Annotated in this window: 55 protein-coding genes (1 of these 55 cut by a window edge); 21 read left to right on the top strand and 34 right to left on the bottom strand. The window is 57.9% G+C overall.

Features of this window, described 5'->3' with window-relative positions; genetic code table 11:
- Positions 1–1,002: the 3' portion of a hypothetical protein gene (locus ABLU50_RS19500; protein ID WP_087832362.1), read on the top strand. 186 nt of this gene lie to the left of the window's left edge; only the last 1,002 of its 1,188 coding nucleotides appear in the window; the start codon falls outside the window, past its left edge; it ends in the stop codon at positions 1,000–1,002.
- A 144-nt stretch (positions 1,003–1,146) separates the two neighbouring features.
- On the opposite strand, the gene ABLU50_RS19495 is transcribed toward ABLU50_RS19500, so the two are convergent.
- Genes ABLU50_RS19495 through tamA form a run of 3 tightly spaced genes read right to left on the bottom strand, consistent with a single transcriptional unit; the run spans position 1,147 to position 7,000 of the window.
- Positions 1,147–1,491 (bottom strand): gamma-glutamylcyclotransferase, encoded by a 345-nt coding sequence (locus ABLU50_RS19495; RefSeq protein WP_002886724.1) that lies wholly within the window; start codon positions 1,489–1,491, stop codon positions 1,147–1,149.
- Between the two features lie 2 nt (positions 1,492–1,493).
- Positions 1,494–5,270, bottom strand: coding sequence for an autotransporter assembly complex protein TamB (tamB, locus tag ABLU50_RS19490; RefSeq protein ID WP_087832363.1), 3,777 nt, complete (start codon positions 5,268–5,270; stop codon positions 1,494–1,496).
- Positions 5,267–7,000, bottom strand: a complete 1,734-nt coding sequence (gene tamA, locus ABLU50_RS19485; protein WP_323084216.1) for an autotransporter assembly complex protein TamA — start codon at positions 6,998–7,000, stop codon at positions 5,267–5,269. Before tamA ends, tamB begins: the two co-directional genes overlap by 4 nt.
- A 209-nt stretch (positions 7,001–7,209) precedes the next feature.
- On the opposite strand from tamA, the gene msrA reads away from it, so the two are divergent.
- The 5 genes from msrA (at position 7,210) to araC (ending at position 13,730) form a co-directional block, all read left to right on the top strand.
- Positions 7,210–7,848: a peptide-methionine (S)-S-oxide reductase MsrA gene (gene msrA, locus ABLU50_RS19480; protein ID WP_004206486.1), complete on the top strand. Its 639-nt coding sequence runs from the start codon at positions 7,210–7,212 to the stop codon at positions 7,846–7,848.
- A 180-nt stretch (positions 7,849–8,028) separates the two neighbouring features.
- On the top strand, positions 8,029–9,366 hold the full coding sequence (locus ABLU50_RS19475; protein ID WP_004206485.1) for a hemolysin family protein: 1,338 nt from the start codon (positions 8,029–8,031) through the stop codon (positions 9,364–9,366).
- Between the two features lie 200 nt (positions 9,367–9,566).
- Positions 9,567–10,799 carry an oligosaccharide MFS transporter gene (locus tag ABLU50_RS19470; RefSeq protein WP_087832365.1) on the top strand — a complete coding sequence of 411 codons (1,233 nt, stop codon included), beginning with the start codon at positions 9,567–9,569 and terminating at the stop codon, positions 10,797–10,799.
- Between the two features lie 18 nt (positions 10,800–10,817).
- Positions 10,818–12,827 carry a beta-galactosidase gene (locus tag ABLU50_RS19465; RefSeq protein ID WP_087832366.1) on the top strand — a complete coding sequence of 670 codons (2,010 nt, stop codon included), beginning with the start codon at positions 10,818–10,820 and terminating at the stop codon, positions 12,825–12,827.
- Positions 12,828–12,857: 30 nt separating this feature from the next.
- Positions 12,858–13,730 carry an arabinose operon transcriptional regulator AraC gene (gene araC, locus ABLU50_RS19460; protein WP_004206480.1) on the top strand — a complete coding sequence of 291 codons (873 nt, stop codon included), beginning with the start codon at positions 12,858–12,860 and terminating at the stop codon, positions 13,728–13,730.
- 61 nt (positions 13,731–13,791) lie between these two features.
- Here the strand turns inward: araC and ABLU50_RS19455 are convergent, their stop codons facing one another.
- Positions 13,792–13,998, bottom strand: a complete 207-nt coding sequence (locus ABLU50_RS19455) for a DUF1107 domain-containing protein (RefSeq protein WP_002886707.1) — start codon at positions 13,996–13,998, stop codon at positions 13,792–13,794.
- A 324-nt stretch (positions 13,999–14,322) separates the two neighbouring features.
- On the opposite strand from ABLU50_RS19455, the gene ABLU50_RS19450 reads away from it, so the two are divergent.
- The gene (locus ABLU50_RS19450; protein ID WP_004206478.1) at positions 14,323–14,880 is read left to right on the top strand and encodes a YtfJ family protein; all 558 of its coding nucleotides are present in this window, start codon (positions 14,323–14,325) and stop codon (positions 14,878–14,880) included.
- Here the strand turns inward: ABLU50_RS19450 and cysQ are convergent.
- Positions 14,870–15,613, bottom strand: a complete 744-nt coding sequence (gene cysQ, locus ABLU50_RS19445; protein ID WP_004206477.1) for a 3'(2'),5'-bisphosphate nucleotidase CysQ — start codon at positions 15,611–15,613, stop codon at positions 14,870–14,872. The two genes, ABLU50_RS19450 and cysQ, sit on opposite strands and share 11 nt — an antisense overlap.
- A 191-nt stretch (positions 15,614–15,804) precedes the next feature.
- On the opposite strand from cysQ, the gene cpdB reads away from it, so the two are divergent.
- Entirely contained in the window at positions 15,805–17,748 is a 1,944-nt protein-coding gene (cpdB, locus tag ABLU50_RS19440; protein WP_087832367.1) for a 2',3'-cyclic-nucleotide 2'-phosphodiesterase, read from the top strand.
- Between the two features lie 54 nt (positions 17,749–17,802).
- Here the strand turns inward: cpdB and ABLU50_RS19435 are convergent, their stop codons facing one another.
- Positions 17,803–18,174, bottom strand: a complete 372-nt coding sequence (locus tag ABLU50_RS19435) for a helix-turn-helix domain-containing protein (protein WP_004206475.1) — start codon at positions 18,172–18,174, stop codon at positions 17,803–17,805.
- A gap of 90 nt (positions 18,175–18,264) precedes the next feature.
- On the opposite strand from ABLU50_RS19435, the gene ABLU50_RS19430 reads away from it, so the two are divergent.
- The 4 genes from ABLU50_RS19430 (at position 18,265) to ytfE (ending at position 21,808) form a co-directional block, all read left to right on the top strand.
- Positions 18,265–19,113 (top strand): SDR family oxidoreductase, encoded by an 849-nt coding sequence (locus tag ABLU50_RS19430; RefSeq protein WP_048294053.1) that lies wholly within the window; start codon positions 18,265–18,267, stop codon positions 19,111–19,113.
- Between the two features lie 78 nt (positions 19,114–19,191).
- Positions 19,192–20,016 (top strand): AraC family transcriptional regulator, encoded by an 825-nt coding sequence (locus tag ABLU50_RS19425; RefSeq protein WP_017900588.1) that lies wholly within the window; start codon positions 19,192–19,194, stop codon positions 20,014–20,016.
- A gap of 75 nt (positions 20,017–20,091) precedes the next feature.
- The gene (locus tag ABLU50_RS19420; RefSeq protein ID WP_004206472.1) at positions 20,092–21,063 is read left to right on the top strand and encodes a DMT family transporter; all 972 of its coding nucleotides are present in this window, start codon (positions 20,092–20,094) and stop codon (positions 21,061–21,063) included.
- Positions 21,064–21,145: 82 nt separating this feature from the next.
- Positions 21,146–21,808, top strand: coding sequence for an iron-sulfur cluster repair protein YtfE (gene ytfE / locus ABLU50_RS19415; protein WP_048322753.1), 663 nt, complete (start codon positions 21,146–21,148; stop codon positions 21,806–21,808).
- A 104-nt stretch (positions 21,809–21,912) separates the two neighbouring features.
- Here the strand turns inward: ytfE and cycA are convergent, their stop codons facing one another.
- Positions 21,913–23,316, bottom strand: a complete 1,404-nt coding sequence (gene cycA, locus ABLU50_RS19410) for a D-serine/D-alanine/glycine transporter (RefSeq protein ID WP_004206470.1) — start codon at positions 23,314–23,316, stop codon at positions 21,913–21,915.
- A 305-nt stretch (positions 23,317–23,621) separates the two neighbouring features.
- The gene (gene fklB, locus ABLU50_RS19405) at positions 23,622–24,242 is read right to left on the bottom strand and encodes an FKBP-type peptidyl-prolyl cis-trans isomerase (protein ID WP_002886687.1); all 621 of its coding nucleotides are present in this window, start codon (positions 24,240–24,242) and stop codon (positions 23,622–23,624) included.
- A gap of 219 nt (positions 24,243–24,461) precedes the next feature.
- Between fklB and ABLU50_RS19400 the strand changes: the two genes are divergently transcribed.
- Positions 24,462–25,136, top strand: a complete 675-nt coding sequence (locus ABLU50_RS19400; RefSeq protein WP_023319573.1) for a LysM-like peptidoglycan-binding domain-containing protein — start codon at positions 24,462–24,464, stop codon at positions 25,134–25,136.
- A 108-nt stretch (positions 25,137–25,244) separates the two neighbouring features.
- Here ABLU50_RS19400 and rplI read toward each other — a convergent pair whose 3' ends face one another.
- The 4 genes from rplI to rpsF are packed head-to-tail and all read right to left on the bottom strand — an operon-like array spanning position 25,245 to position 26,683.
- Positions 25,245–25,694 (bottom strand): 50S ribosomal protein L9, encoded by a 450-nt coding sequence (gene rplI / locus ABLU50_RS19395; protein WP_004206464.1) that lies wholly within the window; start codon positions 25,692–25,694, stop codon positions 25,245–25,247.
- A gap of 41 nt (positions 25,695–25,735) precedes the next feature.
- Entirely contained in the window at positions 25,736–25,963 is a 228-nt protein-coding gene (rpsR, locus tag ABLU50_RS19390) for a 30S ribosomal protein S18 (protein ID WP_000135199.1), read from the bottom strand.
- 4 nt (positions 25,964–25,967) lie between these two features.
- Complete coding sequence (gene priB, locus ABLU50_RS19385; protein ID WP_002885722.1) at positions 25,968–26,282, bottom strand: primosomal replication protein N; 315 nt, start codon at positions 26,280–26,282, stop codon at positions 25,968–25,970.
- Positions 26,283–26,287: 5 nt separating this feature from the next.
- A complete protein-coding gene (gene rpsF / locus ABLU50_RS19380) occupies positions 26,288–26,683 on the bottom strand; it encodes a 30S ribosomal protein S6 (RefSeq protein WP_002885691.1) in 396 nt (131 codons plus the stop codon).
- A 341-nt stretch (positions 26,684–27,024) separates the two neighbouring features.
- Here rpsF and ABLU50_RS19375 point away from each other — a divergent pair, with 341 nt between their 5' ends.
- Positions 27,025–27,300, top strand: coding sequence for a DUF1471 domain-containing protein (locus ABLU50_RS19375; protein ID WP_004206463.1), 276 nt, complete (start codon positions 27,025–27,027; stop codon positions 27,298–27,300).
- A gap of 149 nt (positions 27,301–27,449) precedes the next feature.
- Positions 27,450–28,643, top strand: coding sequence for an MFS transporter (locus ABLU50_RS19370; RefSeq protein WP_048322748.1), 1,194 nt, complete (start codon positions 27,450–27,452; stop codon positions 28,641–28,643).
- Positions 28,644–28,706: 63 nt separating this feature from the next.
- On the opposite strand, the gene ABLU50_RS19365 is transcribed toward ABLU50_RS19370, so the two are convergent.
- From ABLU50_RS19365 to ulaA, 6 genes are read right to left on the bottom strand one after another with little or no spacing between them, the layout of a single operon-like run.
- Positions 28,707–29,393, bottom strand: coding sequence for an L-ribulose-5-phosphate 4-epimerase (locus ABLU50_RS19365; protein ID WP_087832368.1), 687 nt, complete (start codon positions 29,391–29,393; stop codon positions 28,707–28,709).
- Positions 29,393–30,247 carry an L-ribulose-5-phosphate 3-epimerase gene (locus ABLU50_RS19360; protein ID WP_017900591.1) on the bottom strand — a complete coding sequence of 285 codons (855 nt, stop codon included), beginning with the start codon at positions 30,245–30,247 and terminating at the stop codon, positions 29,393–29,395. The genes ABLU50_RS19365 and ABLU50_RS19360 overlap by 1 nt, the downstream gene beginning before the upstream one ends.
- Positions 30,248–30,256: 9 nt before the next feature.
- Positions 30,257–30,907, bottom strand: a complete 651-nt coding sequence (ulaD, locus tag ABLU50_RS19355) for a 3-keto-L-gulonate-6-phosphate decarboxylase UlaD (protein WP_008807179.1) — start codon at positions 30,905–30,907, stop codon at positions 30,257–30,259.
- Positions 30,908–30,920: 13 nt separating this feature from the next.
- A complete protein-coding gene (gene ulaC, locus ABLU50_RS19350; RefSeq protein WP_023319570.1) occupies positions 30,921–31,388 on the bottom strand; it encodes a PTS ascorbate transporter subunit IIA in 468 nt (155 codons plus the stop codon).
- Between the two features lie 9 nt (positions 31,389–31,397).
- Positions 31,398–31,703 carry a PTS ascorbate transporter subunit IIB gene (ulaB, locus tag ABLU50_RS19345; RefSeq protein ID WP_002885682.1) on the bottom strand — a complete coding sequence of 102 codons (306 nt, stop codon included), beginning with the start codon at positions 31,701–31,703 and terminating at the stop codon, positions 31,398–31,400.
- Between the two features lie 12 nt (positions 31,704–31,715).
- A complete protein-coding gene (gene ulaA / locus ABLU50_RS19340) occupies positions 31,716–33,116 on the bottom strand; it encodes a PTS ascorbate transporter subunit IIC (RefSeq protein WP_087832369.1) in 1,401 nt (466 codons plus the stop codon).
- Positions 33,117–33,479: 363 nt separating this feature from the next.
- Between ulaA and ulaG the strand changes: the two genes are divergently transcribed.
- Entirely contained in the window at positions 33,480–34,544 is a 1,065-nt protein-coding gene (gene ulaG / locus ABLU50_RS19335; RefSeq protein WP_049003758.1) for an L-ascorbate 6-phosphate lactonase, read from the top strand.
- A gap of 107 nt (positions 34,545–34,651) precedes the next feature.
- Positions 34,652–35,407 carry an HTH-type transcriptional regulator UlaR gene (ulaR, locus tag ABLU50_RS19330; protein WP_004206453.1) on the top strand — a complete coding sequence of 252 codons (756 nt, stop codon included), beginning with the start codon at positions 34,652–34,654 and terminating at the stop codon, positions 35,405–35,407.
- Here ulaR and yjfP read toward each other — a convergent pair.
- Positions 35,404–36,120 (bottom strand): esterase, encoded by a 717-nt coding sequence (yjfP, locus tag ABLU50_RS19325; RefSeq protein ID WP_087832370.1) that lies wholly within the window; start codon positions 36,118–36,120, stop codon positions 35,404–35,406. The genes ulaR and yjfP overlap by 4 nt on opposite strands.
- A gap of 209 nt (positions 36,121–36,329) precedes the next feature.
- On the opposite strand from yjfP, the gene bsmA reads away from it, so the two are divergent.
- Complete coding sequence (gene bsmA, locus ABLU50_RS19320) at positions 36,330–36,638, top strand: biofilm peroxide resistance protein BsmA (protein ID WP_004206451.1); 309 nt, start codon at positions 36,330–36,332, stop codon at positions 36,636–36,638.
- A 137-nt stretch (positions 36,639–36,775) separates the two neighbouring features.
- Entirely contained in the window at positions 36,776–37,051 is a 276-nt protein-coding gene (gene yjfN, locus ABLU50_RS19315; protein ID WP_004206450.1) for a DUF1471 family protease activator YjfN, read from the top strand.
- On the opposite strand, the gene ABLU50_RS19310 is transcribed toward yjfN, so the two are convergent.
- The 6 genes from ABLU50_RS19310 to ABLU50_RS19285 form a co-directional block, all read right to left on the bottom strand.
- The gene (locus tag ABLU50_RS19310) at positions 37,042–38,679 is read right to left on the bottom strand and encodes an isovaleryl-CoA dehydrogenase (protein WP_087832371.1); all 1,638 of its coding nucleotides are present in this window, start codon (positions 38,677–38,679) and stop codon (positions 37,042–37,044) included. The two genes, yjfN and ABLU50_RS19310, sit on opposite strands and share 10 nt — an antisense overlap.
- Positions 38,680–38,803: 124 nt before the next feature.
- Positions 38,804–39,535, bottom strand: a complete 732-nt coding sequence (rlmB, locus tag ABLU50_RS19305) for a 23S rRNA (guanosine(2251)-2'-O)-methyltransferase RlmB (protein ID WP_002885669.1) — start codon at positions 39,533–39,535, stop codon at positions 38,804–38,806.
- Positions 39,536–39,614: 79 nt separating this feature from the next.
- Positions 39,615–42,053, bottom strand: coding sequence for a ribonuclease R (rnr, locus tag ABLU50_RS19300; protein WP_087832372.1), 2,439 nt, complete (start codon positions 42,051–42,053; stop codon positions 39,615–39,617).
- A 36-nt stretch (positions 42,054–42,089) separates the two neighbouring features.
- Positions 42,090–42,515: a nitric oxide-sensing transcriptional repressor NsrR gene (gene nsrR / locus ABLU50_RS19295; protein WP_002885667.1), complete on the bottom strand. Its 426-nt coding sequence runs from the start codon at positions 42,513–42,515 to the stop codon at positions 42,090–42,092.
- A gap of 150 nt (positions 42,516–42,665) precedes the next feature.
- Positions 42,666–43,964, bottom strand: a complete 1,299-nt coding sequence (locus ABLU50_RS19290; RefSeq protein WP_060656854.1) for an adenylosuccinate synthase — start codon at positions 43,962–43,964, stop codon at positions 42,666–42,668.
- A gap of 102 nt (positions 43,965–44,066) precedes the next feature.
- Complete coding sequence (locus ABLU50_RS19285; protein WP_002885664.1) at positions 44,067–44,264, bottom strand: DUF2065 domain-containing protein; 198 nt, start codon at positions 44,262–44,264, stop codon at positions 44,067–44,069.
- Between the two features lie 223 nt (positions 44,265–44,487).
- Here ABLU50_RS19285 and ABLU50_RS19280 point away from each other — a divergent pair, with 223 nt between their 5' ends.
- The gene (locus ABLU50_RS19280; RefSeq protein ID WP_023319562.1) at positions 44,488–44,778 is read left to right on the top strand and encodes a hypothetical protein; all 291 of its coding nucleotides are present in this window, start codon (positions 44,488–44,490) and stop codon (positions 44,776–44,778) included.
- Positions 44,779–44,858: 80 nt separating this feature from the next.
- Here the strand turns inward: ABLU50_RS19280 and hflC are convergent, their stop codons facing one another.
- From hflC to nnr, 9 genes are all read right to left on the bottom strand, one after another.
- Positions 44,859–45,863: a protease modulator HflC gene (gene hflC / locus ABLU50_RS19275; protein WP_002885662.1), complete on the bottom strand. Its 1,005-nt coding sequence runs from the start codon at positions 45,861–45,863 to the stop codon at positions 44,859–44,861.
- A gap of 2 nt (positions 45,864–45,865) precedes the next feature.
- Positions 45,866–47,128: an FtsH protease activity modulator HflK gene (gene hflK, locus ABLU50_RS19270; RefSeq protein WP_004206443.1), complete on the bottom strand. Its 1,263-nt coding sequence runs from the start codon at positions 47,126–47,128 to the stop codon at positions 45,866–45,868.
- A gap of 65 nt (positions 47,129–47,193) precedes the next feature.
- Entirely contained in the window at positions 47,194–48,474 is a 1,281-nt protein-coding gene (hflX, locus tag ABLU50_RS19265) for a ribosome rescue GTPase HflX (protein WP_004146725.1), read from the bottom strand.
- 75 nt (positions 48,475–48,549) lie between these two features.
- A complete protein-coding gene (hfq, locus tag ABLU50_RS19260) occupies positions 48,550–48,858 on the bottom strand; it encodes an RNA chaperone Hfq (RefSeq protein WP_002885659.1) in 309 nt (102 codons plus the stop codon).
- Between the two features lie 92 nt (positions 48,859–48,950).
- On the bottom strand, positions 48,951–49,901 hold the full coding sequence (gene miaA / locus ABLU50_RS19255) for a tRNA (adenosine(37)-N6)-dimethylallyltransferase MiaA (RefSeq protein ID WP_049114992.1): 951 nt from the start codon (positions 49,899–49,901) through the stop codon (positions 48,951–48,953).
- Positions 49,894–51,753, bottom strand: coding sequence for a DNA mismatch repair endonuclease MutL (gene mutL, locus ABLU50_RS19250; protein ID WP_087832373.1), 1,860 nt, complete (start codon positions 51,751–51,753; stop codon positions 49,894–49,896). The genes miaA and mutL overlap by 8 nt, the downstream gene beginning before the upstream one ends.
- Before the next feature lie 10 nt (positions 51,754–51,763).
- Positions 51,764–53,119, bottom strand: coding sequence for an N-acetylmuramoyl-L-alanine amidase AmiB (gene amiB, locus ABLU50_RS19245; RefSeq protein ID WP_060656852.1), 1,356 nt, complete (start codon positions 53,117–53,119; stop codon positions 51,764–51,766).
- A 16-nt stretch (positions 53,120–53,135) separates the two neighbouring features.
- Positions 53,136–53,597: a tRNA (adenosine(37)-N6)-threonylcarbamoyltransferase complex ATPase subunit type 1 TsaE gene (gene tsaE / locus ABLU50_RS19240; RefSeq protein WP_087832374.1), complete on the bottom strand. Its 462-nt coding sequence runs from the start codon at positions 53,595–53,597 to the stop codon at positions 53,136–53,138.
- Entirely contained in the window at positions 53,590–55,101 is a 1,512-nt protein-coding gene (nnr, locus tag ABLU50_RS19235) for a bifunctional ADP-dependent NAD(P)H-hydrate dehydratase/NAD(P)H-hydrate epimerase (RefSeq protein ID WP_176391521.1), read from the bottom strand. The genes tsaE and nnr overlap by 8 nt, the downstream gene beginning before the upstream one ends.
- A 13-nt stretch (positions 55,102–55,114) precedes the next feature.
- Between nnr and queG the strand changes: the two genes are divergently transcribed.
- Entirely contained in the window at positions 55,115–56,254 is a 1,140-nt protein-coding gene (gene queG / locus ABLU50_RS19230) for a tRNA epoxyqueuosine(34) reductase QueG (RefSeq protein WP_087832376.1), read from the top strand.
- Positions 56,255–56,575 lie beyond the last annotated feature (321 nt).

Here is a 56,575-nt window from a genome sequence, read left to right as displayed (position 1 = left end):
CTGGACAACGGCAGTTACTGGATCCACTGGCTCAGCGATGGCGAAACGCTCCTTGAACCGGATCGCCAAACGAAGAGGTGGGCCCGGCCGCTGCTGTTTATCAGCCTGCTGACGCTCATCGTCACCCTTATCCCGCTCCTGGTGAGCGCTTCGGAATGGGGTAGGTTCGGCTGCGGCATTATCGCGATACTGGCCTTCATCGCGCTGTTAACCGGGCTCTACGAGCGACTGTTCCACCCGGCGCTAAAACGGCACCCTGCCATGCGCGATCTGCTGGCGAAGATGGCGCTGGCCCGCCGATGCGACGTCTCCTTTTGCCAGCCGCTAACCGCCACGACGCAAGCCCTCCGCCATTCGGCAATGCCTTTTACGCAAGCCCTGCCGGAACGCTATGCCGCTCAGGCAGAGATCATCACCGACACCCACTTTAAAAAGTGGTATGCAGGCAATCCAACCCGGGAATATCACGGCCTCGGGATACAATGCAGTTCCCTGCCGCTGGCCTTCTGGTGGCAGGCAGGCTGCGCTAATTTCGCGCTGCATCCGGTGTTTTACCGTCGTCAGCCGCCGTTTCTTGCCACCGGCGATCGCATCCTCGCCGTATACGAGCGCGACAGCCGGGCGATCCATGCGCTATACAATGCCAGCGACGGCGCGGCTTATATAAAAAACCATCCGCTCTATCCTGGACGCCGACAGCTGTCGCTGCTCTATTACCTGTTTTACGGCCTCGCGCTGGTGATGTATCTGTTATTTCTCGGGGTAGAACTCGTCAGCGCCCTTCAGTCAGGCCGGCGCGTCTGGTGGCAGGTTCAGGATTCACTGGACATGCTGTCCTTATTGTTACTCTGTTTTGGCGGGGTACTGGCGGTGCTGGAGCTGATAGGCCCAACGGCCTGGTTATTGTCACACCGGGTGGCTGACTGGCTGAAGCTGCGATCGGCGATGCGGCGTTACCTGCGGGGGGCTGCCCCTCCTACCACGCTAGAGGAGGTCATGTAATGTTCAGCACCCCAACACGACGATTAGTATTCCTCGCGCTGACGACGCTGGCTTCCACAGCGTGGCTGGCGAAGGATTATCTTCCGTTCTGGTAAGAGGTAGGCGCAGAAAAAACAACGCCACCCGAAGGTGGCGCTGTCATGGTTAATACTGGTCGCGATCCAACCAGTTGCCGTTCGCTATCAACGTACAACCCTCAACGGAACGTTGATAGACATACATCCATGCGCTGCCGTAAGGCGTCTGAATCAGGTGGCGCGCATACTCGCCCCCCTTGGTGCGGAGCGCATCCAGTTCGGCCAGCGTCGATGCATCAATACGATAAACTTCACCATGTACTGTGCCTTCGCCGGGCACCGCGCCTGGATAGTGGCCCAGGCTGTACAGCTGATAATCGTCGACACTATGAGCGCCCAGCCACTGGGCGTTGGTCATCCAGTGGCTGTTGCCTTGTTTGCGTCGTAAACTGCCGTAAACAAATATTCGCATTGCTAAAACTCAAACTGATAGAGCAAATCGAGCGCCTGGTCGATGCCAGACACCGCTTCCACATATAGCTTAGGCATCAGGCGATAACGTAAAGTCAGCGTCGCCAGGGAATCGAAGATACCGACCCCGTATTTTACCTGCAGACCCGGCAGTACATAGCCGCTGACCACCACCTGGGAAGAGTCGCCTACCCCTTCGGTGTCCAACGCCAAATTGCTTACGCCAAACGTCTCGCCGATTTTACCCACAACCTGACCACTTTGTGCAACCCCCATACCAATAAGCATTGAGGTCATCGCGGCGCTATCGCTCTGTCCGCTGCTCAAACCCTGGCCGCGCAGCAGATAAGACAGCGCTTCCTGCTGGGACATAACCGGGTCAGAGAAGATCTCCGCTTTCGGCTGATCGGCGGAGCCGGTGACGCGAACGCCGGCGATCACGTCGTCTTCGGTGGCATCCGGGTTACGAATTGCTTCGATATTCAGTAATGGCTGATCCGGCGGACCGGAGAACAGCAGTTCCCCTTTGCGCACAATCAAATCCTGGCCATAGGCGTGGAAGCGGCCGTCCGGAATATTGATCTGCCCGTTGAGTCCCAGCCCCTGCTTGTCCTGCGCCACTTTCAGATCGCCGGTCAGACGCGCTTTCAGACCGAAGGCTTCCAGACGAACGTTGTTGCCGACGTGGATCGTCAGGTTACTGTTGATCGGGATCCCGGCGCTCTGCTGCTTAATCGGCTTGAGGTTTTTATCGAGCATGACTTCGTCCGACGACACACCGACCGCGCTCTCCGGCACCTCATTGACCACGATCCGCGCCCAGGGCACATCCACCTTGCCATCGAGGTTGAACAGGCTTGGCGTGGCGGTAAACACCACGTCCGGCGATACATCGAGACGGACCATCGGCGGCACCGTGATCCGCACCCGGCTGCCTTTCGCCGCAATTTGCGCCCGCCAGTTGTCGATCTGCGTCCAATCGGCGTTGCCGCTGAGGGCGATTTGTCCCTGACGGGTGTTCACCGTCCCCTGCAGGGTCGAGCGCGTGCCGTTGAAGTTCATCGCCAGCTGGCTCGGCTGCATATCAAACGGCATAAAGTTGCCGTCGATATCCACCCCGCTTAACTGCATCTGGCCGAACAGCTGCGGACTTTTCACGTTGCCGCCCAGGCGCAGACGGGCGTTGAGCCTTCCCTCCGCCTTTTCACCGCGGGCGAAAATCGGGTTGATCATCGCCAGCGAGAAGTTGCTGATATTGACGTTGCCGCCGAGGTTACGCCGCCCCTGCGGGTCGGTGACCTGCACCTGCCCATCCAGCTGGCCATTGTTGGTCAGGCGGATAAGCCAGCCCAGCTCCGCGCGATTGTTATGCAGGTCGGCGCTGAGGTTCAGCGTATCGAACGCCACCGGCAGCGGGGCGTCATTGACCACCTGGGTCACTTTGACGTTGCGCCCGCTGAGGGTCACTTTACCCTGCGGCAGCCCCTCTTTGGTGGTGTCCCAGCTGACATCGGCATTACCGGTAAAGACGCCGCTGGCCTGGGTCGCCTCCGGCATAAACGGCTTGAGCATCGCCAGGTCGAAGCGGTTGAGATTCACCCGCGCCCGCCCGCTGGCGCCTGCGTCAATGGTTTCAGGCACGCAGAGCTCGGCGTTCGGGTTGGTCCAGCAGTGTGGCCCGATGCTGATTTTCTGCTCCTGGTTGCGGTAGTCCAGCGCGATACTGCGCGTCAGCGCCACCGGACCCACCGGCGTCTGGAAGCGGGTATCGCTTAGCGCGCCTCTCCAGCGCTCGGCCTGACGATCGAAGCTGCCCGCCAGCGCCAGCTGGCCGGAAACCGGATCGCCTTGCACCCGCAGCCGCAGCTCATGCTGCTTCTCAGTGCCTTTGGCATTGAGCTGTACCAGGCTGATATTCACCCCCGGCTGGCTGATGCGATCCACCCGTACGTCCAGGTTGCCGCCAATCTGATCGGTGGATTTCACATCCCCTTTGACGTTGACCTGGGCGATGGTCAGCTCCTGCCAGCGCAGCGCCCGGGCGGTGATGTCCGCCAGCAGCTGCGGCGCATCGACAGTGCCGCGCACTTTCACCAGCCCCTTCGCCGTCCCGCCGAGCCCCGGCAGCGCATTATCCAGGTGCGGCGCATCGATGGTGGCGTCGAGATTCAGATCCTTCACCCCCAGCTCGCCTTTGATATCGGCGCTGTTCGGGCCTAACGCCAGATGCAGCCCCGGGATTTTCCACTGCAGATAGCTGTTGCCCTGCAGCGAGCCCGAAACATCCATCTTGTTCTGTTTCACGTTGCCGGTAATTTTCAGCTCCGGCACCGACATCTGCCAGCTGCCGCCGTACAGGCTGCCCTGGGTCTTGATCCTGCCATTGAGCTTCGATGGCCAGTCCGGCACCTCTTTGGCGGTGTTGATGCCGTCGAGGGTCAGCTCGCCGCGCCAGCTGATCGCCTGCTGCCAGTCGAGGAGCGCTTTCAGCTCGGTTTTCCCTTCCAGGGCATTGACCGTCAGCTTGTCGAGATTGATCTGCCGCTCATTGCCTTTGGCGTTGAGGGCGATTTTCGCCGGCGGCAGCGACTGGCCTTTCACCGCGGTGGAGAAGGCCAGCGCATAGTCGGTCATTTTGCCGCTGAACTTCAGCTGGACGTCGTCGGCCTGGAACTGCTTCTCGCCGCTGAACGGCCAGGCGAGCTGCTTACTTTTCAGCTCCATATTGAGCGGCAGCCCGGCCTCCGCCAGCTGCGCGTCCGCCCGCAGCGTGGCCGCGACCGGCCCGCTTAAGTCAACTCCGACTTTGAGCGTTTTACGCACTTCGCCGCCCACCTTCAGCTGCACCTTCTCCCCTTTCATCGGGTCGACGTTCAGCGTTCCGGCGAGGGTGATGTCTACCGGCCAGTTATCCTGTAGCTGGGCGCTGCCCGAGGCTGTGACCTTGCCCTGATCGGAGTCGATGTCGAGGGCGTCGAGCTTCATCTGCCCGTCGATACTGCTGACTTTCAGCAGCAGGTTGTACACGGTGATATCGGTATCGCCGGTGAGGCGCAGCTGCTCGCCGCGGAACGCCTGAATGTTGAGGTTAAGCGGCAGATGGACATCGGTCATCGCCGGCAGCACCGGCTGCGAGAAGAGGTCGGTCATCGTCTCGCCGAGCGGTTTCTCCTGCGGCCGCGGGTTGTCGATTTTCGGCTCGACCACCTGCTCCTGCGCCACTTTCGCCACCTTCGGCAGAGCGATCAGCAGCCCCTGCAGCGAGGTCGGCGTCAGGGTCAGGTTTTTCTCCTGCCAGTTCAGGCCGGTGGAAAAATCGCGCACGGAGACCGCGGTATCGTCGATTTTGACGTTGACGTTATGCAGCGCGACGCGGCTGAGGGCGATCGGATAAGGGGTGGAGAGATTCAGCGGCCCGCTGTCCTCTTCCTCGACCGGCGCAGAGGGCGGCATCTTCTTCGTATCGACGGCGACGTAAATATCGCGCAGCGCGATGTCGTTTACGCACAGACTGCTGTCCCACAGACAGCGCAGCCTGACGCTGAGATGAAACTGGCCGGCGGTCACCGCCACGCCGGGCTGCTCATAGCGGACATTATCGAGGGTTAAATCACGCCAGCCGCCGGTCACTTTGCCGATTTCCAGCCCCGGCACCCAGCGATCCGCCGCTTTGAACACCAGATGCAAGCCGGTGGTGGTGCCCACCAGGAACCCGACGGTGCCCAGCAGGAGAACCAACACGATTAATACGCCGAGGCTTATCTTCTTCCATAAACTCATAATTCAGGCCCCAGACCGATGTAAAACTGTAAACCATGCTCTTCTTTGTCGCCGATTGGCCGGGCGATATCCAGCTTGATCGGCCCCACCGGCGACTGCCAGCGCACGCCTACCCCGGCGCCGGTTTTGAAATCACTCTCGCGAATATCGCTGACCGCTTCGCCGCTATCGACAAACACGGCGCCCCACCACTTGCCACTGACGTTGTACTGATATTCCAGCGAGCCGGTGGCCAGCTTCGAGGCCCCGATCAGCTTGCCGTCATCGTCCTTCGGCGAGATGGATTTGTATTTATAGCCGCGAATACTGCGATCGCCCCCGGCGAAAAAACGCAGGTCCGGCGGCACCTTGTCAAAGTTGTCCGCTTCGATCCAGCCCAGGTTGCCACGCACCACAAAGCGGTGGCGGTCATAGAGGGTACGGATCCAGACGTCCTGAGCCTGTATCACGATAAAGTTGATGTCCGAGCCCCACATGGTGTTGGAGTAGTCCACCGAGTAGCGCTGCGAATCGCCCCAGGTAGGCATCAGGCCGCCGCGGGAGCGAGTGCGGTTCACCGAGACCCCGGGGTAAATCAGCATGGTGGTGTTGGTGATGTTCGCCTGGGTAAAGTGGTCCAGGCTCCAGCGCAGGTTAATCGCCCGCTGCCAGCCGCTCGACATCTCCCTGAAACGCGAGACCCCCAGGGTGGTGGAGTCGGCCTGGGTGTCATTGAGATCGGTACGCTTAAAGCCGCCCTGCATCAGATAGTACTGCTCGAGCGGGCTCTTGAGCAGCGGGACTTTATAGGTGAAGTCAAACTGCTGCTCCGGGGCGGAGAGGCTGACGCTGGAGGTCAGGCTGTGGCCATAGGAGTTCATCCACGGTTTTTTCCACGTGGCTTTCACCCGCGGACCGACGTCTGTGGAGTACCCTACCCCGGTTTCCACGGTGTTCTCTTTGCGTGGCGAGACAACGCCCTGCAGAGGCAGCACCTTGGTTTTCCGTGACTTAGCAAAATCAGGCGCCACCACCACCGAACTGAACCACCCGGTCGCCGCCAGGCGGCGGTTTAGCTCGGCCAGGTCCTGCGAGGTGTAATAGTCGCCCTCTTTAAACGGCACGAGGTTTTGCAGGTATTCATCGCGAATTTGCGATCCGGAGAAGGTGACGTGGCCAAAGCGATAGCGCTCTCCGCTGTCGTAATCGATATCCCAGAACGCCTGATGACGATCGAGGGAGACCCCAAGCTGGCTTTTATTGAACTCGCTGTCAAAGTAGCCTTTGCGCAGGGCGACGCGAGTCAATGAGCTCTTGAAACCGTCGTAATCGCCGTGGTTGAGCACCGTCCCGATGGCCGGGCGGGTTTTCAACAGCGCCAGATAGTCGCTGTCGGTGCGGGCGCCGCCGCGCAGAATCACCTCGGTTCCGCCAATGCGCACCGGCTCACCCGGGGTCACTTTGGCGATCAGCACCTGACGGCCCCTTTTCGGCGGCGGACGCAGATCAAATTCAATCGTCGGCTCGTAATACCCCAGCGCTTTCAGACCTTCGCGAATGGCGTCATCGACGCGCGCGCGAAAGCGACGATCCGGCGTGACCTCATCACTCTGGATGGTGGAAAGCTGGGCGCGAACGTTTTTCTCCAGCTCTCCGGATAATCCCTCAACCTGCAAACGCACATTCGCTGCGCTGGCGACCCCGCTGACCAGCAAAAGGCTGGTGACACATAACTGGCGGATTTTTAGCACATTTTCTCCTGAATATCCCTGTTTCCCCCTACAGGAAACACTGGCGCCGCTCCACGGCTTAACAAAACCCTAACAACTTAGGGTTGAAAAAGTGGCAATAACCCAAATAATTCTTATGTATTAATCTAGACGTATTACGCGTATTTATTGTGTTAAAAGACACGCTTCGTTACAACCTTAACGACGATTTCTGTATTGAGAGGCCCACCGTGAGTCTATTTGATAAAACGCATCTTGTCGCCCAGGCGGATGCGCTGCCTGGACGCAATACCCCGATGCCAGTGGCGACGCTCCACGCAGTTAACGGCCACTCGATGACCAACGTCCCGGCGGGGATGGAAGTGGCACTGTTCGCCATGGGCTGCTTCTGGGGAGTTGAACGTCTGTTCTGGCAATTGCCGGGGGTTTACAGCACCGCCGCCGGCTACACTGGCGGCTATACGCCCAATCCGACCTATCGCGAAGTGTGCAGCGGCCAGACCGGTCACGCGGAAGCGGTGCGCGTGGTCTACGATCCGCAGGTCATCAGCTATGAGCAGTTATTGCAGGTGTTCTGGGAAAATCACGACCCGGCGCAGGGCATGCGACAGGGTAACGACCTCGGCACCCAGTACCGTTCGGCGATCTATCCGTTGACGCCGGAACAGACGGCAGCGGCAAAGGCCAGCCTCGCGCGCTTCCAGGCGGCGATGAACGACGCGCACGATACCCGTCACATCACCACCGAGATCGCCACCGCCAAACCGTTCTACTATGCCGAGGACGATCACCAGCAGTATCTGTATAAGAACCCGCACGGCTATTGTGGCATTGGCGGCATTGGCGTCTGCCTGCCGCCTCAGGCGTAATTCTTATTTCCGCCTCAACAGCGAGGCGGTTAATGAACGCTCTGGCGGCTTTACATTCCCTTACGCTATACTACCCAGTGTGACAGCCGGTCCAGCGCCTTCGGACCGGTTTTTTATGTATTCCACATTTAAGTTATCAACTTCCCTTCCGAGGATCTGACCTCAACGGTCAGAAAAGATATGTTAAACAGTATTTTAGTAATACTCTGTCTGATAGCCGTCAGTGCGTTTTTTTCGATATCGGAAATCTCACTGGCCGCCTCACGTAAAATCAAACTGAAACTGCTGGCCGATGAAGGCAACGTCAACGCACAGCGGGTGCTGAAGATGCAGGAGAACCCGGGCACCTTCTTTACCGTCGTGCAGATTGGCCTCAACGCCGTCGCCATTCTTGGCGGTATTGTGGGCGACGCGGCTTTCTCACCGGCGTTTCATAGCCTGCTCAGCGGGTATTTGTCACCGGAGCTCTCCGAGCAACTGAGCTTCATCATCTCTTTTACCCTGGTCACCAGCTTGTTCATCCTGTTTGCTGACCTGACTCCGAAACGCATCGGTATGATTGCGCCCGAAACTGTGGCCCTGCGCATCATCAACCCGATGCGCTTCTGCCTGTTAGTCTTCCGCCCGCTGGTGTGGTTGTTTAACGGCATGGCCAACATGATCTTCCGCATCTTCAAACTGCCGATGGTGCGCAAAGACGATATCACCTCCGACGATATCTATGCCGTAGTCGAGGCCGGCGCGCTGGCCGGGGTGCTGCGCAAGCAGGAGCATGAGCTGATTGAGAACGTGTTCGAGCTGGAGTCCCGCACCGTTCCTTCCTCCATGACCCCGCGTGAAAGCGTCATTTGGTTTGATTTGCATGAAGACGAGCAGAGCCTGAAGAATAAAGTGGCCGAACACCCGCACTCGAAGTTCCTCGTCTGTAATGAAGATATCGACCACATTATCGGCTACGTCGATTCAAAAGATCTGCTGAACCGCGTGCTGGCGAACCAGAGCCTGGTGCTGACCGGCGGCGTGCAGATCCGCAACACGCTGATCGTCCCGGATACCCTGACCCTGTCCGAAGCGCTGGAAAGCTTCAAAACCGCCGGGGAAGACTTTGCGGTGATCATGAATGAATATGCGCTGGTGGTCGGGATCATCACCCTTAACGATGTGATGACAACTCTGATGGGCGACCTCGTCGGCCAGGGGCTGGAAGAGCAGATCGTCGCCCGCGATGAAAACTCGTGGCTAATCGATGGCGGTACGCCGATTGATGACGTGATGCGCGTGCTGGATATCGACGAGTTTCCGCAGTCCGGGAACTACGAGACCATCGGCGGCTTTATGATGTTTATGCTGCGTAAAATCCCCAAACGCACCGACGCGGTGAAGTTCTCCGGCTATAAGTTCGAGGTCGTGGATATCGATAACTACCGTATCGACCAGCTGCTGGTGACCCGCATCGATAACAAGCCCACAGTGCTGGTGCCCAAGCAGGCGGAAGCGGCGGAAAGCCAGAACGCCTGAGCGTAATCCTTTCTCTCTCTTAAGGGCGGATGATCATCCGCCCTTTTTATTGCCCGAATGTGAAGCGGCTCACGCCCCACTGCCGATAGCAGATTATTACTGCTCGATAGCGAAACGTTTATGACTCCCCCGAGCGCAAAAAGGTAACGTTGCTCGCGTCTACACGATCATATTCCTGAATAAAGGAAGCGAGGGTTACCATGATAACGTCGAATAAAAATTACTTTATCAGCTGTCTGTTTTTCCTGTTTTTCTTTATAGGCTGGGGATGCTGCTACCCCTATTTATCACTGTGGTTAACGGAAACCATCGGTATTAACTACACGGACGTCGGTCTGGTTTATTCTTTCACTGCCATTGTGGCCGTCTGCGTTCAGCCATTATTCGGTTTTATATCGGATAAGCTGGTGTATCGTAAGAATCTGATGTGGATGCTGGCGATCATTATCACCTTATTCGCTCCATACTGGATCTATGTCTTCGCGCCTCTGTTAAAAATAAATGTGTTCCTCGGCGCGCTGGCTGGCGGCCTCTATATTGGCATGGCCTACGGCGCAGGCTGCGGGATTTGCGAAGCCTACATCGATAAGGTCAGCCGCGCCTCCGGCTTCGAATTTGGTCGGGCGCGGATGTTCGGCGGCATCGGCGCCGCGATCGGCACCTTTGCGGCAGGAAAGCTCTACGGCATCGATCAGAACATGATTTTCTGGCTGGCCAGCGCAGCAGGCGTCTGCCTGCTGGCGATTGTCTGGAAAATGCAGATCAGCACCCATCAAAAGCAGGGGCTGCTGTCCGGCAAAACGTCGCCGGTTACCCTCCGCGATGCCGTCTCGTTGTTAAAAATTAAAAAATTCTGGTTCTTCGCCCTCTATGTCATTGGCGTCGGGGCGGTCTATGAAACCTATGACCAGCAGTTCGCTATCTACTACAGCCATTTCTTTGAGAGTAAAGCCCGGGGTGCAGAAGTCTTCGGTTATTTAACCACGGGTCAGATTTTCCTTGATGCTATCGTGATGTTCTTTGCACCATGGTTTGTGAATAAAATCGGCCCGAAAAATGCGCTGTTATACTGCGGGCTGATTATGAGCTTGCGCATTATCGGTTCCGCGTGGGCTATTGGCCCGGTATCCATCAGCCTGATTAAACTACTCCATGGATTTGAAAGCTCGGTGTTACTCGTCGCGGCGCTTAAATATATTACCGCTAACTTTAACCCCCTGCTTTCCGCGACGGTTTACTTAATTGGCTTCCAGTTTTCAAAAAGCTTTAGCTCTATTTTTCTCTCCACCGGCATCGGCCATATGTACCAGAGCATGGGCTTTACCAGCAGCTATATCGTGCTCGGTAGTATCGCCCTGTGCTTCACGCTCATTTCGTTTATCACGCTGGATAAAGCACGCGTGTTCTCTTCACAACCTGTGCCCGCGAATTAATGTCAGGAGGTAGTCTGCATGTCTCAGTTATTTTATGGCGTGGCGTATTACGATGAATATATGCCGGAAGATCGGCTGGCCAGCGATATCGCCTTAATGCGCGAAACCGGCATTAACGTGGTGCGTATCGCCGAGTCCACCTGGAGTACGCTGGAGCCCGAAGAGGGCCAGTACAATTTCTACCATATCGACCGGGTGCTCGAGGCGATGCATGAGGCCGGCATTGCGGTCATCGTCGGGACGCCCACCTACGCGGTCCCGGCCTGGCTGGCGGCGAAACATCCCGATATTCTGGTCACCACCGTCGCGGGGCAGCAAAAATATGGTCCGCGGCAGATCATGGATATCGTCAACCCGACCTTTCGCCGCTATGCCGAAAAAATTATCCGCACGCTGATGGCCCATGTGAAACACCATCCGGCGATTATCGGCTGGCAACTGGATAACGAAACCAAGCATTACGACAATATTGGCCGCTTTATGCAGGAGGGCTTCGTGCGCAGCCTGCAGGAGAAATATCCAGACCTCCGACAACTGAATCACGATTTCGGTCTGGATTACTGGAGCAACCGCATTGACCGCTGGCAGGATTTTCCGCCGGTGGAAAACACCATCAACGCCAGCCTCGCCTGCGCCTTCTCCCGCTATCAGCGCCAGCAGGTCACCGAGTATCTGGCCTGGCAGGCGGAGATTGTGCGCGAGTACGCCCAACCGCACCAGTTCGTCACCCACAACTTCGATTTTGAATGGCGCGGTTACTCTTACGGCGTGCAGCCGCGGGTCGACCATTTTGCGGCGGCGCAGGCGCTGGATATCGCCGGCGTCGATATCTATCACCCGAGCCAGGCACACCTGACCGGGCGGGAAATCGCCTTTGGCGGCGCCATCACCCGCTCGCTTAAGCCGGGCCAGAACTACTTCGTGCTGGAAACCCAGGCGCAGGGCTTCGCCCAGTGGACTCCCTACCCGGGCCAGCTGCGCCTGCAGGCGTTCAGCCATATCGCCTCCGGCGCCGCCATGGTCTCCTACTGGCACTGGCATTCGATTCATAACGCCTTCGAAACCTACTGGAAGGGGCTGCTCAGCCACGACTTCTCGCGTAACCCGACCTGGCAGGAGGCCACCACTATCGGGGCTGACTTTGCCCGCCTGTCGCCGCAGCTGGCGGAGCTGAAGGCCGAAAACGACGTTGCGCTGCTGATAAGCAATGAGGCAATGGACGCCCTTAACCAGTTCCGCCCCGGCGATGCCGAGGGCAACATTTATAACGATATCTTTCGCCGCTTCCACGATGCGCTGTATGACCACAATATCAGCCTCGACATCATCCACGATGTAAACGAGGAAACCTCGCGCTACCGAGTGCTGATCGTTCCCGGCCTGTACGCTGCCGATGATGGCCTGCTGGCGCGTATCAATCACTATATCGCCGAGGGCGGCAGAGCGCTTATCGGCTTTAAATCGGGCTTTAGCGATGAAAACGTCAAGGTACGCCGCAGCGCGCAGCCTGGGATCCTGCGGCAGAGCTGCGGCGTCAGCTACAGCCAGTTCACCCTGCCGGAAGGGACGACGGTAAGCTCTTGCTGTGCAGAGATTGATTGCCGCAATGACAATCAGGCTGAGCTGTGGATGGAATTGCTGACGCCCGATGATGGGACCCGCACCTTGCTGCGCTATCAGCATCCGGCATGGGGCGAATACGCCGCCGCCACCGAAGCGGATTATGGCCGGGGACGAGCGATGTATGTTGGCTTCCTGCCGCAGAAGGGATTGATTAGCCAGCTGTTTGATGTACTAACCGCCGATATCGCATTGCGCTCGCGCACTTCCGCCTATCGCTTCCCATTAGTGGTCAAAAAAATGCGTAATCGCGCCGGGAAAACCATCCACTTCCTGTTCAATTACTCCGGCGAGACGCTGGAATTTGTCAGCGAGACCGCGGGTAGCGCGCTGCTGAGCGGGGAGACAGTATACGTCGGCCAGCCGTTGCGCCTCAGGGCCTGGGAATTTACTATCATCGAAAGCTAACGACGCGGCGGCGCTCAGGTGGGAGAGAGAATGGAACTGGATATCAATGAGCTACTCAATTTCTCGCCATTGATGAAGACCTTTACCTTCAATGCCTGGGTCGTCGCAGGCTTCACGCCGATTACCCGCGGCTCCACGCTGGACTACTACATTAACCGCCCGCAGGGGATGAAAGGTTACATCATTAATCTGACCCTGCGCGGCCAGGCGCGGGCGAAGGCGGGCGATGGCTTCCTTCTGTGCCGGGAAAACGATCTGCTGCTGTTTCCTCCCGGGGTGCCCCATCACTACGGCAGGGACGAGCACAGCGAGTATTGGGACCATCTGTGGATCTACTTTATCCCCCGCCCCTACTGGATAGACTGGCTAAAGTGGGACCAAACTACTCACGGTATCGGCAAAACAACCATTAACGATCCCGAACAGCTCCAGCAGCTGCGCGATCTGTTCTACGAAGTGATACGCCATCACTCGGCATCCGCGCCGCTGTCGGAAGCGCTGGCGATGAACGCCCTGGAAAGGTTGATCCTTCACTGTTTTCAGCGACAGCCCATCAGCAACCGTCACGCCCACGACCCACGGATTAACGCCGTCTGCGACTACCTCAACGCCCATATTGCGCAGGAGGTAAAAATCGAGACCCTGGCGGCGATGGTATTTATCTCCCCTTCACGTCTGGCGCACCTTTTCAAAAATGAACTGGGGCAAACGGTTTATGCGTGGCGGGAAACGCAACGCATCAACCGCGCCAGGTGGCTTATTCAGAGCACCTCGCTCCCGCTTAACAAAATTGCTTTATCGGTAGGCTACAGCGATCCGGTCTATTTCACCCGCTTGTTTCGTAAACATAACGGCATTCCACCGGGCGAATATCGCAAACGCTATGCGGAAATGAAGGGCTAAAAACATCAACGGCTCCCATCGGGAGCCGTCTTTTACCTACTACGTACTGCTACGTTTCAGGTTATGCCATCTCAGTTTGCAGACGCAACACCTGACGATTGACTTCGGACATCACTGACAGATGCAGCTTGTCCTTGACCTTCGGGATAAGGATTTTGCCCTTATCAAATTCAAATGCGCCAACGTCCTTGATGTACAACCGTCCACGAAACAGGATCTTCACGTACTTCGCCACTTGCAGCGGATTGTAGCGTTGGAAAATTTTCATTCTTCTCTCCTGCCAGGGTTACGCTCCTGTGGTGCCACAGTTAGCCCACGTATCGGGAGCGCAAATTTTAATGCCCTAAAACTATAGTCCAGAATCTCAGAGGGACCCAGTATGTATAAGTTTATTTACCCTTTGATGACAATAATTCAGAATTTTCGTTTCAGACATACGATGAAGTAAGTATAAGTCGCCGTTTTTCGACTAATTTGTGCGTCAACACGCAAACTGGCATCCTCATTGCGGGTAATCACCACCAATCGCACTTATGATTAAACGAGACCAAGTGGTCGGATCACCTGCACAAAAAATGATTAAGGAAACCGTATGACCCTACGTAGCATACTGGCCGCCTCGTTACTCCTCGTGCCGCTGCTGGCCTCAGCGCATAACTTTGTCGATGGCCAGCGCGTGGCGCCGGTCGGCGTCGCGGATCGGGGCGAATTAATTCTGGATAATGATAAGTTTAGCTATAAAAACTGGAATAGCTCGCAGCTGGCGGGAAAAGTGCGCGTCGTCCAGCACATCGCCGGACGCTCGTCAGCAAAAGAGAAAAATGCCAACCTGATCGAGGCGATTAAAGCAGCGGGCTTCCCGCACGATCGCTATCAGACCACCACCATCGTTAACACCGACGATGCCATCCCGGGCACCGGTATGTTTGTGCGCAACAGTATCGAAAGCAATAAAAAGCTCTTCCCATGGTCGCAATTTATCGTCGACAGCAATGGATTGGTGCGAAAAGCCTGGCAGCTGGACGAGAAGAGCTCGGCGATTGTGGTGCTGGATAAGAGCGGGCGCATCCAGTGGGCCAAAGACGGCGCGCTCACTCAGCAAGAGGTGCAGCAGGTGATCGACCTGCTGCATAAATTGCTTAATAAATAGAGACCCGGAAGCCGGGATTGAGGAAGGATTCACGCGGCGTGTAGTCGAGGGTTTTGCCCTGCCAGTCGTGAACATGCGCCCCGGCGGCGACCGCGACGGCATGGCCGGCGGCGGTGTCCCAGGTGCTGGTCGGCCCGAAGCGCGGATAGAGCTGGGCCTGGCCTTCCGCCACCAGGCAGAACTTCAGCGAGGAACCGATGGAAGTGGTCTGGTGCTCGCCCAGTTGCTCAAGGTACTCCTGCAGCTCCGGATCGTTGCCATGGGAGCGGCTGATCACCACCAGCGGTGGACGGGCATCGCGGACCTGGATCTGCTTGCGCACGCCGCACTCTTCTTTCCAGGCTTTGCCTTTTTCCGCGCTGTACATCACCTTCATCACCGGCGCATAGACCACGCCCAGCGTCGGCTTGCCGTTTTCAATCAGCGCGATATTAACGGTGAACTCGCCGTTACGCTTAATAAATTCTTTGGTGCCGTCCAGCGGGTCGACCAGCCAGTAGCGCTGCCAGTGCTGGCGCACTTCCCAGGCCGGCGGGTCCTCTTCCGACAGAATGGGAATGGTGGCATCCAGCGCCTGCAGGCCGCTGACAATGACTTTATGCGCCGCGAGATCCGCCGCCGTGACCGGAGAATCATCTTTCTTGCTGGCGACGTTGATCGGCTGGTTTCCATCGTAAACTTCCATGATGGCATCGCCCGCGTTCCGTGCAAGCTGACATACTTGTTCTAACATTCTCCACCTCGTCTGGTTACAGTGGCGTTAACTTGTTGTTTTATTTATATCGCATCACCGCAAGTTCCGCTATCTGTGATAACGATGGCGGTTTCTCTGCCCGCTTTTCTGGCAAGATTCACATTTCTGTAAGCAACAGAATATAAATACATTTTCTTCTGTGCTATCGCTCATAAAAAAGGACGCCTCTGATGATTAAGTTTAGCGCAACGCTCCTGGCCACGCTGATCGCCGCCAGCGTCAACGCCGCAACGGTCGACCTGCGGATCATGGAAACCACCGATCTGCACAGCAATATGATGGACTTTGACTATTACAAAGATGCCGCCACGGAGAAATTCGGCCTGGTGCGTACCGCCACCCTGATTGAACAGGCGCGGGCAGAAGCGAAAAACAGCGTACTGGTGGATAACGGGGATGTCATCCAGGGGAGCCCGCTGGGCGACTACATGGCCGCCAAGGGACTGAAAGAGGGCGATGTTCATCCGGTGTATAAGGCGATGAATACCCTGAATTATGCCGTCGGCAACCTGGGCAACCATGAATTCAACTACGGCCTCGACTTCCTGCACAAGGCGCTAGCCGGGGCGAAATTCCCCTACGTGAACGCCAATATCATCGATGCCAAAACCGGCAAACCGCTTTTCACCCCGTACCTGATCAAGGATACCCCGGTTCAGGACAGCGAAGGTCAATCCCACACCCTGCGCATCGGCTATATCGGCTTTGTGCCGCCGCAGATCATGACCTGGGATAAAGCCAATCTTAGCGGCAAAGTGACGGTCAACGACATTACCGAAACCGCGCGCAAATATATCCCGGAGATGCGGGCGAAAGGGGCTGATGTGGTGGTAGTGGTCGCTCACTCCGGCCTCTCCGCCGACCCGTATCAGGCGATGGCCGAGAACTCAGTCTACTACTTAAGCCAGGTGCCCGGCGTTGACGCCATCATGTTCGGCCACGCCCACGCGGTATTCCCAGGCAAAGACTTCGCCAACATTAAAGGCGCGGATATCGCCAGAGGGACGCTGAACGGCGTACCGGCGGTGATGCCGGGAATGTGGGGCGATCATCTCGGGGTGGTCGATCTGGTGCTGAACAACGACAGCGGCAAATGGCAGGTGACTCAGAGTAAAGCGGAAGCACGGCCAATCTACGACGCGGTGGCGAAGAAATCGCTGGCGGACGAAGACGGTAAGCTGGTGGCGGTGCTGAAAGCCGATCACGACGCTACTCGCGAGTTCGTCAGTAAGCCGATCGGCAAGTCCGCCGACAACATGTACAGCTATCTGGCGCTGGTGCAGGACGACCCGACGGTGCAGGTAGTCAACATGGCGCAGAAAGCCTACGTTGAACACTACATTCAGGGCGACCCGGATCTGGCGAAACTACCGGTACTCTCCGCTGCCGCGCCGTTTAAAGTCGGCGGGCGTAAAAACGATCCGGCGAGCTTCGTGGAAGTGGAAAAAGGCCAGCTTACCTTCCGCAACGCCGCCGACCTCTATCTCTACCCGAACACCCTGGTGGTGATGAAGGTCAGCGGGAAGGAGGTCAAGGAGTGGCTGGAGTGCTCCGCCGGGCAGTTTAACCAGATTGACCCGACCAGCAGCAAGCCGCAGTCGCTGATCAACTGGGACGGCTTCCGCACCTATAACTTCGACGTGATTGACGGGGTGAACTACCAGATCGACGTCACTCAGCCGGCCCGCTACGACGGCGAATGTCAGATGATCCATCCGCAGGCAGAGCGTATTAAGCACCTGACCTTCAACGGCAAACCGGTCGATCCGCAGGCCACTTTCCTGGTCGCCACCAATAACTATCGCGCGTACGGCGGTAAATTCGCTGGCACCGGCGAAAGCCATATCGCCTTCGCCTCACCGGATGAAAACCGTTCAGTGCTGGCGGCGTGGATTGGCGCGCAATCGAAGAAGGATGGCGCGATCCATCCGGCGGCGGATAACAACTGGCGTCTGGCGCCGATCCACAGTAAGACGCCGCTGGATATTCGTTTTGAGACCTCGCCTGGCGACAAAGCCGCGGCGTTTATCAAAGAGAAAGCCCAATATCCGATGCACCAGGTGACCACCGATGATATCGGCTTCGCCATTTATCAGCTGGATTTGAGTCAGTAATCCCTGTTCCCCGGTGGCGCTGCGCTTACCGGGGCTACAGGGAGTGATACATTTTCACTCCTCGTGGCTAGCCAGCACCGCCGGCAGATTAACCTCGATCCAGTCCGCCAGGGCCGCCACCTTCTCGCTCACCTGCAGGCCGAGCGGCGTCAGGCTATATTCAACGTGCGGGGGCACCACCGGATAAGAGACGCGGTCGATAAAACCATCCTGCTCCAGGGCCTGCAGCGACTGCGCCAGCATCTTTTCGCTGACTCCGCCCATTTTGCGCCGCAGATCGCTGAAGCGATGGGTTCCTTCGCGCAGCGCCACCAGAATCAACACGCCCCAGCGGCTGGTGACATGTTTAAGCACATCGCGCGACGGGCACTGTTCCGCAAACAAATTGCCATTGCGCAGTTTCTCGCTCAGCGTCGGTTCGGCCATTTTCACACTTACCTTTTTGTACGTACTTACTAAAAGTTAGTTAAGGTGTTAGCTTACCACAACTGCCACTAAACACGAAGGAGAAGACTAATGATCGCTCTTACCGGTGCCACCGGCCAGCTTGGCCACTACGTTCTGCAAGACCTGCTTAAAACCGTCCCTGCCGGCCAGATTGTGGCGATTGTCCGCAACCCGGCCAAAGCCCAGACTCTCAGCCAGCAGGGCGTTGTCGTCCGCCAGGCCGACTATAGCGACGAAGCGGCGCTGACCGCCGCGCTGCAGGGCGTGGATAAACTGCTGTTAATCTCCTCCAGCGAAGTCGGCCAGCGCGCCGTACAGCACCGCAACGTCATCAACGCCGCCAAAGCCGCTGGGGTGAAGTTCATCGCCTACACCAGCCTGCTGCACGCCGACACTTCGCCGCTGGGCCTGGCCGCAGAGCATATTGCAACCGAGCAGATGCTGGCCGACTCTGGTATCGCTTACGCCCTGCTGCGTAACGGCTGGTATACTGAAAACTATCTGGCCAGCGCGCCGCCGGCGCTGGAGCACGGCGTGTTTATCGGCGCCGCCGGCGAAGGTAAAATTGCCTCCGCCACCCGCGCAGATTATGCCGCCGCGGCCGCCCGCGTTATCGCCGGTGAAGGCCATGCAGGGAAAGTTTATGAACTGGCGGGTGATAACGCCTGGACGCTGAGCGACCTGGCTGCTGAGCTGAGCAAGCAAAGCGGTAAAAACGTGGTCTACCAAAACCTCAGCGAAGCCGACTTCGCCGCCGCGCTGAAAAGCGTCGGCCTGCCGGCGGGTCTGGCCGATATGCTTGCAGACTCCGACGTCGGCGCCTCGAAAGGCGGGCTGTTTGACGACAGCCGCACCCTGAGTACGTTGATCGGCCGTCCGACCACCTCCCTTGCCGAAAGCGTGAAAGGCATTCTGTAACCGCCCCTCTCAGCTTTTGCGGTTGCGTCCCGGCGGTTCCTCTCTCATATTGAAGAGATTAATCGTCGGGAGGCAGGCATGCAGGGCGTACCACCCCAATTTAGTGATGAAAAAGATCGCGCGCGCTTTCGCCATCTCGAACAGCTGCCCGGGGTAGAGCTTTACCACGCCCATATCTCCCGCTACGCCTTTGAACCCCATACCCACGAAGCTTTCGGCATTGGCGTGATTGAGCAGGGTGCCGAGCGCTTTCGCTACCGCGGCAGTCAGCACATCGCCGCCGCCAATGCCATTGTCACCATGAATCCCGACGAGTTGCACACCGGCGAAGCGGAAACCGCCGACGGCTGGCGCTACCGGATGATTTATCTGGAGCCGGACCGTCTGGAAGCCATCACCGGGGTGCGCGACTGGTGGTTCAGCGAGGTGGTCCGCGAGGATCCCCTGCGGTCCCGGCGGATTGGCCAGCTGATTTACGGTCTGTGGCACAGCGAAGATGCGCTGGCCCAGCAGGGAATGCTGCTCGACCTCATCGACACCTTCCGCCCTCTGGCCCACCATGCCTCGGCGCAGGGTGAGGCCGGGCATCGCTTCGACCGCGTGCGCGACTACCTGCATGATAACTATATGCGGCCCATCACCCTCGACGAGCTGGCGCAGGTGGCGGCGCTGAGCCCGTACCACTTTCAGCGCCAGTTTAAAGCCCACTATCACGTAACGCCCCATCAGATGCTGATGGCCATCCGCCTGTGGCGCGCCAAAGCATTTCTCACCCACGGCATGCCCGCCGCCGAAGTGGCGATAGCCGTCGGCCTCACCGACCAGTCTCACCTGACCCGCACCTTCACCCAGCGTTACGGCATTACGCCGGTACGCTATCAGAAGCAGGTCGCCAGGCGCTGATGCGCAATCTCATACAATATTCCCGCCCGGCCTCCTTCTACACTGCAGACAACCGTGATGACAATGGATGCAATGATGATTAGTGGTGTGTTGTACGCCCTGCTGGCGGGGCTGATGTGGGGTTTAATTTTCGTCGGGCCTTTGCTGGTGCCAGAGTATCCGGCGATGTTGCAGTCGATGGGACGCTATCTGGCCCTGGGTCTGATCGCCCTGCCGCTGGCATGGCTCGGGCGCGCGCGTTTGCGCCAGCTGAGCCGGAACGACTGGTGGACCGCGCTGGGTCTGACGATGATGGGAAATCTTATCTATTACGTCTGCCTGGCCAGCGCCATTCAGCGTACCGGGGCGCCGGTCTCCACCATGATTATCGGCACGCTGCCGGTGGTATTGCCGGTCTTCGCCAATCTGCTCTACAGCCAGCGCGACGGAAAGCTGCCATGGCGGCGCCTGTTTCCGGCGCTGGTCTGCATCGCCGTCGGCCTGATCTGCGTTAACGTCGCGGAACTGCGCCAGGGGCTGCCTGATTTTAGCCCGTGGCGCTACGGCTCCGGCATTGCGCTGGCGCTGGGGTCGGTGGTCTGCTGGGCCTGGTATGCCCTGCGCAACGCCCGCTGGCTTCGGGAGAACCCGCATCAACCGCCGATGATGTGGGCTACCGCTCAGGCGCTGGTGACGCTTCCGGTTTCGCTGGCCGGCTATCTCGCCGCCTGCGCCTGGCTGCACGGTCAGCAGGCCGGGTTCCCCCTGCCCTTCGGCCCGCGCCCGGCGGTGTTTATTACGCTGATGCTGGCCATCGCGGTGCTCTGCTCATGGGTCGGCGCGCTGTGCTGGAATATTGCCAGTCAACGATTACCGACGGTGATCCTCGGGCCGCTTATCGTTTTCGAAACCCTGGCCGGGCTTCTGTATACCTTTCTGTTGCGGCAAAGTTTACCGCCGCTGCTGACCCTGAGCGGTATCCTGCTGCTGGTGCTCGGCGTGGTCTCCGCCGTCCGCGCCAGGCCGGAAAAACCGACGTTGCAACCGCTGACGAACGAAAAAAAGTAGCCGGGCCCTATTAAGGGGTATTCCCTCGCCATAAAGATGCATTTAAAATACACCTTATATTCCTGATGACGAGGTAACTGCTATGGCTTTCCGTGACCAACCTTTAGGCGAGCTGGCGCTGACCATCCCGCGCGCCTCCGCCCTGTTCCGTCAATACGATATGGATTACTGCTGCGGCGGCAAACAGACGCTGGCGCGCGCCGCATCGCGCAAAGCGCTGGATGTCGCGGTGATTGAAGCCGAGCTGGAGAAACTGGCCGGGGAGCCTATCACCCGCGACTGGCGCGCGGCGCCTCTGGCGGAGATCATCGACCATATCATCGTTCGCTATCATGACCGGCACCGCGAACAGCTGCCGGAGCTGATCCTGCAAGCCACCAAGGTTGAACGGGTCCACGCCGATAAACCGAATGTGCCGAAAGGGCTGACGAAGTACCTGACTATGCTGCAGCAGGAGCTCTCCAGCCACATGATGAAAGAGGAGCAGATCCTGTTTCCGATGATCAAACAGGGGATGGGCGCCCAGGCCGGGGGCCCGATCGGCGTAATGGAAAGCGAGCATGATGAAGCGGGCGAACTGCTCGAGGTAATCAAACATATCACCCATAACGTGACGCCGCCGCCGGAAGCCTGCACCACCTGGAAGGCAATGTATAACGGTATCAACGAGATGATCGACGATCTGATGGAGCATATCAGTCTGGAAAATAACGTGCTGTTCCCGCGTGCCCTCGCCGGTAAGTAAAGAAAAAGGCGCCCGCAGGCGCCCTCGACATTGTCCGTCTTATTTGGCCACTTTGAGTGGCCTTTTTTATGACGATCCGTTGCAAGCAACGTTAAAATTTTCGTTTATTTCGCCAGACGTTTTTTGCCGGCAAACAGCCAGCCCGCCCCCAGCAGAACAAACCACAGCGGGGTGACCATCAGCGCTTCACGGGTATCATCTTCGAGGGTCAACAGCACCAGTACGAAGACGAAGAAGGCCATGCACACCCAGCACATTAATTTGCCCAGCGGCATCTTATACTTGGACTTCTCGTGCAGCTGCGGACGCTTTTTACGATAGACCAGGTAAGAGCAAAGGATAATCGTCCAGACGAACATGAACAGGATCGCCGACACCGTGGTGATCATGGTGAACGCGGCGATCACGCTCGGGTTGACCATCAGCATCACCACACCGCCCAGCAGGCACATGCAGGAGAAGGTTAAGCCCTTCGCCGGCACCGCACGCTTCGACAGTTTGGCGAACATCTTCGGCGCCTGACCATCCTGCGCCAGACCGAACAGCATACGGCTGGTGGAGAAGACGCCGCTGTTGGCTGAGGAGGCTGCGGAAGTCAGCACCACGAAGTTAATCAGGCTCGCCGCCGCCGGCAGACCGACCAGCACGAACAGCTCAACGAACGGGCTCTTGCTCGGCACCACGGAGCTCCACGGCGTCACCGACATAATCACAATCAATGCGAAGACGTAGAACATAATGATACGCAGCGGGATGGAGTTAATCGCCCGCGGCAGGGATTTTTCCGGGTCTTTGGTTTCAGCCGCAGTGGTACCGACCAGCTCAATCCCCACGAAGGCGAATACCGCAATCTGGAAGCCGGCGAAGAAGCCGCTCAGCCCTTTAGGGAACCAGCCGCCGTCATTCCACAGATGCGCGAAAGAGGCTTCGACGCCGGTCGGCGATTTAAAATGCATCATGACCATCACCAGGCCGACCACGATCAGCGCCACGATGGCGACGATTTTGATCATCGCGAACCAGAACTCCATTTCGCCAAACATTTTGACGGTGGCAAGGTTCAGGCCCAGCAGCAGCAGGATCACCGCCAGAGACGCGACCCAGTCGGAGAGTCCGGGAAACCAGAACTGCGCGTAGGCGGTGATCGCCACCACGTCCGCCATCCCCGTCACCACCCAGCAGAACCAATAGGTCCAGCCGGTAAAGTAGCCCGCCCAGGGGCCCAGCAGATCGGCCGCGAAGTCGCTGAAGGATTTATATTCGAGGTTCGACAGCAGTAATTCGCCCATGGCTCGCATAACGAAAAACAGCATAAAACCGATAATCATATAAACAAAAATAATAGATGGCCCGGCAAGGCTGATGGTTTTGCCAGAACCCATAAATAATCCTGTGCCGATCGCCCCGCCAATTGCAATCAGCTGAATATGTCGGTTTGTGAGATTTCGCCGTAGCGATTGTTCAGTCGGCTCCTGCTCGATAGCAGCGACTTTAACCTGATCTACCATGTGATTTCTTCCTGTTGTACCTGTCTGTGTTGTTCAGGCTCTGATGGCCTGTCGTCTGTCATTAACCCCAGCAAGGGCTAGTCGATATTAGGTAAGAATCGGAGGGATGAATACTATGATTTAGATATAATGTTAATTTTATGTTTAAAGTGAGTGTTATATCACTCATCTAACGCGAAATAGCTCACAAAAATACACCCATACGCGATGAATGCAAAACATAATTCCAATTAATTTTTAACTTAAGGATTTTACGCTATTTTTGTGGCTTCCCCCGCCGCTGGGGAAGAGGAAGCCTCTGCTGTTTAGATAATATCCAGCAGTTCAACTTCGAAGATCAGGGTGCTGAACGGAGGGATCGACGCGCCAGCGCCGCGCTCGCCGTAGGCCAGGTTGTGCGGGATGGTCAGTTCCCATTTGGAACCTACCGGCATCAGGGTCAGCGCTTCAATCCAGCCGCCGATTACGCCGGTCACCGGGAACTCTGCCGGTTCGCCGCGGGCGACGGAGCTGTCGAAGACGGTGCCGTCGATCAGTTTACCGGTGTAATGCACGCGTACGCGGTCGGTACGGGCCGGGATCGGGCCTTCGCCCTGGGTCAGCACGCGGAACTGCAGGCCGGACTCGGTGCTGTTCACACCCTCTTTCTCGCGGTTTTCATCAAGGTACTTCTGGCCGTCAGCGGCCATCGCCTGGAAACGCTCGCGACGCACGGCGTCGGCGCGCTCGTGGATTTCACGCAGCGCACGGTGGACGGCTTCTACCGGCACCTGCGGCTGGTTACCTTCCAGCGCATCGGCGATACCCGCCACCAACGCTTCCGGCAGCAGCCCCTGCAGGCCGGATTCGCTCAGCTGTTGTCCAACCTGCAAGCCGATACCGTAACTTGCCTGCGCTTCGATAGTGTCAAAAGTTGGGGTTGCCATCTTTGTTCCTTTTTTGGGTGATAAACATCAAGAGAAAAGCGTCCGGAAGCATAACAGCCATAGCGAAATGGGTAAAACTTTGTCGGCGGATGATGACAAATCTCAGCGAAAAAGAAACAATAGGCGGCATCAGGTTAACTTCACTTTGTTCCGGTCATCAGGACGTTAGCCATCTATACTCATATGCAGGATAAAAATATGCGGAGCAGGAGGAAAGCCATGCCCGGGCGCTTTGAACTGACATCTACCCTGGCGAAAATCTGGCACGCCCCGGATCATTTTCGCCTCCTGGACCCACTGCCCCCAATGCACCGCCGGGGAATTATTGCTGGCTTCCTGTTGGTTATCATCGGCATTCTGCTTCCCTCTGACGATAGCCAAAACCCGGCGACCACCAGCCGTGAAGCAAATCTGAATCTGCAGTCGCAGTCCCAGCCGCAAGCTGGCGGCAATCAGGCCGTTCCCCTGCCGCCGATCACCAATACGCCTACCGTGAGCGATGCCGACCAGATGGCACCGGTCGCCCCGGAGCCGATTCAGGATGAGCAACCGGACCAGGCGCAAACGCAACAGCCCGCTGCCTCCCAGCCCTATCAATCCTCATCGCAGCAGTCCGCGCCGGGCATTGAGCAACAGTGGCGAACCTATCGCATCGAGTCGGGCAAAACCCTGGCCCAGCTGTTCCGCGATCATGGGCTGCCGGCCACCGACGTCTACGCCATGGCGCAGGTTGAAGGCGCTGGTAAACCATTAAGCACGTTGCAGAGCGGACAGACGGTGCAGATTCGGCAGAACGCCAACGGCGTGGTCACCGGGCTCACTATTGATACCGGCAATGGTCAGCAGGTGCTGTTTACCCGCCAGTCGAATGGCAGTTTTGTGCGTGCGCGCTAGCAGAGAAGACGACAGCGAGCGTTACGCCGCCGCAAAATGAAGGGCTCTGGAAAGCAAAACGCCGGCACAAGGCCGGCGGTTTGTTGTTACCAGAACGTCAGATGCCGATTACTCAGCAACCACGTTGATGATAACTTTAGCGAATACTTCGCTGTGAACCTGGAAGTCCACTTCGTGCTCGCCAACGTTACGCAGAACGCCGTTCGGCAGGCGAACTTCGCTCTTAGCAACTTTAACGCCTGCTGCAGTGACAGCGTCAGCGATGTCGCGAGTACCGATGGAACCGAACAGTTTACCTTCGTCGCCAGCTTTAGACGCGATGGTTACGGATTCCAGGGCGTTGATCTGCGCAGCACGAGCTTCAGCAGCTGCCAGAACGTCAGCCAGTTTGGCTTCCAGTTCAGCGCGACGCGCTTCGAAGAATTCAACGTTTTTCTTGGTAGCAGGAACAGCTTTACCCTGCGGGACCAGGAAGTTACGAGCATAGCCCGCTTTAACGTTAACCTGATCACCCAGGCTACCCAGGTTTGCTACTTTATCAAGCAGAATAACTTGCATTACCTTATCCTCTCAAAGTCGTATTAATGGACCGTGACCGATTACTGATGACGATCAGTGTACGGCAGCAGGGACAGGTAGCGAGCGCGTTTGATAGCGCGTGCCAGCTGACGCTGATATTTTGCACGGGTACCGGTGATACGGCTCGGGACAATCTTACCGCTTTCGGTGATGTAGTTTTTCAGCGTAGCGATATCTTTATAGTCGATCTCTTGAACGCCTTCCGCGGTGAAACGGCAGAACTTGCGACGACGGAAATAACGTGCCATATGGCTAGTCTCCAGAATCTATCAATTCAATCTGCTCGGCATGCAGAACCATTTTGCTCAAGCCGTTCTTTGCCTTATGGCAAGAGATGAACCCTCGAACGGTTACTGCGCTACCGACCGTTATACTGTGAGTAATGGCCTGGTTCTCGTGACCGCTAATAATAACGGGCATCTGACACCATGCCTGCCGGTGAAAACCGGCTTCCTCCTGCACTGAACGATGCTCAAGCACGAACTGGCAGTGAGGAATTCCTGACGGGCTGACCTTACGAAGTGGAGTCCTGCAAATAATGCCGGACAGCTCCAGACGGTTGGTCATCAGGATTACTCTTCAGAATCCCCAGCTTCAGAATCATCTGCGGTTTCGTTGGCGAAATCTTCGCGACGCTCACGGCGCTCGTCTTTCGCTTTAACCATCGGAGATGCTTCGGTAACAGCGTGCTTAGTACGCATTACCATGCTGCGGATAACGGCGTCGTTGAAGCGGAAGTTAGTTTCCAGCTCATCGATCGCTTCCTGCGGCGCTTCAACGTTCATCAGAACGTAGTGAGCTTTGTGCAGTTTGTTGATCGGATAAGCCAGCTGACGGCGGCCCCAGTCTTCCAGACGGTGGATCGTACCTGCTGCTGCAGTGATTGCACCAGTGTAACGTTCGATCATGCCCGGAACCTGTTCGCTCTGGTCAGGATGGACCATAAAAACGATTTCGTAATGACGCATCGAATTGCTCCTTACGGATTATTCAGCCTCCTGTCTGGGTCAGCCGCGGCCCATGGAGGCAAGGAACGTGTTAAAGGGCGGCTGAAAAATTGACGCGTCATTCTAATGGCGGCCCCCCAGGAACACAAGCGCATTTGCACAAATAATTCGCACTATGCGTCAAGTTGCGCTAAGTGGGTGATTTAAAATTAACCAGCAAAGGAAGCGGCATTTTTTTGAACAACTGCATCAGAAAAGGTCGCCATGCGACGAACGCGCAGCGATTACACTTATATCAAAGCCCAACGACCACAGGAGAGCCCCCGAGTCAGCGTCAGGACTGTCAGTCAGGAGCGTAGTATATGAAACTGAAAATCATCGCCATGATGGCTGCGCTTTTCTTCAGCGCCAACGCGCTGGCAGCTATCCAAATCACCGAACGACAGGCCCGCAACATGGACGACGTGCAGAGCCTCGGCGTTATCTATATCAATCATAATATGGCCACTGAGCACGAGGCTGAACAGGCCCTTAGCCAGCTGAGCGATGCGCAGGGGGCGAAATACTTCCAGCCCATCCTGATGCATGAACCAGAAACCAACGGCCCGCTTCGCGCCAGCGCGGTGATATACCGCTAACGCCGGGCCCATTCTTCGCCTCTCCTCGCGAGGGGCGAAGCGAAACCCTCACCTAAACGCAATTGAGAATTATTTTATAAACCGACTTATCAGCGTCATTGCAACCTGATTTAATCATCAGTCTGTTTTTTGATAATCAGGAGTAATGGATGGTTCCGCGTTTCGCCACCTTAGGCCGCATCCCCAAAGGCGTTTGGGTGCTCGGCGGCGTCAGCCTGCTGATGGATGTGTCGTCCGAGATGATCCACAGTCTCTTACCGCTGTTTATGGCCACCACCCTCGGCGCCAGCGTGATCATTATCGGTCTTATCGAGGGGCTGGCGGAAGCCACCGCCCTGATCCTGAAAGTCTTCTCCGGCGCGATCAGCGACTACGTCGGCAAGCGCAAAGGGCTGGCGCTGCTGGGCTACGGCCTGGGCGCGCTCAGCAAGCCGCTGTTTGCCATCGCCCCGACCGCCGGCGTGGTGTTTAGCGCCCGCATGATAGACCGCGTAGGCAAAGGCATTCGCGGCGCGCCGCGAGACGCGCTGGTCGCCGACGTCACCCCACCGGAGATCCGCGGCGCTGCCTACGGGCTGCGTCAGGCGCTGGATACCATTGGCGCCTTTCTCGGCCCGCTGCTGGCTGTGCTGCTGATGTTTATCTGGGCCAACGATTTTCACGCCATATTCTGGGTGGCGGTTATTCCCGCCGTGCTCTCCATTCTCCTGCTGGGTTTTGGTCTGCAGGAGCCAAAATCCGCCATCGGTCATAAACGCAGTAATCCGCTGAAGCGCGAAAATCTGCAAAAGCTCTCCGCCGCCTACTGGTGGGTGGTCGCCATCGGCAGCATCTTCACCCTTGCCCGCTTCAGCGAAGCCTTTCTGGTGCTGCGCGCCCAGCAGATGGAGATCCCGCTGTTTACTATTCCGCTGGTGATGGTGGCGATGAACCTCGTCTACAGCGTTACGGCCTACCCGTTCGGTAAGCTCTCTGACAGCATGAGCCACAGCAAACTGCTGCAGTGGGGACTGCTGGTGCTGATCCTCGCCGATATCGTGCTGGCCCTCAGCGGCCACTGGAGCACGCTGCTGGTCGGGGTCGCGCTATGGGGAATTCACATGGGGATGACCCAAGGGCTGTTGGCGGCGATGGTCGCCCATACGGCGCCGCAGGAGCTACGCGGCACGGCGTTCGGTATGTTCAACCTGATGAGCGGCCTGGCGCTGTTGCTGGCCAGTACCTGCGCCGGAGTGCTGTGGGAAACCTTCGGCGCCGCTTCGACATTTTACGCTGGCGCGATAATTTGCGTGGTCACGCTAATCGGCATGCGCGCTATGCCGTCAGCTTATCGTCAGGGCTAAAAAACGGCTCCGGGGCCAGACCAGTTGTTTCACCGTGACGGTGAAAGCCCCGGAGCGCGTCGTTTACTTCTGCCCGTAGTAGGCGTTCGGCCCGTGCTTACGCAGAAAATGTTTTTCCATCAGCCAGCTATCAATCGGCTGCAGCTGCGGATTAATGCCGCGGGCAATCCACGCCATGCGCGCCACCTCTTCCATCACTACCGCGTTGTGCACCGCCTCGTGGGCGTCTTTCCCCCAGGAGAATGGCCCGTGCTGATAGACGACGATCCCCGGCGTATGCAACGGGTTTGCCTCGCCCAGCGTTTCGATAATCACCTTCCCGGTGTTCAGCTCGTAGGCCTCATCCACCTCCTGCGCGCTAAGCGCCCGGGTGCAAGGGATATCGCCGAAGAAATAGTCCGCATGAGTGGTGCCGAGCGCCGGGATCGCCAGCCCCGCCTGCGCCCAGGCGGTAGCGTGCGTCGAGTGGGTATGCACCACCCCGCCAAGGCCGGGATAACGGCGATAGAGCGCCAGATGGGTAGCGGTATCAGAGGAGGGACTCCAGCGTCCTTCCACCACGTTGCCCTGCAGATCGACCACCGTCATGTCATCGACGGTCATGGCGTCGTAGGCCACGCCGCTGGGTTTGATCGCCACCAGCCCGCGCTGCCGGTCAATCGCGCTGACATTGCCCCAGGTGAAGGTCACCAGGCCGTAGCGCGGCAGATCCATATTGGCCTCGAACACCTGCTGTTTCAGTTGTTGCATTACGCCGCCTCCATCAGCCCGGCGCGGGCCATCCGCGCTTTCACCCAGTCGCGCGCCTTCGCCACTTCCGCTAGCGGATCCGCGCTGCTTTCACTCCACATCTCAATCAGATACGGGCCGCAGTAGCCGGTCTGTTTGAGGGTTGCGAAGCAGCGTTCAAAATCGACGACCCCTTCGCCGAACGGCACGTTTTTAAAGACGCCGGGCCGGGTATCTTTGACGTGCACCGCCACGATGTGCCCCATGCCGGCCTGCAGCTCCATCTGGACGTCGTTATCCCACGCCGACAGATTGCCGATATCGGGATAAAGCTGGAACCACGGATTATTCAGGTAATGGGCGTAGCCCAGCGCTTTGCTGATCGAGTTCATCAACGGGTAGTCCATAATCTCCATCGCCAGGGTTACCTGGGCCCGGCTGGCCATCTCGACGCTCTCTTTCAGGCCATCGCGAAAGCGGCGCCGCGTCTCATCGTTCGCCTGCTGGTAATAGACGTCGTAACCTGCCAGCTGGATCACCCGGATCCCGACATCCTGCGCCAGCTGGATGGCTTTGCGCATGATTTCCAGCCCCTGAAGACGCACCGCGTCATCTTCGCTGCCCAGTGGAAAACGGCGATGGGCGCTCAGGCACATCGATGGCACCCGGACGCCGGTTTCGGCCACCGCCTTGACCAGCGCCAGACGCTGCTCCGGGCTCCAGTCCAGCCGCGCAAGGCGAGCGTCCGTTTCATCGAGGGACATTTCCACAAAATCAAAGCCCAGCGCTTTCGCCAGCTTTAGCCGCTCCAGCCAGCACTCCCCGGCGGGGAGCGCTTTTTCATAGATGCCGAGCGGAATTTGTTTCGCCAACATAGCCGCTCCTTAACCCCACAGCTGGGCGATAGAGCGTTTAAACTGGCGCGCCGCTTCCACCGGCGAAGCGGCATCGCGGATGCTGCGCCCGGCAATAAAGACGTGGATGGGGATGCCAGCGAACAGCGGCAGGTCCTCCAGCGCCAGGCCGCCGGTGACGGTCACTTTGAAGCCCATATCGGACAGACGCTTAATTGCGCTGATATCCGCCTCGCTCCACGCCACGCCCGCCGCCTGCGCGTCGCGGCTGCGGTGATAGACCACCTGCTGGATGCCCGCCTCGCGCCATGCCTGCGCCTGCTCCCAGGTCCAGAAGCCGGTTAGCTCGATCTGAACGTCGCCGTTGAACTCTTTGGCGACATCCAGCGCCCCTTTGGCGGTATTGATATCGGCGCAGCAGATCACCGTGACCCAGTCGGCGTTGGCTTCAAAGCACATCCGCGACAGAATCTTGCCGGCGTCGGCGATTTTGGCGTCCGCCAGCACAATTTTATGCGGGTACAGCGCTTTCAGATCGCGCACCGCACGCACCCCTTCCCCGACGCAAAGGATGGTGCCGACTTCAATGATATCCACCTCTTCGGCGATCAGGCGGGTGGTCTCGTAGGCGCTGGCCAGCGTTTGGTTGTCCAGTGCGACCTGTAACATAGGTAATGACATGATAGTGTTCCTTTTAAACAGCCGCCGCGGTGGCGTTTTTAATTAAATCCAGCACTTCCTGCTCGCTGCGGCAGGCGCGTAAACGGTCGAAATTGGCTTCATCATCAAACAGATTAACGATCTGCATAATCCCCACCTCCTGGTGAGTGGTGGCGTCAACCGCCGCCATGGTGATCAGAATGTCGACCGGGTCATTATCTTCGTGGTTGAAAATCAGCGGTTTTTTCAGGGTCACCAGCGCAAACCCGGTTTTCCTGACGCCCTCTTCCGGCCGCCCGTGCGGCATCGCCAGCCCGGGGGCAATCACAAAATAGGGGCCGTGCTCGGCCACGCCGTCGAGAATGGCCTGGTAATAGCGCGGTTCCACGACGTCGGCGGCCACCAGCAGATCGACGCCGATTTTTACCGCCTCCTGCCAGGTTTCCGCTTCCGCCTGCAGGCGGATGGAGTGGTTCTGCGCCAGCGATTCATGAAGTTTCATGGCCGCTCCTTATTTCACGTCCTGCGGGAAGTGAGCTTTAATCACCTCCAGCAGCTTGGGACCGAAATCCGCTGGCGAAAGCATGTTACGCACGCCCACCACATGTTTATTACCGGAGACGGTAATCTCCCCCGCGATATGGGTTGAAGCGATGATGATATCCGCGCCGTTCAGCTCGCTTTTGTATTCACCTACCGCGCAGCTGTTTACCGTGTGGTCGATGTTGGATTGCGTCAGGAACTGGTCCACCTTCATTTTCATGATCATGGAACTGCCTTGCCCGTTACCACACACAGCCAGAATACGTACGGTCATAATCAGAACTCCTTATTGGGCAGAGGCCTCTGCCAGTTGTTTTTCCGCGTCCTCCTCGGCGCGCAGCGCGCGGCCAGCGAAGAACATATAAGCCAGTGCAATCAGGATGATGACGGCCATAAACGCCAGCCCGACGGAGGCGAAGCCCTGCATCATCGGCGGCGCCAGAATCGACCAGTCCGCCATCCCCATCCAGGCGCTCATGCCGGTGAGTTTCACCGCCCATACGCAACCGAATATTTCAATCATGCCCATCACCAGGCAGATTTTGAGCGCCGCGCGCCAGCCGCCAAAGTGGTTGGCAAAAACGCCAATCGTCGCGTTGGAGAAGAACATAGGGATAAAGCCTGGAATAATCAGAATCGGGGAGCCGACGCCGACCAGAATGCCGACGGCAATCAGCTGACCGATGGTGCCCCACATAAAGCCCCAGACCACCGCATTCGGCGCGAAGCTATAGATGGCGGCGCAGTCGATGGCCAGCACCGCCCCGGGGATCAGACGCTGCGAGATACCGTTGAAGGCTTCGGACAGCTCGGCGACGAACATCCGCACGCCCTGAGTGATGATGAAAATCGCCACCGCGAAGGAGAAACCGGTCTGCAGGATATAGACCGTCCAGTGGGTTTTACCCGCCATCGCCTGCACCACGTCAATGCCGAAAGAGAGCAGGATCGCACCGAAGAAGATAGTCATCACAATCGCGGTGGAAACGATGTTGTCGTGGAAGATGTTCAGCCAGCCAGGCAGCTTGAGGTCTTCGACGCTCTCCTCTTTTTTCCCCAGCCAGGGCGCCACTTTGTAGGCAATCCACGAGGCGAACTGCTGCTGGTGCCCGATAGAAAACCCGCAGCCGTCGGTGACCATCTGAGTAGGCTTGTACATCATATTGGAGGTAATGCCCCAGTAGAGTGACACCAACACCGCGGTGCAGATGATGGTGGTCCACATGGAGTAACCGAAAATAAAGAACGAGACCGCGATCAGCCCCGCCTGCTGAAACATGATATGGCCCGTCAGCATGATGGTGCGGATGCCGGTAATCCGGCGCAGCAGGACGTAACAGATATTCAGCGCCAGCGCCAGCAGCACCGCGTAGCCCACCCAGCTATAGGCCTCGCCCATCCGGTCGATGGTCGCCATCATCGAGGCATAGGTGTCAGAGATGGCGCCGTTAATGCCGTACACCTCTGACATTTTCGCCACCACCGGTTTAAAGGTGCTGGTGAGGATGCCGGAGCCGGCTTGTAACAGCATGAAACCGATAATGGTTTTGATGGTGCCTTTGATAATCACGCTGACGCTTTTACGCAGCAGGATATAGCCCAGGCAGGTCACGATACCCAGCAGCAGCGGGGCATTAGTCATCACCTGATTAAAGAAAACGGTAAAGATGTTGTAGAGGATTGCCATAACACACTCCCGATGGTGAAGGCGCTGAACGCGCCTTACGCTCAGCATTTCTCGTTGCTCACTCTAATAATCAAAAATAATCACAACAAGATTAAATTTGATTAAATGTGACGCACACCGCAATAATCCTTTCCTTCACTCAGGTTATTTCCATTCATTTATAATGAAACAGAAATAAACATTTTAAATCATATATATAAAACAAAAACCAAGGCACGTAAGCTGTGAAAAAGACGGGATATCATGCGTATCAGATCGCAAAATGGATGGAAAACATGATTGCAATCCTGGAAGCACAGTGACAACATAAATCAAATCAAATCAAATAATGATTACTTTTGAAAATACACGAGGAAGACCGCGATGAGTAAAGTACAGACCATCACCCGTGAATCATGGATCCTGAACACCTTTCCGGAATGGGGTAGCTGGCTGAATGAAGAGATTGAGCAGGAGCAGGTTGCGCCCGGCACCTTCGCCATGTGGTGGCTGGGCTGTACCGGCATCTGGTTGAAATCCGAAGGCGGCGCCAACGTCTGCGTCGATTTCTGGTGCGGCACCGGCAAGCAGAGCCACGGCAATCCACTGATGAAAACCGGCCATCAGATGCAGCGGATGGCAGGGGTGAAGAAGCTCCAGCCCAATCTGCGCACCACCCCGTTCGTACTCGATCCATTCGCCATTCGCCAGATTGACGCGGTCCTCGCGACCCACGATCACAACGATCATATTGACGTCAACGTCGCCGCCGCCGTCATGCAGAACTGCCCGGCCGATGTGCCGTTTATCGGCCCGAAAACCTGCGTCGATATGTGGATCGGCTGGGGCGTGCCGAAAGCGCGCTGTATCGTCATGAAGCCCGGCGATGTCGTGAAGATTAAGGACATTGAGATCCACGCGCTCGACGCGTTCGACCGTACCGCGCTGATCACCCTCCCGGCGGATCAAATAGCTGCCGGCGTGCTGCCGGACGGGATGGACCAGCGCGCGGTCAACTATCTGTTTAAAACACCGGGCGGCAACCTGTACCACAGCGGCGATTCCCACTACTCCAACTATTACGCGAAGCATGGCAACGAGCATCAGATTGACGTCGCCCTCGGCTCGTATGGCGAGAACCCACGCGGGATCACCGACAAAATGACCAGCGCCGATATCCTGCGCATGGCAGAATCGCTCAACGCGAAGGTGGTGATCCCGTTCCACCATGATATCTGGTCGAACTTTCAGGCCGATCCGCAGGAGATCCGCGTCCTGTGGGAGATGAAAAAAGATCGTCTGAAGTACGGCTTTAAGCCGTTTATCTGGCAGGTCGGCGGCAAATTTACCTGGCCGCTGGATAAAGACAATTTCGAATATCACTACCCGCGCGGCTTCGACGACTGCTTCACCATCGAGCCGGATCTGCCGTTCAAATCCTTCCTGTAAACCTCCTCCGGCAGGCCCTGCCTGCCGGAAATACCCCGCCTGAGGGTTAGTATTTTCACATGATTTCAAATATCATCTTTGCCGTTCACTTTTAATCGGATTCGCTCATGACGGAAGCGCAAAGGCACCAAATTCTGCTGGATCTGCTCGCCCAAACGGGGTTTGTTACCGTAGAGCAGGTGATGTCGCGGCTTGGGATCTCACCCGCAACGGCCCGACGTGATATCAACAAGCTGGATGAAAGCGGCAAACTGAAAAAGGTACGCAATGGCGCGGAAGCCATTAGCGAGCAGCGCCCCCGCTGGACGCCGATGAATATCCACCAGGCACAGAATCTGGATGAAAAAGTGCGTATTGCGCGCGCCGCTTCGCAGCTGATCGCGCCGGGTGAAAGCATCGTCATCAACTGCGGCTCTACCGCCTTTCTGCTGGGGCGTGAACTGTGCGGCAAACCGGTGCAGATCATCACTAACTATCTGCCGCTGGCCAACTACCTGATCGACCAGGAACACGACAGCGTGATTATCATGGGCGGGCAGTACAACCGCAGCCACGCCATCACCCTCAGCCCCCACGGCAGTGAAAACAGCCTCTATGCCGGGCACTGGATGTTCACCAGCGGCAAAGGGTTAACCGCCGAGGGATTATACAAAACCGATATGTTGACCGCCATGGCCGAGCAGAAAATGCTCAGCGTGGTCGGCAAGCTGGCGGTGCTGGTCGACAGCAGCAAGATCGGCGAGCGCGCCGGGATGTTATTCAGCCAGGCCGGGCAAATTGACGTGGTGATCACCGGCAAACAGGCCGATGCCGCGATCCTCAAGCAGCTTGAGGACCAGGGCGTCAGCGTGATCCGCGTTTAAAGATGCTGCTGAAAAAAGGCGACCGTCGTAGCCAGCGCCTCCGGGGTGATGCGATGGCGGACGCCTTTCTGCCAGACGCAGGTCAGCCTGGCTGCAAGGTCGCTCTGCCTGAGCGCTTGCTCAAGACGGAAGGTCTCTTCCGGCGGCACCACGTCGTCGGCATCGCCATGCCAGAGCAACAGCGGCCGCCGGGCGAGCGACGCCAGCTGATGGCTGACATCCCATTCGCTGAGGCTGTCGCCATCAAAGCCAGGCGAGGGAAACAGGGTTTGCGACAGCGAACGAAAATAGCCTGATCCCATCAGGCAGGCGACGCTGTTCAGCTCGGGATGGTGCGTCATGATACCCAGGGCCGTCATTCCCCCCATCGACGCCCCCGCCACCGCCAGTCGCTCTCCTTCCAGCCAGCCTTCGGCGATAATCGCCTCGCGCAGCGCGGGAAACTCGCTGAAATTCTGCTGCAAGATCGGCCAGAAGCGCTGCATCCGCCCGGTCTCATCACCGTGATAGCGCGCGCCATGCTCCGGCGCGTCCGGCATAATCACCCGGAAACCCGCCTGGGCCAGCGCCACCGCAAAGTAGCTGTAAACCAGTTTCGACGAGGTAAAGCCATGATAAAAGACGATACAGGGCAGTGGCTTGTCCAGACTCTCCTGCGGGCAGGCATGCAAAATTTCGCCACCGCCGAGGTTGCGCGTTTCTAGTGCAATCATTTATCGTCTCCCTTCTCTATTGTGGTTAGGCGGCATGGGAAAATGCATTCACCAGGCAACCCAGTTTGCTACGATTCATAATGTTGAGAACCCGGTTACGCTTTCACAACATTTTCATTCGAAAATCGCGTCAGAGATAACAGTTCGGGAACATTCCCCGGAAATCCTGTTAAGGCTACCACTACACTATCACTATCAGGAAACGAGATATGGTTATGCGCAGGTTGTCTCCGTGGTTACTGGCTATCGTTCTCAGCGGGTGTAGTGCTTTGCAGGGAACGCCGGAAGCCCCGCCGCCCGCCACCGACCATCCGCAGGAGATCCAGCGCAACCAGACGGCTGGCCTGCAGAAAATGGCTACGGTGAGCGTACTGATGTACGGTTCGCCGATGGATGTCGAAGCGGCGCTGAAGGCCAAAGCAGAAGCGGCCAAAGCCGATTACTACGTCATCATCATGATCGATGACACCATGGTACCCGGCCAGTGGTATTCGCAGGCGATCCTCTATCGTCGATGACGAGGCGGTGTCTTTAAATCTGCTTTACATAGCTTTGCGTCCATTCACGTTCTCCTGTGCATAATAACGTTCGGCCAGCCACCTGGCAGGACGTTAGCAACGGACTGCCCTTGGGACTACGTGAAATGGAGCTGACGATGAAACGATCTTTTACCCTATCCAGCCTGCTGTTAACCACTGCGACGGCCAACACGTCCGCGCAGTCAGCCGAATTCGCCAGCGCGGATTGCGTCACCGGCCTGAATGAAATCGGTCTGATCTCCGTCGCTAATCTTTCCGGCAGCCAACAGGATGTGGAGCACGCCATTGCCCGCAAAGCGGACGAGCAAGGCGCCTCCTGGTATCGCATTATTCAGATGTACGAGGAACAACAGCCGGACAGCTGGCGCGTGCAGGCCATTCTCTACGCCTGAGGCGCCTGGCGCCCCCGCCCCATGGCCCGCAGCAGCAGGTCGTTGAGGGTCGGCGCGTCAAGACGTATGCCGCCGCGCGTGTCGAGCATCATCCGGCACCAGGCTTCGGCCAGCGGCGGCGAAGCGAAACGCAGCATCTGCGCCCCCGCCCCCAGACGATAGACCAGCCGGGCAATCTCTCTGCCCTGCTCTTCGGCGGGTCGTTTCAGCAATTGCTGCAGCTGACGCCATGCGCGGTCGAGATGGCGGTTTTGTCCTTTCACCTCCGCACACTCCGCGGCCAGCAGCTCCATCGCCGCCGGCTGCTTGCTCAGTACCCGCATCACATCGAGGCACATAATATTGCCGGAGCCTTCCCAGATGCTATTGACCGGCATCTCGCGATACAACCGCGGCAACTCACTCTCCTCGCAATAGCCGATCCCTCCCAGGACTTCCATCGCCTCAGCGACAAACGGGATACCGGCCTTGCAGATGGCAAACTTGGCCGCAGGCGTAAACAGACGCGCCCAGGCGCTTTCCCGGGCATCATCCCGACGGTCCCAGGCTCGCGCCAGACGAAACAGAAACGCGGTCTGTCCTTCAAGACGGAGCGCCATTTGCCCCAGCAGCTGGCGCATCATCGGCTGATCGACCAGATTTTTACCGAACGCCTGACGCTGTAGCGCATGATACAGCGCTACTGAGAAGGCCCGGCGCATCAGGGCATGGCTGCCCAGCGCGCAGTCAAAGCGGGTGAGACCGCCCATCCTGAGGATCTGCCGCACGCCGTCGCCCTCGTCACCCACCAGCCAGCCGCAGGCGTCATAAAACTCCACTTCGCTACTGGCGTTGGAGCGGTTGCCGAGCTTCTCTTTTAAGCGCTCCAGACGCACCCCGTTGCGCTGCCCGTCGGGCAGCAGGCGCGGCACAAAGAAGCACGACAGACCCGCAGGCGTCTGGGCCAGCACCAGGTGCGCATCGCTCTGCGGCACCGAGAAAAACCATTTGTGTCCCACCAGCCGGTAAAACCCTTCCGCTGTTTTCTCCGCGCGGGTGGTATTGCTCAGCACATCGGAACCCCCTTGCTTCTCGGTCATCCCCATGCCAATCAGCAGACCGCGCTTCTGGTCGCCCGGGGCGAGGTGGGGATCGTAACGGTCGCTCAGCAGCGGCGACAGCCAGTCGCCAAAAGGCGCGGGCAGGGCGCGCTGCAGCAGGGGCGTCGCGGCGAAGGTCATGGTTATCGGGCACAGCGTTCCGGCCTCTACCTGGGCGTGAAGCAGAAAGCGAGCGGCGCGCGCGACAAACGCGCCTTCACGGGCATCCTCCTGCCAGGCGAGATTATGCACCCGGTTCGCGCACAGCCCCTGCATCAGCAGATGCCAGGCGGGGTGGAAGCGAACGTCGTCCAGTCGGGCGCCGGTGGCGTCATAGCGCAGCAGCTCCGGCGGGTTGCTGTTGGCCAGGCGTCCCAGCTCCAGCGATTCTGCGGTCCCCAGTTGCTGGCCAATGCTGGCGAGCAGATCGCCATCCCAGCCGGCACCTTCGCGGACCACCGCTTCACGTAAGGCGGTATCGGACAGGAACAGATTGCTGTTATTCAGCGGGGTCGGTTGATTAAAAACGGTGTGCGTTTGCCAGTGCATCGTGTCTCCCTCCATCAATGGCGATAACCCTAAGTATGGTTATCCGGGGGGATACTCGCCCGCGAGAGCGGTCACAAAAAAGCCATCCCGAAGGATGGCTTTTCAGTTTCGTCAGCGGGTCAGCTTAGCTGCGCTGGCGTACCGCCTCAAACAGGCAGATGCCGGTGGCCACCGAGACGTTCAGCGAGGAGACGCTGCCCGCCATCGGAATGCTGATCAGCTCATCGCAGTGCTCGCGGGTCAGGCGGCGCATGCCTTCGCCTTCCGCGCCCATCACCAGCGCCATCGGCCCGGTCATTTTGCTCTGGAACAGCGTATGGTCGGCTTCACCTGCGGTTCCAACGATCCAGACGTTCTCCTCCTGCAACAGACGCATGGTGCGCGCCAGGTTGGTGACACGGATCAGCGGGACGTTCTCCGCCGCGCCGCAGGCCACTTTCTTCGCCGTCGCATTCAGCTGCGCGGAACGATCTTTTGGCACAATCACCGCGTGCACGCCGGCAGCATCGGCGCTGCGCAGGCAGGCGCCGAGGTTATGCGGATCGGTCACACCGTCAAGGATCAACAGGAACGGCTGATCGAGCTGCGCCAGCAGATCCGGCAGATCATTCTCTTGATACTGACGCCCCGGCTTCACGCGGGCAATGATCCCCTGGTGTACCGCGCCTTCGCTCTTCTCATCGAGAAACTGGCGGTTGGCCAGCTGAATCACCACGCCCTGCGCTTCCAGAGCGTGGATCAGCGGCAGCAGGCGCTTATCCTCACGGCCTTTCAGAATATAAACTTCCTGAAAACGCTCAGGTGCGCGCTCCAGCAGTGCCTGCACCGCATGGATGCCGTAAATCATTTCACTCATTGATGTACTCGTTTTAGGTTCTGTTATCCGCCCTTCACCCCGTCCTGCGTCAGCAGACTTCAGGATGAAGGGTGGTCAATCACTCGGCGCTCTTCTTCTTTGCCGCGCGCTTGGCTTTGGTGGCGGCGGCGATTTTCTGCGTTTTCGCCGACGGTTTTTTCGCTTTCTTCTCGCCTTTCGGCTTCGCTTTCGCCTGGTCTTTTTCTTTGCGGAACGCGCTGTCCGGCTCGAAGTTCATCTGCTTACCGACCTGACGACGACGGCCGCCCGGTTTGCCGGAGGTGCTCTTTTTCGCTTTCTCACGGGCGGTTTTGCCGACATTACGCGGCGCGCGCTCGCTGGAGATTAGGGTAAAGTCGATTTTACGCTCGTCCATGTTGACCGCTTCCACACGGACTTCCACGCGGTCGCCCAGGCGATAAGTCTGCCCGCCGGACTCGCCGATCAGACGCTGCCCCACCTGGTCGAAACGATAGTAGTCGTTATCCAAAGAGGAAACATGCACCAGGCCGTCGATAAACAGATCGTTGAGACGGACGAAGAAGCCAAAGCCGGTCACGCTGGCGATAACCCCGGAGAAGATGTTGCCTACCTGATCCTGCATGAAGTCGCACTTCAGCCAGTCGGAGACTTCGCGCGTCGCTTCATCAGCGCGGCGTTCGGTCATCGAGCAGTGCTCGCCCAGCTGCAGCATCTCTTCCATGCTGTAGTGCCAGCCGCCGGTCTCCGTGCTGTTGCCTTTATGCCCCTGCTCTTTGGCCAGCAGATATTTGATGGCGCGGTGCAGCGACAGATCCGGGTAACGACGGATCGGCGAGGTGAAGTGGGCATAGGACTGCAGCGCGAGGCCAAAGTGGCCGCGGTTTTCCGGATCGTAGACCGCCTGCTTCATCGACCGCAGGAGCATCGTCTGCAGCATTTCCGCATCCGGGCGATCGGCGATGGAGGTCAGCAGTTCGGCGTAATCGCGCGGCTCCGGCTTGTTGCCGCCAGGCAGTTCCAGCCCCAGCTCCGCCAGCACGCTGCGGAACGCGGTAATCGCCTCGGTGCTCGGTTTATCGTGGATACGGAACAGCGCCGGCTCCTGCGCCTTCTCAACGAAGCGCGCGGCGGAGATATTCGCCAGGATCATGCACTCTTCAATCAGCTTGTGCGCATCGTTCCGCTGGGTCTGTTCGATACGCTCGATACGGCGCTCGGCATTGAAGATGAATTTAGCTTCTTCACTTTCAAATGAGATACCGCCGCGCTCTTCGCGGGCGCTATCCAGCACCTTGTAGAGGTTATGCAGTTCTTCAATATGCTTCACCAGCGGCGCGTAGTGCTCGCGCAGCTCCTGGTCGCCCTGCAGCATATGCCACACCTTGGTATAGGTCAGGCGAGCATGTGAACTCATCACCGCTTCATAGAATTTATAACCGGTCAGACGGCCTTTTGACGAAATCGTCATCTCGCATACCATGCACAGGCGATCGACCTGCGGGTTCAGCGAGCACAGACCGTTAGACAACACTTCCGGCAGCATCGGTACCACCTGCGACGGGAAGTAGACCGAGGTTCCACGGCTGCGCGCTTCTGCGTCCAGCGGCGTCCCCGGACGCACGTAGTAGCTGACGTCGGCAATGGCTACCCACAGACGCCAGCCGCCGCCGCGTTTCTTCTCGCAGTACACCGCGTCATCGAAGTCGCGGGCATCTTCACCGTCAATAGTAACCAGCGGCAGGGAGCGCAGATCGACGCGCCCGGCTTTCGCCTCTTCCGGCACCTGCTCTTTCAGGCCGGAAACCTGATTTTCTACCGCCGGCGGCCAGACGTACGGAATTTCATGGGTGCGCAGCGCCATATCGACAGCCATGCCGGTACCCATGTTGTCGCCCAGCACTTCGACGATTTTCCCCACGGCTTTGGTGCGGCGGGTCGGGCGCTGGGTCAGCTCGACCACCACCACGTAGCCCATCCGCGCGCCCATAATCTCTTCCGGCGGGATCAGGATATCGAAGCTCAGGCGACTGTCGTCCGGGACAACGAAACCGACGCCAGCGTCGGTAAAGTAGCGGCCAACAATCTGGCTGGTTTTCGGCACCAGGACGCGGACGATGCGCGCTTCGCGGCGGCCCTTGCGGTCCGCGCCCAGCGGTTGGGCCAGCACCTGATCGCCATGAATACAGGTTTTCATCTGCTCTGACGACAGATACAGATCGTCTTTGCGCCCTTCAACACGCAGGAAACCATAGCCATCACGGTGACCAATAACGGTTCCTTTGAGGAGATCAAGGCGCTCCGGCAGCGCATAGCACTGACGGCGGGTGAAGACCAGCTGACCGTCGCGTTCCATCGCGCGCAGGCGGCGGCGCAGCGCTTCGGTTTGCTCTTCGCCCTCAATATTTAACTCGATGGCCAGCTCATCGCGGCTGGCGGGCTTTTCCCGTTTGGTTAAATGTTCGAGGATAAATTCCCGGCTCGGGATTGGGTTCGCGTACTTCTCAGCTTCGCGTTCCTGGAATGGATCTTGTGACATATCGGTTCCTCCGTTGTCATCTCCGGCAGAGTGGCGTCACTCCACCAGCAATAATTTATAAAGCGGTTGATTCTTCTCAACCAAATCAGCCAGCGTATAGTTATCCAGTTCCTTGAGAAAACTCTGCGCGGCTTCAGCTAGTGCCTGTTTCAGACGACAGGCTGGAGTAATGTGGCAAAACTCGCTGCTGCAGTTGACCAGCGATAAGGGTTCCAGGTCGCGTACCACGTCACCGACGCGGATCTGTCCAGCTGGTTTGCCGAGGCGAATGCCCCCGTTCTTCCCCCGCACGGCAGTCACATAGCCCATGCGACTTAACTGATTGATTATTTTAACCATATGATTACGGGAGACGCCATAGACCTCGGTTACTTCCGAGATACTGGTCATCCGTCCTTCCGGCAGCGACGCCATATAAATCAGCGCCCGTAGTCCGTAATCGGTGAAACTCGTTAACTGCACATAAACCTCAGGGAAAAGAAAACAGGGTATGTCGAGCGACATCATTATTATTGATGATAAACCAGCCAGCGCTCAGGCCGCTAATTTATTTAAAATGGGGCGGGCGAACAGCAAAAACAAGGGCGCCTGAACGGCGCCCCTTGCGAGTGATTATGCGTCGAACGGGTCGCGCAGAATCATGGTCTCGGAACGGTCTGGACCAGTAGAGATGATATCAACCGGTACGCCGGTCAGCTCTTCAATACGCTGGATGTAGTTCAGCGCTGCCTGCGGCAGGCCGCTGCGCTCTTTCACGCCGAAGGTGGTTTCAGACCAGCCCGGCATGGTTTCGTAGATAGGCTCGATACCTTCCCAGTTGTCGGCTGCCAGCGGAGTGGTGGTCACTTCGCGGCCATCCGGCATACGGTAGCCGACGCAGATTTTCACTTCTTTCAGGCCGTCGAGGACGTCCAGTTTAGTCAGGCAGAAGCCGGACAGGGAGTTAATCTGCACCGCGCGACGAACCGCGACAGCGTCCAGCCAGCCGGTACGACGACGACGACCGGTGGTGGCGCCGAATTCGTTACCCTGCTTGCAGAGGAACTCGCCGGTCTCATCAAACAGCTCAGTCGGGAACGGACCCGCGCCGACGCGAGTCGAGTAAGCTTTGATGATACCCAGAACGTAATCCACATAACGCGGGCCCAGGCCGGAGCCGGTCGCCACGCCACCCGCGGTGGTATTGGAAGAGGTTACGTACGGATAGGTACCGTGGTCGATATCCAGCAGCGTGCCCTGTGCGCCTTCGAACATTACGTAGTCGCCACGTTTACGCGCCTGATCCAGCAGGTCGGAAACGTCTACCACCATGCCGGTCAGGATGTCGGCAATCGCCATCACATCGTCCAGCACTTTCTGGTAGTCAACCGCTTCTGCTTTGTAGAAGTTCACCAGCTGGAAGTTGTGATATTCCATCACTTCTTTCAGTTTATCGGCGAAGGTTGCTTTATCGAACAGATCGCCAACGCGCAGACCGCGACGAGCGACTTTATCTTCGTAAGCCGGGCCGATGCCGCGACCGGTGGTGCCGATCGCCTTCGCGCCGCGCGCTTTTTCACGCGCCACGTCCAGCGCCACGTGATAGTCAAGGATAAGCGGGCAGGCTTCAGAGAGCAGCAGACGCTCGCGAACCGGGATACCACGGTCTTCCAGGCCCTTCATCTCTTTCATCAGCGCAGCCGGAGACAGCACGACGCCGTTACCGATGATGCTGGTGACGTTTTCACGCAGAATGCCTGATGGAATAAGATGGAGAACGGTTTTTTCACCGTTGATTACGAGAGTATGGCCGGCGTTGTGACCACCCTGGTAGCGCACAACATATTTAGCCCGTTCTGTCAGGAGATCGACGATCTTCCCTTTACCTTCGTCACCCCATTGGGTGCCCAGTACGACGACGTTGTTACCCATTTTTCAAAATCACCGTTTGCTTAAAAATGGATTCTACCATCGCTTTTTCAGAGTTACAGCACTTTTTGCATCCAAAATAAGGCAAATCCGACCACTTTTTGATCAGCCAATCGATTTCCTCAACATGTAGTAGATCACAATCCCGGCAACCACAAGTCCGCCGCCAAAGCGCCGCAATAAATTATCCGGAAGCTGGCTCAGGCTGGCGACCATCTTGCGCCAGGCTCGCGGATAAAGTAGCGGGCCAAGCCCTTCGAGTACTAAAACCAGCGCCAGCGCCAGCCAAATGGTGGAGTTCATCGTCAACCCTAATTGAAAATTATTATCGCCGCCTTCGCAGGCGTCATCGGCCAGCATAGTGAATGCATTCACTCAATTCACATTGTCCCGTATTTCCTCTTCATTATGAACCGGAAAGGTGAAACAAAATTCATAACCAGTTGTATTGCTGTCTATTTTTTAAATTGCAACTATGCCGTCGCGTACTACAACCCGGTACGTCTACATAATCAGGAAGATTATCATGAGAGAATTAACCGCAGTTGAAATCGAAAATGTGAGCGGCGCTGGCTGGTTACAGGATGGCCTGGCAACCTTAGGCAGTAAGGTTGGTGCCGCCGTATGGACGATGGGCACCGATGCCCTGAGCATCAACCTGCCGCTGATTGGCACCATTAATCTGGCCGATCTGGCGCCGGACCTGGGGCAAACTCTGGGCAAAAGCGTTGGCACCACCATCGGCGGCACCATCGAAAGTACGCTGGCGAGCCTGCCGCTGATCGGTGGCCTGCTGAACAAGCTGCTCGGCAATTAATTCCGCCCTCAGAGTATGAAAAAGGCGCCTTTTTCAGGCGCCTTTTCGCGTTGACACTTCAGGTTTACACCCTCTCCGGCTTATTTACGCGCCGAATCCGGTGAACGCATATAGCGGAAGAAATCGCTGTCCGGGCTCAGGACCATGACATCCTGATTGCTCTGGAAGCTCTTCTCATAGGCGCGCAGGCTACGAATAAAGGAATAGAAGCCTGGATCCTGACTGAACGCGTCGGCAAACAGTTTTGCCGATTCCGCATCGCCTTCACCACGCAGGATACGACCCTGCCGCTCGGCTTCCGCCAGCGTCTTGGTGACTTCATAGTCCGCGGTCGCGCGCAGTTTTTCTGCCTCTTCCTGGCCCTGTGAACGGTGACGACGGGCAACCGCTTCACGCTCCGCGCGCATACGGTTATAGATCGCTTCCGACACTTCCGCCGGCAGGTTGATCTGTTTGATACGCACGTCGACCACTTCAATACCCAGCGCCGCCATACTGTTCGGGTTGATCACCTGCACTTTGCCGTTGGTTTCCGCTTCCACGCGCTCTGCCGCTTTGGCAATCGCATCGTCAGCCGCCGGCGTGCTAACCTCGTCTTCCGTACCGGCCGACCCTGAGTTCAGCGCATCACGCACTTCCAGCGTCAGGCGGCCACGGGAATCGGTGACGATGTCTTTCACATCCAGACGACCAATTTCAGAACGCAGACGGTCCGAAAATTTACGCTTCAGCAGCACCTCGGCCTGGGAGACGTCGCCGCCGCCGGTGGCCAGGTAGTAACGGCTGAAGTCGCTGATACGCCATTTGATGTAGGAGTCGACGATCAGGTCTTTCTTCTCTTTGGTGACGAAACGGTCAGCCTGGTTGTCCATGGTCTGAATACGCGCATCCAGCATCTTCACCGATTCGATAAACGGGATCTTGAAGTGCAGGCCTGGCGCATACACCAGCGGCTTATTTTCGTCGTCGCGCAGAACTTTACCGAAACGCAGCGTGATACCGCGCTCGCCTTCCTTCACGACAAAGACTGACATGTAGAGCACTACCAGCACGATGACAATGATCGCGATAACAGATTTACGCATCGTTATTCCCCCTGACGCTGGTAGTCGTTACGCTGCGCGTTAGCGCGGCGTTGGTCCATAATGCTACCCCCGGTTGAGCTCGAGGTTGATGAGGTGCTGGCGCTGCCAGTGCTGGATGCAGGCGGCAGGCGCAGCAGATCGCTGGCGTCACTGCTATCGCTCTTTGCAGCCGGCGCAGCGGCGCCTTTCAGCATCTGGTCCAGCGGCAGAACCATCAGATTGCCGTTTTTGCTGTCATTGACCAGCACTTTACGGGTGTGGCTCAGCACTTTTTCCATGGTTTCGATATACAGACGCTCGCGGGTAATTTCCGGCGCGGCTTTGTATTCCGGCAGGATCTTGGCAAAGCGAGCCACTTCACCCTGGGCTTCCAGAACGGTCTGGGTCTTATAGGCGCGTGCCTCTTCGAGGATACGCTGCGCCTGACCATTCGCCCGCGGCTGGACTTCGTTGGTATACGCTTCCGCTTCACGAATGTACTGCTGCTCGTTCTCACGCGCGGCAATGGCATCGTCAAACGCGGCCTTCACCTCTTCCGGCGGACGCGCCGTCTGGAAGTTGACGTCCAGCAGAGTGATACCCATGTTGTACGGGCGAATCGTCTCTTCCAGCTCACGCTGGGTATCGCTACGGATCACGGTACGGCCTTCGGTCAGAATGCGATCCATGGTGTATTTACCGATCACCCCGCGCAGCGCGCTGTCGGTAGCCTGACGCAGGCTGTCATCCGCGCTGGTGACGCTAAACAGGTAGCGCTCCGGATCGGTGACGCGGTACTGCACGTTCATCTCAACGCGTACCACGTTTTCGTCAGAGGTCAGCATGACGCCGGACGCCGCCAGTTCGCGTACTGACTCCACGTTCACCGCCTGCACGTTATCGATAAAGGTCGGTTTCCAGTTCAGGCCCGGCTCAACCAGATGGCTGAACTTACCAAAGCGGGTGACCACGCCACGTTCAGCTTCTTTAATGGTATAGAAACCGCTGGCCGCCCAGATAATCACTGCTGCCGCGGCAACGATGCCGACAATACGCCCGCCCATCGGTCCGCGAGGTCCCTGCGCGCTATTGCCGCCGCCCAGTCCGCCCTTGCCGCCGCCGAGCCCGCCAAGTTTTTTACTTAACTTGCGGAAGATATCATCCAGATCCGGCGGCCCCTGCTCGCGACCGCCTTTATTGCCATTTCCCTCAGAGTTGCCGCCAGGTTTGCTGCTCCCCCACGGGTCGCGGTCCTGTCCGTTATTACCGGGCTGATTCCACGCCATGTATATGCTCCATATTTGTTTTTGATATCCCCACAGGGGTCAATATCTTCAGGCAAGCTGCAAGGTCAAACCACATAGTCAACAAGCGTTGGCTCTTGCTTACAGAGGCGCCGCCAGTCAACGATCGGCATGCGCACCTGCAGACTCACGCTGCCGTCATCCTCCATCCACTCTTTTTCTATCGCCTGAAGCTGATAGAAACGGCTTCTCAGTCGCCCTTCTTTCGGCGGTAAGCGCAGCGTATGCTGGGCCACTTCACCGGAAAGGCGCTCCGTTAACGCCTGGAAAAGCAGTGGTACACCAACTCCGGTCTGAGCGGAAAGCCAGACCCGAATCGGTTTATTTTCATCGTCGCGATCGATGCGCGGTTCAAAATCGTCCAGCATGTCGATTTTGTTCATCACCAGCAGCGCCGGGATCTCATCGGCCTCAATTTCAGCGAGAACCGTATTTACCGCATCAATGTTTTCCTGCACGCGGACATCCGCCGCGTCAATCACATGCAGCAGCAGCGTCGCCTGACGCGTCTCCTGCAACGTCGCTTTAAACGCGGCCACCAGATCGTGCGGCAAGTGGCGAATAAAGCCCACGGTATCGGCCAGCACCGTTTCGCCGACGTCAGGGACGTCAATGCGGCGCAGCGTCGGGTCCAGAGTGGCGAACAGCTGGTTCGCGGCATAGACCTCGGCGGCGGTGATCTGGTTAAAGAGCGTTGATTTTCCGGCGTTGGTGTAGCCCACCAGCGACACGGTTGGAATATCGGCTTTCGCGCGCGACCGCCGCCCCTGCTCACGCTGTTTCTCGACTTTTTCCAGCCGCGACAGGATCTGCATGATGCGGTTACGCAATAAACGACGGTCAGTTTCGAGCTGGGTTTCACCCGGGCCACGCAAACCGATCCCGCCCTTTTGTCTTTCAAGGTGGGTCCAGCCGCGGACAAGGCGGGTCGCCATATGGCGCAACTGCGCCAGCTCGACCTGCAGTTTCCCTTCATGGGTGCGCGCGCGCTGAGCGAAAATATCTAAAATAAGACCGGTACGATCGATAACCCGGCATTCGCACAGGCGTTCCAGGTTGCGTTCTTGCGCCGGACTCAGGGCATGATCGAAGAGCACGACCGAAGCGCCGGTCGCTTTAACGGCTTCCGCAATTTCGACTGCCTTACCTTCACCAACAAAATACTTCGGGTGCGGTGCTTTACGGCTACCGGTAATCACCTGCATTGCTTCGACACCGGCGGAAGAGGCCAGAGTTTCAAACTCCTGGAGATCTTCCATATCTTTGTCTTGCGAAAAATAGATGTGTACCAGTACCGCCTGCTCACCGGCGTCATAACGGTCAAACAAGCGTAAACCCCTTATAAAATACCAGCGGGGAACGCAGAAAACCTGGCTCCCCGGCGTGGAAAAACAGCACTAGCCTTATTCGGCGTCGTCGCTGTCTTGTTGCGGCGCAGAAGAGCCCTGCGCGCTACCACCGTGGTGATAGTTACTGGAACCGCCGCCAGCATTGTTGCTGTGGTGAGACACCGGGCGAGACGGGACAACAGTAGAAATTGCGTGCTTATAGACCATCTGGCTGACCGTGTTCTTCAACAGGATCACGAACTGATCGAAAGACTCAATTTGCCCTTGCAGCTTGATACCATTCACCAAATAAATAGAAACCGGAACGCGTTCCCGACGCAAAGCGTTCAGGAACGGATCTTGTAAAGATTGCCCCTTAGCCATTCTCTCTTTTCCTTATATGTATGCTTGTTTTGTACTCAGAACCTTACGATTCTCAAAAAAAATTACGCACGATACCGTTTAATTGTACACGTTCAGTTCTGGCTCGCACCAACAACCTGTAATACTTTGTTGAGCGCTTGTTCGGGTTGTTCACTGTCTAACCAGTGCACACCTTCCCAACCGCGCAGCCAGGTGACCTGACGTTTGGCTAACTGTCTCGTGGCGCAAACACCTCGATAAACCATCTCATCATACGGGATCTCGCCATTGAGATATGACCACATCTGGCGGTATCCGACACAACGGATGGAAGGCATATCCGTATGCAAATCTCCGCGGGCAAAAAGCGCCCGTACTTCTGCTTCAAAACCTGAAGCTAACATCTGATGAAAACGCTGTTCTATGCGTTGATGGAGCAGTTCACGGCTCGCCGGGGCGATGGCGAACTGATGCACCTGATATGGCAGAGCGTCTCCTGACGTTTGCGTCAGTTCCGTTAAAGTTTTACCCGAAATGAAAAAAACTTCCAGTGCCCGGGAAAGCCTTTGCGGATCATTTGGATGAATACGCGCAGCCGCCACGGGATCGATCTCCTGCAACTGCTGATGTAACGCGCTCCACCCCTGCTCTGCGGCCTGCTGCTCAATCCGCGCTCTGACCTCAGGGTCAGCGGACGGTAAGGGCGACAATCCTTCCAACAACGCTTTGAAATACAACATCGTTCCGCCGACTAACAGCGGAATTCGCCCGGCGGCGACAATTTCCGCCATCGCCGCCAGCGCATCGCGGCGAAAATCCGCCGCGGAATAGGCCTCTGCCGGATCCAAAATATCCAGCAGCCGGTGTGGCGCAGCGCTAAGCTCTGCGGCATCCGGTTTGGCGGTGCCAATATCCATTCCCCGATAAATGAGGGCAGAATCAACACTAATCAACTCTACTGGCAAAACTTTACGTAAGGCTATCGCCAGCGCGGTTTTGCCGGAGGCCGTCGGGCCCATTAAAAAAATTGCCTTGGGCAGGCTCGCCTCGGTTACATCATTCATCTTTCAGGGCATTCATCGCCGAATGGAGATCTACAGGTTGTAACAGGCCACCCGGCGGCGTTCTCACCAGCTGCGGGCAAAGACGCTCAACGTCCGCCAGCAGCGCAATCGCCTGCGCCATATTCCATGACGTCTGTTCGCTCGTCAGATTACGCGCCATCCATTGGGCGATATTGCCGACGTCGAATGCGTTTTGCTGCGCCAGGTAGCCTATCAGTTCAGGAATCAAGATTTGTAAATTTTGTTGTCTTAAGGGTAAAGGGACCGCGCGCACCGTCACGTGCAGGGCATCAGTATGCATATCGATCCCCAACTGCGTCAGCGCCGACTGCGCGGCGACCAGCGCCTGCTTTTCCCCTTCCGTAACTTTTAACCGCAGGGGGATCAACAGCGGCTGGGCACAGACGGCCTCTGCTCCCGGGGTCAACTGCGCCTGGCGCAGCCAGCGCTCGGCAACGGTCAACGACAGCAGCGCCAGGCCGCCCTCGCGCTCCAGCAGCGCGCAGTCGCGGCTAACAATCGTCAGCACTCTGCCAAAGCTCTGGCTGTGCCCGGCCAGTTCCGCCGCGCCCGGCGTCTGTAACGCGGGCTTTGGCGCCGTCGGCGTGTCGAGCAACTGACGATAAAGCGCCCCTTGCTGCTTCTGGTAACCCGGTTGCGCGTGCGGCCAGCTCGCGCCGCCCGGCCTGCCGCTGGGGGCCGCAGGCTCACGCGATGGCGTGATGCTGAAACGGGCTGCCGGTTCACGCGCTTCCGACGGCCGCGCAAACTGGTTGCCGCCCGCCGCGATCCGGTTCTCCGGCATCGGACGGGGCGCCGGCAGGTCGTCTTTTTCCGCCAGCGGCGCGTCAAGCTGCTGCTGCAGCACGCTCAGGACGCCCTGGTAGATAAAGTCATGCACCAGGCGCGACTGATGGAAACGCACCTCATGCTTGGCCGGATGGACGTTCACATCCACCTGATGGGGATCGATCTCCAGATACAGTACAAACGCCGGCTGCTGATCGGCCCCCAGTTTGTCTTCACAGGCCTGGCGGATAGCGTGGTTGATCAACCGGTCCCGCATCATCCGCCCGTTAACGTAGCAATACTGAATTTCCGCCAGCGCAGAGGTAGTATGCAGCGGATCGGCGACCCATCCGCGCAGGGTCAGATCGCCATGCTGCCACTCGATCGCCAGGGCATGTTCAAGAAAGGCGGCGCCACAGATGGTTCCCAGCCGCCGCTCCCGCTGGCCATCCTGAGCGACTGCCCGATACTGGCGCATCACCTTGCCGTTATGGCTGAGGTTGATGGTGACGTCGAAGCGCGCCAGCGCAATGCGGCGGACCACCTCGTCAATGTGGCCGAACTCGGTCTTTTCGGTGCGCATAAATTTGCGCCGCGCCGGGGTGTTGTAGAACAGATCGAGGACTTCAAGGGTAGTACCGACCGGGTGCGCCGCCGGCTTCACCGTCACCGCCTGCTCGCGGCCTTCGGCATACGCCTGCCAGGCTTCCTGCTGTTCCGCCGTCCGCGAAGTGAGCGTCAGGCGCGCCACCGAACTGATACTGGCCAGCGCTTCGCCGCGAAAACCGAGGCTGATAATGGCTTCGAGATCGTCGAGCGAGGCGATCTTGCTGGTCGCGTGGCGAGCCAGGGCCAGCGCCAGCTCGTCTTTTTTGATGCCGCAGCCGTTATCGCGAATTCGAATAAGCTTCGCGCCGCCGCGTTCGATATCAATATCAATCCGCGTGGCGCCTGCATCAAGGCTGTTTTCAACCAGCTCTTTCACCACCGACGCGGGCCGTTCCACCACCTCGCCGGCGGCAATCTGGTTGGCGAGCTGCGGCGGCAGAACCTGAATCGGCATCCCCTGCTCCTTAGTTAATCAACATCCCGCCCGGCGCTGCGGCGCTGGCGGTCTGCGCCGCCTCGCCGCGAGGCGCCGACTGCAGCGGATGCTGCATAAAGTAGTTGCGCAGACCGTTATAAATCGCCTCCGCAATCTGCTCCTGGTAATCATCGCTGCCCAGCAGCCGTTCTTCCCCGTTGTTACTGATGAAGCCCGTTTCCACGAGGATCGACGGAATGTCCGGCGAGCGCAGTACGCCGAGGCTGGCATGCTCCGGACGGCGTTTATGCAGATTGCCAATCCGCTGCAGCTGGCTGAGCACGTTGGTCGCGACATCGTAGCCGACGCGTTGGGAGTGGCCGAACTGCAGATCCAACACCGCCTGGCTCAGGTAGGGATCGGCCTGGCTGTTCGCCAGCACATCGCCCGCGCCGCCGAGCAGTTCAGACTGTTTCTCATGCTGTTCCAGCCAGCCGGCCATTTCACTGTTGGCGCGACGGTTAGAGAGCACCCATACCGAGGCGCCGGTGGCGTCGCGGTTTGGCGCGGCGTCAGCATGGATTGAGACGAGGAAGTTGGCATTTTGCTTACGCGCCACATCCGAGCGTCCCATTACCGAAATAAAGTAATCCCCGTCACGGGTCAGCACCGGTTTAAACTGCGGATCGGCGTTCAGCAGCGCACGCAGCTTGCGCGCGATGGCTATAGTCACGTTCTTCTCTTTGGTGCCATTCGGGCCAATCGCGCCAGGATCCTGACCGCCGTGCCCGGCATCGATGGCGATAATCACTTTATCCTGCGCCGACACGGTGCGGGCCGCCGGACGGGTCACGGTTTGATTGTTGGTCATCGCCGGCTGAGAGGGGGTCATCACCGTCTGCCGATCGTGGCCCGACGAGCTGAACGGATTGCGTCCCGCCGTCACCGTCCGGGAAGGCATCACCGGCGGCGGGTCGGCCCGTTTCACCACCACAGGAGGTGGCGGCGGCGGCGGAGGCGCGTCGGCGTTGATGGTAAAGACCACCGTGTAATTCGCCCCGTTCTGCTGCTTCACCGCCCGGGTTTTGCCATCTTCCGTCAGATCCACCAACAGACGCAGCGTCTGCGAATCCTGCGGCGTACCGGCACGAATGCTCTTCACCAGGTTGCTGCCGCTAAATTTCAGCGGCAGTCCCTGCAATACGCCGGTCTGTTTGATATCCAGCGCCACCAGTCGTTTGCCCTGGGGGGTAAAAGAGTACTCCGGTTCACCGACAAAGCTAAGAGTAATACGGGCCTGCTGGTCTCCGTTGGAGACCTGGATATCGGATAAACTCGCCGCAGTGGCGTGAAGACTCGACAGCATCAGCGCAGCGGCAAGCCAGGTGGTTATGCGATACTTCATCCCGTCATCCTTCAGGCTAAATGGCTAAACGTGCCAGTAAAGACTCACCCCGTGAGGAGATCGCGGTAATGCGCGCCTCACGCCCTTGTGCCTGGTAATCAAGGTGAATTTCAACGTCCGGGTCAGGCAGGACACCTGCGCCTTGCTGCGGCCATTCCACCAGGCAGATGGCATCGTCGGTAAAATAATCGCGGATCCCCATAAATTCCAGCTCCTCAGGATCCGCCAGGCGGTAGAGATCGAAGTGATACACCATCAGCTTGTCGAGGGTATACGGTTCCACCAGGGTATAAGTTGGGCTTTTGACATTGCCGCGGTGACCGAGCGCCTGTAAAAAGCCGCGGCTAAAGGTGGTTTTTCCCGCGCCTAAGTCACCATAAAGGTAAATCACGGTGGCGCCGGTACAGGCCTGCGCAATACGGTCGCCCAGGGCCAGCGTGGCCTGCTCATCGGGTAAAGGAATCACTCGGTTAATCATGGTCTACGTCAATCACATCCGGGTTAACAACACGCTTGAGCGTGGAAAAGAGATCGGTCGCCAACATGCCGCGGGTGCCCTCGCGGGCGGCCAGTCGGTCGGCGGCATCGCCATGAGCGACGCACCCGGCACAGGCAGCATCATACGGCGTCAGGTGCTGTCCTAACAATGCGGCGATGATGCCAGTGAGCACATCGCCCATGCCGCCGCTGGCCATCCCGGCATTGCCGGCGTCGATAATGCCCATCGCCCCGCTTTCACTGGCCACCACCGTGCCCGCGCCTTTCAGCACGACCACGCCGCCATACCGTTTTACCAGACGCTGCGCAGAAAGTAAGCGATCGCTTTCAATTTCTGCCACGCTGACATTCAGCAGACGGGCCGCTTCGCCGGGGTGCGGCGTCAGCACGCGATTGTGACGTTTATCGGGATTGAATGCCAGCAGGTTCAGCGCATCGGCGTCCCAGACCATCGGTTTGTTAACCCTTTCCACCATGCGCAGGGCGCTGCGTCCCCACTCGTTCTGCCCCAGGCCTGGGCCAATCGCCACCACCTCCGCCCACTCCAGCGCGGCTTTAAGGGTCTGCGGCGTCAGCTCATCCACCATTAATTCCGGCCGGGCGGTGATAATAGGCGCCACGTTCTCCGGGTGAGTAAGTACTCGCACCAGCCCTGCGCCGGCGCGTAAAGCCGCTTCACCGCACATGCGAATCGCGCCTGCCGTGCCGCGATCGCCGCCGACGATCGCCAGCTTGCCGTGATCGCCCTTATGGGAGGTGGCCCGGCGCGGCGGCAGCCAGTCGGCAAGGTGAGCGGCGCAAAACCGCGTCAGGGGGGTACTTTGTCCGGCGAGCCAGCGCTCAAGCCCCAGCGCATGATGGTGGAGCTGCCCGACGACATCCCGCGCCTTGCCGGTCAGCAGCCCCGGTTTGAGCGCGATAAACGTCAGCGTATGGTCGGCCTGAATGACCGCCCCCGGCGTCGCGCCGGTCTGCGCGTTCAGGCCGGAAGGGATATCCAGAGCCAGCACCGGCGCAGGATGGTGGTTCGCCTGGTGAATGAGCATCGCGACGGATTCGCGCGGCGCACTGCGCAACCCGGTGCCGAGCAGGCCATCAATAATCAGTGAGATATCGTCTGGCCAGGGGACAGTGGCCGCATGGATCACGCCGCCGGCGTTAAGCCATGCCTCCCGCGCCGCCTGCGCCTCTTCCGGCAGCGGGCTGTCACTCTCTACCGCCAGCAGCGTCACCCTCCGCCCGGCGGCCTGGGCCAGACGCGCGACGACATATCCGTCACCGCCGTTGTTGCCATGCCCGCAGAGGATCAGCCAGTGCGCGCTGTCAGGAAAAGCGCGGCTGGCCAGCTGGAACGCCGCCTCGCCCGCGCGCTGCATCAGTTCAAACAGCGTCAGTCCCAGGCTGTCCGCCGCCTCTCGTTCGGCCAGGCGCAGCGCCTCCGCAGGCCAAATGTTGTATGGTATACTGTCAGGGTTTTTCGTCATTGTATGGTCCATCATGTCACAGCCCCTCGATCTCGTTCAGTTAGCGCAACAAATCAAACAATGGGGCACAGAGCTCGGGTTCCAGCAGGTCGGTATCGCCGATACCGACCTCAGCGCCAGTGAACCCAAACTGCAGGCATGGCTGGATAAACAATACCACGGCGAAATGGAGTGGATGGCCCGTCACGGTATGATGCGCGCCCGCCCCCACGAACTGCTGCCCGGTACGTTACGCGTCATCAGCGTGCGGATGAACTATCTGCCCGCTAACGCCGCCTTTGCCCGCACCCTGAAAGATCCCGAGCTGGGTTACGTCAGCCGTTATGCCCTCGGGCGTGATTATCATAAGCTGCTACGTAATCGCCTGAAAAAACTGGGTGAGAAGATTCAGGAACAGTGTGCTTCGCTCAATTTTAGACCTTTTGTCGATTCCGCGCCTATCCTGGAACGGCCCATTGCAGAAAAAGCGGGCCTTGGCTGGACAGGTAAGCACTCACTTATCTTAAGCCGCGACGCCGGATCATTCTTTTTTCTCGGCGAACTGCTGATTGACCTGCCCCTGCCGGTCGACAGCCCGGTCGCGGAGGAGTGTGGACGCTGTGTCGCCTGCATGACTATCTGCCCCACCGGGGCCATCGTTGAGCCTTATACCGTCGACGCCCGCCGCTGCATCTCCTATCTCACCATCGAACTGGAAGGCGCTATTCCGGAGGAGTTCCGTCCGCTCATCGGCAACCGGATCTATGGCTGCGACGACTGCCAGCTTATCTGCCCGTGGAACCGTTTCTCACAGCTTACCGATGAAGAGGATTTCAGCCCGCGCCAGGCGCTGCATGCCCCGCCGCTGGTGGAACTGTTCGCCTGGAACGAAGCGTGGTTTCTGAAGGTGACCGAAGGGTCGGCGATTCGTCGCATTGGTCATCTGCGCTGGCTGCGTAATATCGCCGTCGCGCTGGGCAATGCGCCCTGGGATGAAGCCCATCTTCGCGCACTGGAGAGTCGCCTGGGCGAGCATCCGCTTCTCGACGAGCACATTGAGTGGGCGATTGCCCAGCAACTGAAAAAGCGCAGCGTCGACGCCGTCGAAGTACAGCTGCCGAAAAAATTACGGCTGGTCAGGGTGGTAGAGAAAGGCCTGCCGCGCGACGCCTGATTCATTCACAGGCTGTGAATAAAATCTAAAACACATTGAGTTTCAAGGCGCAGACCGAGGTCAAGTGATCGGATTAACATTTCGAAATGAAATTTAATTGTTAAATTTCAATTAGATATAAAGATATTATTTACAAAGCGAAGCATTTACGCCGTCAGAAGCGAAACGACAACCTGTGGATAACTCTGTTTACAGTATTTCTGCAGACCAAACGAAAATCATCCCCGGCGCTGGATTGCACTGTGGATAAATAAGAGATGGAAGAAAATTTGGAGCGGGAAACGAGACTCGAACTCGCGACCCCGACCTTGGCAAGGTCGT

The sequence above is a fragment of the Klebsiella sp. GG_Kp173 genome, from assembly GCF_040062415.1.
Classification (GTDB): domain Bacteria; phylum Pseudomonadota; class Gammaproteobacteria; order Enterobacterales; family Enterobacteriaceae; genus Klebsiella; species Klebsiella quasipneumoniae.
This window is presented reverse-complemented; position numbering and strand designations above follow the sequence as displayed.

Excerpts from the sequence above, each read along its gene's own strand:
- ytfE (WP_048322753.1), top strand. The coding sequence starts at position 21,146 with ATGGCTTTCCGTGACCAACCTTTAGGCGAGCTGGCGCTGACCATCCCG.
- cysQ (WP_004206477.1), bottom strand. The coding sequence starts at position 15,613 with ATGTTAGAACAAGTATGTCAGCTTGCACGGAACGCGGGCGATGCCATC.
- miaA (WP_049114992.1), bottom strand. The coding sequence starts at position 49,901 with ATGAATGATGTAACCGAGGCGAGCCTGCCCAAGGCAATTTTTTTAATG.
- ABLU50_RS19465 (WP_087832366.1), top strand. The coding sequence starts at position 10,818 with ATGTCTCAGTTATTTTATGGCGTGGCGTATTACGATGAATATATGCCG.
- ABLU50_RS19360 (WP_017900591.1), bottom strand. The coding sequence starts at position 30,247 with ATGTTGGCGAAACAAATTCCGCTCGGCATCTATGAAAAAGCGCTCCCC.
- rplI (WP_004206464.1), bottom strand. The coding sequence starts at position 25,694 with ATGCAAGTTATTCTGCTTGATAAAGTAGCAAACCTGGGTAGCCTGGGT.
- rpsF (WP_002885691.1), bottom strand. The coding sequence starts at position 26,683 with ATGCGTCATTACGAAATCGTTTTTATGGTCCATCCTGACCAGAGCGAA.
- ABLU50_RS19370 (WP_048322748.1), top strand. The coding sequence starts at position 27,450 with ATGGTTCCGCGTTTCGCCACCTTAGGCCGCATCCCCAAAGGCGTTTGG.
- hflK (WP_004206443.1), bottom strand. The coding sequence starts at position 47,128 with ATGGCGTGGAATCAGCCCGGTAATAACGGACAGGACCGCGACCCGTGG.
- ulaC (WP_023319570.1), bottom strand. The coding sequence starts at position 31,388 with ATGAAACTTCATGAATCGCTGGCGCAGAACCACTCCATCCGCCTGCAG.
- amiB (WP_060656852.1), bottom strand. The coding sequence starts at position 53,119 with ATGAAGTATCGCATAACCACCTGGCTTGCCGCTGCGCTGATGCTGTCG.
- ulaR (WP_004206453.1), top strand. The coding sequence starts at position 34,652 with ATGACGGAAGCGCAAAGGCACCAAATTCTGCTGGATCTGCTCGCCCAA.
- yjfP (WP_087832370.1), bottom strand. The coding sequence starts at position 36,120 with ATGATTGCACTAGAAACGCGCAACCTCGGCGGTGGCGAAATTTTGCAT.
- ulaA (WP_087832369.1), bottom strand. The coding sequence starts at position 33,116 with ATGGCAATCCTCTACAACATCTTTACCGTTTTCTTTAATCAGGTGATG.
- araC (WP_004206480.1), top strand. The coding sequence starts at position 12,858 with ATGGAACTGGATATCAATGAGCTACTCAATTTCTCGCCATTGATGAAG.
- ABLU50_RS19470 (WP_087832365.1), top strand. The coding sequence starts at position 9,567 with ATGATAACGTCGAATAAAAATTACTTTATCAGCTGTCTGTTTTTCCTG.
- ABLU50_RS19420 (WP_004206472.1), top strand. The coding sequence starts at position 20,092 with ATGATTAGTGGTGTGTTGTACGCCCTGCTGGCGGGGCTGATGTGGGGT.
- rnr (WP_087832372.1), bottom strand. The coding sequence starts at position 42,053 with ATGTCACAAGATCCATTCCAGGAACGCGAAGCTGAGAAGTACGCGAAC.
- queG (WP_087832376.1), top strand. The coding sequence starts at position 55,115 with ATGTCACAGCCCCTCGATCTCGTTCAGTTAGCGCAACAAATCAAACAA.
- ulaB (WP_002885682.1), bottom strand. The coding sequence starts at position 31,703 with ATGACCGTACGTATTCTGGCTGTGTGTGGTAACGGGCAAGGCAGTTCC.
- ABLU50_RS19375 (WP_004206463.1), top strand. The coding sequence starts at position 27,025 with ATGAAACTGAAAATCATCGCCATGATGGCTGCGCTTTTCTTCAGCGCC.
- mutL (WP_087832373.1), bottom strand. The coding sequence starts at position 51,753 with ATGCCGATTCAGGTTCTGCCGCCGCAGCTCGCCAACCAGATTGCCGCC.
- ABLU50_RS19450 (WP_004206478.1), top strand. The coding sequence starts at position 14,323 with ATGACCCTACGTAGCATACTGGCCGCCTCGTTACTCCTCGTGCCGCTG.
- ulaG (WP_049003758.1), top strand. The coding sequence starts at position 33,480 with ATGAGTAAAGTACAGACCATCACCCGTGAATCATGGATCCTGAACACC.
- priB (WP_002885722.1), bottom strand. The coding sequence starts at position 26,282 with ATGACCAACCGTCTGGAGCTGTCCGGCATTATTTGCAGGACTCCACTT.
- ulaD (WP_008807179.1), bottom strand. The coding sequence starts at position 30,907 with ATGTCATTACCTATGTTACAGGTCGCACTGGACAACCAAACGCTGGCC.
- cycA (WP_004206470.1), bottom strand. The coding sequence starts at position 23,316 with ATGGTAGATCAGGTTAAAGTCGCTGCTATCGAGCAGGAGCCGACTGAA.
- ABLU50_RS19455 (WP_002886707.1), bottom strand. The coding sequence starts at position 13,998 with ATGAAAATTTTCCAACGCTACAATCCGCTGCAAGTGGCGAAGTACGTG.
- hfq (WP_002885659.1), bottom strand. The coding sequence starts at position 48,858 with ATGGCTAAGGGGCAATCTTTACAAGATCCGTTCCTGAACGCTTTGCGT.
- nnr (WP_176391521.1), bottom strand. The coding sequence starts at position 55,101 with ATGACGAAAAACCCTGACAGTATACCATACAACATTTGGCCTGCGGAG.
- ABLU50_RS19290 (WP_060656854.1), bottom strand. The coding sequence starts at position 43,964 with ATGGGTAACAACGTCGTCGTACTGGGCACCCAATGGGGTGACGAAGGT.
- ABLU50_RS19475 (WP_004206485.1), top strand. The coding sequence starts at position 8,029 with ATGTTAAACAGTATTTTAGTAATACTCTGTCTGATAGCCGTCAGTGCG.
- ABLU50_RS19430 (WP_048294053.1), top strand. The coding sequence starts at position 18,265 with ATGATCGCTCTTACCGGTGCCACCGGCCAGCTTGGCCACTACGTTCTG.
- fklB (WP_002886687.1), bottom strand. The coding sequence starts at position 24,242 with ATGGCAACCCCAACTTTTGACACTATCGAAGCGCAGGCAAGTTACGGT.
- rlmB (WP_002885669.1), bottom strand. The coding sequence starts at position 39,535 with ATGAGTGAAATGATTTACGGCATCCATGCGGTGCAGGCACTGCTGGAG.
- tsaE (WP_087832374.1), bottom strand. The coding sequence starts at position 53,597 with ATGATTAACCGAGTGATTCCTTTACCCGATGAGCAGGCCACGCTGGCC.
- cpdB (WP_087832367.1), top strand. The coding sequence starts at position 15,805 with ATGATTAAGTTTAGCGCAACGCTCCTGGCCACGCTGATCGCCGCCAGC.
- hflC (WP_002885662.1), bottom strand. The coding sequence starts at position 45,863 with ATGCGTAAATCTGTTATCGCGATCATTGTCATCGTGCTGGTAGTGCTC.
- ABLU50_RS19310 (WP_087832371.1), bottom strand. The coding sequence starts at position 38,679 with ATGCACTGGCAAACGCACACCGTTTTTAATCAACCGACCCCGCTGAAT.
- ABLU50_RS19280 (WP_023319562.1), top strand. The coding sequence starts at position 44,488 with ATGAGAGAATTAACCGCAGTTGAAATCGAAAATGTGAGCGGCGCTGGC.
- ABLU50_RS19435 (WP_004206475.1), bottom strand. The coding sequence starts at position 18,174 with ATGGCCGAACCGACGCTGAGCGAGAAACTGCGCAATGGCAATTTGTTT.
- ABLU50_RS19425 (WP_017900588.1), top strand. The coding sequence starts at position 19,192 with ATGCAGGGCGTACCACCCCAATTTAGTGATGAAAAAGATCGCGCGCGC.
- rpsR (WP_000135199.1), bottom strand. The coding sequence starts at position 25,963 with ATGGCACGTTATTTCCGTCGTCGCAAGTTCTGCCGTTTCACCGCGGAA.
- ABLU50_RS19400 (WP_023319573.1), top strand. The coding sequence starts at position 24,462 with ATGCCCGGGCGCTTTGAACTGACATCTACCCTGGCGAAAATCTGGCAC.
- ABLU50_RS19495 (WP_002886724.1), bottom strand. The coding sequence starts at position 1,491 with ATGCGAATATTTGTTTACGGCAGTTTACGACGCAAACAAGGCAACAGC.
- tamB (WP_087832363.1), bottom strand. The coding sequence starts at position 5,270 with ATGAGTTTATGGAAGAAGATAAGCCTCGGCGTATTAATCGTGTTGGTT.
- ABLU50_RS19285 (WP_002885664.1), bottom strand. The coding sequence starts at position 44,264 with ATGAACTCCACCATTTGGCTGGCGCTGGCGCTGGTTTTAGTACTCGAA.
- bsmA (WP_004206451.1), top strand. The coding sequence starts at position 36,330 with ATGGTTATGCGCAGGTTGTCTCCGTGGTTACTGGCTATCGTTCTCAGC.
- ABLU50_RS19365 (WP_087832368.1), bottom strand. The coding sequence starts at position 29,393 with ATGCAACAACTGAAACAGCAGGTGTTCGAGGCCAATATGGATCTGCCG.
- yjfN (WP_004206450.1), top strand. The coding sequence starts at position 36,776 with ATGAAACGATCTTTTACCCTATCCAGCCTGCTGTTAACCACTGCGACG.